Raw genomic sequence first — 57,671 nt, 5'->3', positions numbered from 1 at the left:
AAAATCTGAAGTCAGCGACAGTTCAACCACTTGATTTGGCACAATAATGACTGTTTCACGATCCACCATTTCCACCGTATTTTGGCGCATGGGTGGAGACAGTTGAGTGCCAGAGGCAAGAGCAAATTCAGCTACCAGCAAATAAGTTTTTCCCGACGTAGTGACTTGATGAGCGACAAAACGTTTGCCTTGCTCGGTTGAAATAATATTTCCTTCCATTTGGCTGCTCGCAGGTAAAATTATTTTCCCGGCAGCATCAAAAATGGGCTGGTCTAAACTCAACGTCAACCGATGCGTTTCACCGGGTTGCACTACTTGCTCTTCACCCTGGTAGTGGGTCGTGACTTTAGCGCCGCTCCGCAACAGCGCATGGTTACTAGAGTGATGACAATCTTGAAACAGACACCCCACCGAAAATGACCCCTTGAACAACTGGGTTAGCAGCATCGGTTCAACAGCAGACTGGTCGCCCATAAAAATAGTGGGGATAGCAGCCAACGTTGCAGTACTCCCAATTGCCCAAACGACACATCCAACGGCGGAGCCAATCAGTAGTTTGGGGGTAAATGCGATCGCTTTGAGACCCAGGGAGCCCATAATGAACCGATCTCCAATCAATTCAACGGAATTCTACTAGTCAAGTGGTATATCTAGCGACTCTCTCTTAACCGCGTTAGTTCCCAGTGGCTGGTCGCTTATTGCGAGATTGAGCGTTCTCCGTAGGCCAACAGCGGTTCCTTGATGAACCGAATATAGAAGTGCCTAAATGTTGATTTAATCACCCGAGGCATTCCAAAATCAATGGGAACCAGTTTATCTGGCAATTTCCAATCTGCAACGCTTAGATCATCTGGAGCCAGGTGCGGAAAGTCGATCGCCGCCAAGTCTGGCCCCAGCCCCAACCGCTGAGCAGCCGTAATGGTTGGAATTAGCGCTGGATCAACCCTAAGGAGTTCAACCATCGCCCGGTCGAGCGCAAACACATTGGCCGAAGCACCCAACACCTCCAGCAAACGAGGTTCGCCCCCGCTGGGGCCATTACCTTGATGAGCCATGATGCCGTCTATAATCGTCAGGTTGGGGGCGATCGCCCGTGCCGTTTCAACCAGCATTGCGCCAAAGCGATCGCGATCCTTCCCAGCTTCCATGTGCCACCAGGCTTTCATTTTGCCAGGAACACAGCCAAACAGATTCTTGACTCCCAGCGTCAGGGTAAGCTGCACATGCGACTTTACCTTCGGTAAGTTAATCACTACATCCGTTTCCATTGCCTCTTTGCACAGCAACAGATGGTTAAACTCTTCGTTCACCGTTTGATACCGCTTACCCTGCAATTCCACTATCGGCAGATCCAGTTTGTCTAGAAACGGCAGGTATCCATTCGCTCGAGCCACGCCTGCCGCGCTGCCAAAGGCGGGGCTGTCTCCCAGAAAAGGCTGGCCGCCAGCTGCTTTGACCAACTGCGCCACCGCATAAACCAATTCTGGACGTGTGGTGCATTCTTTGCCGGGACGTGCCCCTGTGAGCAAATTGGGCTTTAGCAAAACGCGATCGCCCGGTTTTACAACCGCCTCCATTCCGCCTAGAGGTGCCAGCACATCATGCAGGGCAGCATTCAACGCTTGCCGCTCGTAGGACACAGCCCGCACTAAACTAACGACTGGCTGAACTGCTGTAGAATGCGTCATCCTTGCTCCTTGTTTACCGTCCTCGATTGAGTGCAGTGACTCGTTCTGCATTCGAAAAGATGCCCTCACCTTGTAGGTCAGACAATGGCGGATTCATCTCCACCTTGACCACATTATCAATATTGATTAAGACGGTTTGTTCAGGGAGATTAACAATCCACCAATTTCGCTCCAGAAGATGGCGCACCTCAAGCTGTAGACCCGCCCGAGGAGCGGTGTCATCCAACGGGTTATAGACATTAAACGACTCGCTGTGGCCATCCAGATAATAGAAGGTCAGTTGCGTATAGGTATCTCTGCTTTGCATAAAGGTAACACCCCCCTTAAGTAAATATGTCAATAGTGCCAAGGTTGAGAGGCTACAGTTTTCCTGACTTCACTGGTTCAATCCACCCTGCTGGTATGTTGATGGCTCGCTCCTCCTGCTCAACCTTCGGTAAAAACAGACAGCAGGACAGGCCCTAACAAATAATAATGAGCCAAACAGGTTAACCCCACCTGTTGCCCCATTTCCTCTCTAACCGCAGGGGGGTAGAAGCGAATGCCGCCCGGTGAAACGGGCAGATAAACCGATTCCAGCCGTTGCCCCATGCTGAAATCGACCAGGTAAAAGCGTCCATCCCGGCGCAGGGTGCGATGAACCTCCTGTAACACCCGCACTGGATTGAGATAATGCAGAAAGCTGAAGGAACTGAATACGGCATCAAATTGAGCATCTGCGAACGGTAGCGCCTCAGCATGGCCCTGAACATAGAGCAATCGTGGCCGATGGCGATTTGCCCGACGAGCCTGTTGCAGCATCTCAGCAGAAAAGTCTAGCCCCGTTCCCTGCATCTGGGAAAACTGAGCAGCAAGACGATCGAGCAGTTTCCCTGTGCCGCATCCCAAATCCAATACAGTAGCGGCATCTGGCAAGGTAACGTAGTCTAGCAACCGCTGATGCGAGGCTTGATAAAACACCGATGGAAACAGGCTATCGTAAACAGATGCCCAACGATCAAAGAGAGTTTGCTTCTGGCTCTCTAGGTGTTGCACTAATGCCAACCTTGCTCTGCCTGCTCTAGTACATACCCGGCAACGTCTTGAATCTGCTGTTGGGTCAGCCGATCGCTGTAGGCAGACATATTGTTTTTGCCGTTAGCAACTAAGTGAGCGATCGCCTCCAACGAAGCGAGTCCGTTTCGCTCTAGCGCTTTTTGTTTCAACGTTTTTCCGCGCCTAACAATATTGCCACCGCCCCCATGACACCCGATGCAATAAACGCCAAAGATCTGTTCGCCACTCTCCATATCAACCGCCAATGCAGACGGAGCAAGTATCAGCCCTAGCAGTAGCACTGATAGCATAATTGCCAATATCTTATTCAGCACAACTCAAACCTGCTATGAAGGCAATGTAGAAAACTGACCAAACCCATAGTGAGTTCATCACCGTTCTCTTATTACACCATGAGTCCAGCCAACTTAGCGCTTTGACCGTCTAAGTAATTGGTATTTGGCTACTCCTATTTGGGCACTACTAATGTGCAGTTAGTGTGCAGTCAATGTCCGCTGTTGCTAAAGGTTCAACCCACAGCTCTATGAATCACCATTTCCTAATATATTGAAGCAACCCCAGAGAAACCGACTGGAGCAGTGGTGAGCCAGAAGCTTCAGCTCAACCCACTCGGCTCATAAGCTTTTCTAATAGTAGAATGGCAAACACTTATTGACGACTTATAACAAAGCTGTTATTGTAAAGAAGCATTTCGTAATATCAACCTTAGACAAGTTTAGGCAACGTTTATGTCAGGTGCTGCAAATTCAGACCCTCTCCAGACCAGGCCATTCACTACAGGGCTAGCAACCACAGCAGATGTGACTGTGTTTTGCGACTTCGATGGCCCCATTGTGGATGTTTCTGACCGCTACTACAGCACCTATCAACTAGCGTTAGCCGAACTTCAAGCAAGCTACCGGGCCAAAGGGGTCGAGTTGCCGGTTCATTTGCTCAGCAAGGTTCAGTTTTGGCAAATGAAGCAAGACCGTGTTCCAGACCTGGAAATTGCAATGCGATCGGGGTTGCGCTACGAGCAGGTGGATCTGTTTTTGCACCACGTCAGTCAGATTGTGAATCAACCAGAACTGCTGAGCCATGATCGACTGCAACCCGCTGTCGAGTGGGCATTGTCTCTACTCCACACGCAAGGAATACGGCTGGTTTTGGTCACGTTACGGTGTCAGGCGCAAGCCACACAGATGCTAAAGGAGTATGGTCTTGACCATCTATTTTTGGATGTTATCGGCACTGAAGACCAGCACGCCGCTTATCGCAACTATGCAGAGCAAAAGGCCGAACTTTTAGCTGAAGCGATCGCCAGACGCAAAATTCACCATTCAAACACCAGCCAATCCTACTGCAATGAACCATCTATGGAGCGATCGCCTGGAGCCTGGATGGTAGGAGATACCGAAGCAGATATCCTGGCAGGGCAGGCGGTCGGCATTCCCACCATCGGGTTGACCTGTGGTATCCGTAGCCGCAGTTATCTTGAACGATTTTCACCCGACCACATCCACAGCGATCTGCTGTCTGCAGTTCACTATCTAATTCGTCACCATTTCGTTCCGTGTGCCGCTTATGCCTAAGCAGAGTCGGGAAGTTTGATTCGTTCCCACCAACGGTTAAGCGGATAATAAACAACGGGTGCCCAAAGGCTGCTGAGGATGGCTGAACTCAGTGCAATTCGCTGATGGTATACCCAAATCTCTCCTAATGTTGGATAAGCACCCAGCGTGTTTGAGCCAATGCCTTGCCAACTAAATTGAATCGCCGTGATGGTTTCGGTGACGACAGCCATCCCAAACACAATCAGTGCGATCGAGATAAAGTCTTCTTTCACGTACCGCTGTTTTTGCAAGCGAGCGGTCAACACACCAGCAACCACCAGGCTCAAAACATGAGTGGGATGAGCCGATGTCATTCCATCTTGAATTAATCCTAGCGCCAACCCGGCGATCGCTCCTTGAAACACCGTACGGTTAACGCTCCAGGCAACAACCCAAATTAGCAACCAGTTTGGTCCCACACCCAGCAGTTCCATACCCGGAAACCGAGTCGGTAAAACCAGTAAGCACAGCAAAACAGAACCGATGACAACAGCCCAATTGAGTAAGAGCTGACCATAGGGGCTTTCCTGGAACGAATCAAGCAATCTAATTCACCTCTGAAATGCTGACGCTAGATGCTGACGCTAAACTCCTGCGCCAGACATCAGTTACCCGAAAACACCTCGGAATCAACAACTTTGGGGTTAGGAAAAACCATCACCCATTCCAGGTGGCTGATCGGAGCAGACAACTCAATCACCGCTTCTGGGGCAGGGCTTTTGTTCAGGTTGACTGATTCTACTCGTCCTACTGGCAACCCGGGCGGAAAGAGTTGGCTAAAGGAGGAGGTAGAAACAATGTCTCCAGCGCGAACATCTGGCACTTTATCGAAAAATTCCATAACGGCTCGGTTCTCGGCCTGTCCCCGCATATAACCCATGTGGCGCGATCGGCTGATCGTTACACCCACCTGGCTGGTTGGGTCACTAATTAGCAAGACTCGGCTAGTGTTGGGGGTCACCTGAATGACTCGTCCCACTAAACCGCCTGTTCCAGAAACGATCGCACCAACCTGAATCCCCTGCCGACGACCACGACCAATGGTAACCTGCTGCCACCAGTGGTCAGCACTGCGGCCAATCACCGGAGCAGCAATTCCTTGATCTGGGCGAGTTTTCACATAATCCAACAGTTGCTGTAACTGCTGATTCTGATTTTCCAACTCAATCAAGCGTTGCTGTAACTCCAGAACCGCAGCGTTTTCCTCAATCTCGGCCTGAGTATATTCTGGTTCAAACGGACGAGATAATCGCTGATAGATCTCTACAACAAACAATCCTTGGTTTTGCCTCACTCCCCAGGCAGCGGCTATGACTAGACAAACGATCCCAGCCCTGATTCCGTGCCGATCCCACCAGCGTCTTAATATGTACATTCACACCACAATTGTTCGCGTTAGCGATGCAGAAGAACTACACGAATGTTTAGAGATTGCGAGAACGACCGCTAAATACCCGCTCTAATTGCTTAAAGTTTTCCAGAACCCGACCCGTTCCTAAAACAACACAGCTCAGCGGATCAGCTGCAACATGAACCACTATGCCAGTTTCATGGCTAATGAGGGTATCTAACCCTTTGAGTAGGGCACCCCCTCCAGCCAACATAATGCCCCGATCAATAATGTCAGCAGCCAGTTCAGGCGGAGTACGTTCCAAGGTGCGCTTTACTGCCTCAATAATGACAGAGAGCGGTTCAGACATCGCCTCACGAATCTCTGGCCCTTTAACAGTAACGGTTCGGGGTAAACCAGACAACAAATGCAAACCCCTTACATCCATCAACACATCATCGTCGTCATCAGATGGATAAGCAGAGCCAATCGAAATTTTGATTTCTTCCGAGGTTCTTTCTCCAATTACCAGGTTGTGAACCTTTTTCATGTACTGAGTGATGGCCTCACTCAATTCATCCCCGGCCACCCGTACCGACTCGCTCAGCACCGTTCCTTGCAAACTCAAAACGGCAACTTCGGTTGTTCCACCACCAATATCAATAATCATGTTGCCCGTTGGTTCAGCCACAGGCAAACCAGCCCCAATAGCCGCGGCAACAGGCTCATCAATCAAATAAACGTCACGCGCACCCGCTTGAGATGCAGCTTCCATCACCGCTCGCCGTTCAACTCCGGTTACACCGCTGGGAATACCAATGACAATTCGTGGAGATACTAGAGTACGACCTTCATGCACACGCCGAATAAAGTGCTTTAGCATCAGCTCAGCCGTATCAAAATCCGCAATCACGCCATCGCGAAGCGGACGCAGAGCAACCACATTTCCTGGAGTTCGACCCAGCATTTTTTTGGCATCTTCTCCGACGGCTAGGGGCACCTTATCATTGTGATCCATCGCCACAACCGAAGGCTCTTGAAGCACGATGCCTTTACCAGAAACATAAACCAGCGTGTTGGCAGTACCTAAATCGATACCCATATCACGCGAGAAGGAGAAACGACTGAAGAAACCCACTAGCTTCTAAGCTCCCAAAATCAGATGATTCGGCTTGATATCACACGGCGACCAGATTTACCCGGTCGAAGTGGATTTTATTATGTTTTACATCTACAGTCTAGTCGCCAGACAGACTCTTAATTATTGGCCTCTGAGACCGACACGCTCAGAAACTATTAGAATGACTATCTTCTAGAACAAATGGCTCTGCTCCGCACAGATTAATCAAGATAATCCTTAAATAACTTGAACATTAGCTGATATAAGATGTGCAGACTCTGTTTCGTGGCGTTTGTTCCTGCAACTGGCCTGAAACCAGCACTAAACGACCAGAACACATACCGTTCCTGATGATGTGCCTGTAGAAGTAAGGCGATCGCAACCGTTGAACCATTCAACCTGAACGGTTTTATAATTGATACAAATGTACGTTTCGTTTGAATTTCTAATCCTCGTTATTGTGGGGTTAGATTAAACTGATTTCACAACATCTCGATCGTGATTAAGTCCCATGAGTTTGAACGTTGTTAATTTAGTGGGTCGCGCCGGCAGAGACCCCGACGTGAAGTATTTCGAGTCAGGCAATGTGGTCTGTAATTTAACGCTTGCAGTTGATCGACGGCGGCGCAACAGCGACGAACCAGACTGGTTTAGCTTAGAGATTTGGGGTAAAACAGCAGAAATTGCCGCTAACTATGTCCGCAAAGGCAGCTTAGTGGGTGTCACGGGCACACTCAAATTTGACTACTGGCAAGATCGCGGCACTGGTGCTGAACGATCGAAACCAGTGATTCGTGTGGATCGGCTAGAGTTGCTAGGCTCGAAGCGAGAGAGCGAATCTGGAATGAATGCCAGTTATTCTGAGGATGAATTTTAAGACACCGACTGCCGATATCCACAACAAGAGCCAAACTTCATTCAAAGGGTTTGGCTCTTGTCATGTGGCCTTCTGGCCTCAAGCAGAGGGTTTGAGGTAATCCAGAAACGACTCTGGAACGAGGCGTAGATCTCCTGATCTAATCCGCTCGACTTCAATCCACATTGCTTTGTGGGGGCGATCGCGCTCGTTAAACGTCAAACTCTCTAGCTCATAGAATTTAGGATCGGCAAAATCGCATTCATAGAGTTGGATCAGCTCATGCCCGGGTTGTCCTTCAAACGAAAAGATGTTCTCAATACAGCCCAGGTATTTGATATTAACCAGCTCGGCTTGCACTTCTTCTTGAAACTCGCGCTGAAGAGCCTCTAAGCTGGTTTCTCCGAAATCAACGCCGCCCCCCAAGGCGCGATAAAAGCGCTGCTGTTTAACTGAGTCGTATCCTTCAGAGACAAAAATACGATCGTTCGCACGAATCAGCCCTAACGCTATCACTCGAATATGACCCGGTTTTCTCATCAGTCAATGCTGGGTTAAGGGTTGTGGTATTGAAATATCCATAGCTGAGCGATGGAACACTGGTTAATTTTGCTCGTTTTCGCCTCCGTCCAGCGAAGGACGCTTGCTGCCTGGAATTTTCCAATCTGAATTTTCACCGCCAATAATCAGCCTCACGATTGGAACGTAGTCCTTGCTGAACTGCTTGAGGGCGTTGATCAACACATCCAGGGCGATCGCATCTGTAGTGCCCAGGTCAAACCAACATCGCCCCCAGTTGCCCTGGTACTCAACCTCTGCCATGTTGTGCATCAGCGCCATGAAGCTGCTTTCAGCCTGGTCTTCGTCATAGTTGAGATAGCTGATATCCAAACCAGTGTCTTGAACTTGCAGGTTTTCGGCATTAAACCCACCTAATTTGCCGAGGAAAAACCAGGAGTTGAAGACCTCCTCAAGATACTGCTGCTCCATGGAGGCTGGAGTAGTTTCAAACTCCAGCCACATCCATAAATCAAAAAAGTCACACTCGCGAAACTCTACTTTCATAACCCTGTTCAATTCCTCTTGCGTTGAGAAGGCTAAGCACTTAGCCCAACCGCGTCTGCGATGGTCGCTAAGTCGTGCTGTTCTAATTGGTGTGATAACCCTTCTAAAATTCGTCGTACCATCCAGGGGCCTTCATAGATCCAACCGGTGTACACCTGAATCAGGCTGGCACCTGCTGTAATCTTTTCCCAGGCATCCTGCGCTGTAAAAATGCCGCCAACCCCGACAATGGGTAGCTGTCCTCCTGTTTTTTGGTAGATAAAACGGATGATTTCGGTGGCGCGTTGCCGAACAGGGGCACCACTAATGCCACCCGCCTCTTCACTGACTGGGTTTCCGGTGGCCGCAATCTGCTTTGTGATCAGATTGTCCCGCCGAATCGTGGTATTGGTTGCAATAATTCCAGCAAGTCGATGCGCTTGAGCCAGATCGATCACCGCCGCGATCGCATCCCACTCCAGATCGGGCGCAATTTTCACCAGGATCGGTTTTTGGGCATCGTTCTCTTGTTGCAGTGCTATGAAGATACGTTCAAGTTGATCCGCCGCTTGCAGCGATCGCAATCCGGGCGTATTGGGGGATGAAACATTGACCACAAAATAGTCTCCCAACGCCTTTAGTAGCCGAAAGCTGCCAACATAATCTTCGGCGGCCATCTCTAACGGCGTAATCTTGGACTTCCCCAGGTTAATCCCAATTGGAATAGAGCCAGCCACCAATCCATTTTGCGAGGTCTGGCCGGCAAACGGCGCAGTCAGCCGCCTGCGGCTCAACCGCTCTGCCAGCGCGGCAGCTCCTTGATTGTTAAATCCCATACGATTGAGGGCAGCCTGATCTGAGGGCAGCCTAAACAGTCGAGGTTTTGGGTTTCCCGGTTGGGCATGTAAGGTTACCGTTCCCAGTTCAGCAAAGCCAAAGCCAAAATTGGGCCACATCCCTACCGCCAGACCATCCTTATCGAAACCAGCCGCCAATCCAACTGGGTTGTTGAACGACAAGCCCCACAGAGTTTGCTGCAAGGCCACAGGCTGAATACAGTAAGCCTGCTGTAGCTGATGATGGAGCCAGCGAATTGGAGGGCGATCGCGCTGGGCATCCATCCAGTTCAACATTTGGAGCGATCGCTGATGCAGCAACTCTGGATCGGCTTTCAATCCCGAAAATAAAACAGGGCGCACAGCAGTTTGATAAATATCCAACGGTGTCATCCAACCATTCCTCCCCATTATTCTCGAAATTGCAAACCGTTACCAACCGAGTCAAAAAGATATATAGAGTGGACTCGTCTGGGGCACTCTAAAAAAGGGTGCTGTATCACTGAAGAAAACGAAGCGTGAAATGGGTTGGTTTAACAGAGCGCTACAGCCTCTTAATAGAACCAACAGGGGCTATACATTAGGGTAAGGGAAGCACAAAGAATGGCAATGCAACCGCCTTGCTATTCAGAACCAGACGAATGGCCTTTCTTCGTCAGATACTGTGATAACAGGTGCCTACTCCATGAAATCAGGGTGCAGAGTAAACTCAGCAGATAAACGCTCAGCCGTGTAAATGCCTCTTGGGAAACCGATCCAACTAGCTGCACTTGTTTGTCCCAACGAGCTGTATAGGCAACCCGTGTCATATAGGAGTTAAACAGCATGGGTTCGCAAAAAGAACCATCAACCTATGAAAAACAATTGGTTGCCTTGGGACGCACTCTTCAAGCCTTGCGGGAAGAGGAAAATTCAGATGCGTTAATCGAGATTACGCTTCAATATCTACAGGTCGAGTTTAACTATGCCCTGATCTGGATTGGGTTATACGATCGCGTCGAGCATCGACTGGCGGGCAAGGGCGGAGTGGCTCCCAGTGGAGATGCAATTTTTCTGAAGCAGCGCTTCACCCTCAACCCGGGTGACTTGCTAGAGCAAGTTGTGATTCAGCAACGTCCAATTGGGGTGCCAGACCTGCGCGAAGAAAGTAGAGCCGGAGAATGGCGCAGAGCCGCCCAAAAACATCAGATTCAGGGCACTATCATCTTCCCCATTCGGCACAAAGACCGCTGTTTAGGTGTGACGCTGCTGGGATCGCTGCTTTGGGGAACATCACCCCATTCTGAGGAAAAAGCGCGCTTGTCGATGCTGTTAGGAGCCTTAGCAGAAGCGCTTTATCAGTTGGAGAGCGACTGGCAACGGCAACAAACCAAACGACCCGCCGAACCGCTTTTAGTGCTGCTGTCTAAACTGCGATCGCTTCCGACCCTCAAGCAGCGGCTAGAAGCCATCATTGATGAAACCCACCGATTCATTAACCCCGATCGTACTAACGTCTACTGGTTTGAGGCGGAACGTCGCTACTTTTGGCGGCGGTTGGGCAACCGAGACAAAACGGGAAGCGTTGGTGAAGCTAACCCACCTGCATCTGGAATTGCCGTGCAAGAGGTGAGCAGTTTTTACCAGGCTCTTGCCGCTGATCAGCTGGTATCCATTGGAGAAGCCCATAGTTCTCTCAAGGCGGATATCACCGGACGGTTGATGCAACAAATTCAAGCGCGATCGCTACTAGCTGCTCCTGTTCTGTTTCAAAACGAACTGCTGGGGTTTCTGGCGGTTGAAGGGAGCGAAGCCCGGATCTGGTCAGAAGAAGAGAAAAATTATGTACGAGGTGCCGCCCAACTGGTGGCCTTAACAGCACCCCTAGAACGGATGGAAGAAACCGTTCAGCAGATTAAACTCGATCAATCCCTCACCGCCGAGATCACGCGAGCCATCTACAGCGAGGATGACTGGAATAACACCTTGAAGAAGTGTGCACAGCAGATCTGCCAGCGGTTGCGGGCTGAGCGGTTTTTGGTCTTGCTCTACAACAACGATCAAGAAGCATTTGAAATCTGCTATCAAACGCACCCGACTGGTCGCCGCCCTATTACCACGGCGTTGGAAAAGCTGAACGGAATTGACTGGCAAATGCTAGAACGCAGCACAGAGGCCGTTGGCATCGAGAATCTAGAAGAGGATCTCAAGCTCATGGCTTGGCGGCAGGTCTTTCTGGACGCGGGAGTGCGATCGCTGCTAGTGTGCAGCACGGCTACCAACCACCCCTTAGAAGGCATTCTGGTGATTGGCCAGGAATCAACTCGTGCCTGGAACCGTAGCGAGCGAGATATCCTCCGCGTGGTGAGCCAGCAAGTTGGCTTGATTTTGCATCAGTGGCATCTCCAGAGAGAGAACGACCAGCAGCATAAGGTGCATCAAACCATTCAGTGGGGGCTGACCACCATGCAGCAAACCCACGACCTGGAACGGCTACAGCGATCGGCTATGCAGCATATTGCTCAAGTATTGCAGGTGCCTTTAGCAACCCTCATCACCTGGCAACCCGGTCGAAAAACAGCCCGGTTGGAAACGCCTGTGTTCTCCAAAAAACAGTTTGGGGTAACTTCTGACATCACCATTCCCATCTACACCGATGTGTTGATTCAATCGGCTTTACAGGCAGATGGTTTGTTGCCTGTCAGCATTGATGCGATTTCTCCGGAAACGCGGCAATGGCTGAGCGGTTCTGATATTGGCCAAATTTTAGTGATGGCGCTGCGAACGGCTCCGGAGCATGAACCGACCGGAGTGGTACTGGTTGCCGACCATTTAGGGCGGTGCTGGGTCGAACGTCAGCTTAACGCCTTTGGTACATTGGCTAGCCAACTGGCCTGGTGTCGTCGCTATCTTTCGTTGACCGATGCCCTGACAGAACAACGCAAGAAGCTAGAACAACTGAATTGGTATAAGCAATCCCGGCTGGAAGAAATTTATCGCACCTTGGGCAACGGCGTGCGGCGCTTGAATGAGGTAAGCCATCAGAAAGATGCGGTATCCAGTATGCGGTTCCACCAAATTCTGCGGCAGTTTGGCAATATGCTGTCGGGCATGGCACCAATACTGAAACACGAGCAGTGGCAGCTTCATAATGAATACGAGACGATTCCTCTAGCCAGTTTGCTGAAGCGATCGCTTGAACGGGTGGATAGTTTGATCAAGCAACGGCAGCTTTGGTCCCAGGTGCACAACGACAACAGTCTCAATATTGGTGGCGATGTCATCAAAATTGAACTGGTTCTTTACGAATTGCTGACAGCCGCCTGCCGTCGATCGCCAGCAAGTGGACGATTAGATATCTGGTGCCGCCCGCTCGATACTCGGTGGTTAGAGCTGTCTATTACAGATAATGGCGTTATGGAACCGCGCCTGATTGAGGAGTTGAATACCGGTCGCCCAGACGATCTGCTGGCACCGTCTACATTAGACCAGCCACCGGGATTACATTTAGCAATTTGTCAGCTTTTGATGCAACAAATTGGAGGAGAATTTAGCCTGTACAAGCTGGAAGATGGTCGAGTTCTCAGCCGACTCGTATTACCCATTGCTGCAGGAACACCGATCACTCAAAGATCCCAGACCAAGACGGGGAGTGCAACGGGGTTCTTTGAGTGATTCTCTGGTGTAATCGTCACATTATTCCGACAGAATTCGAGAGTTGAACAGCAAGTAAGTCGTACTCAGCGTACATAGCAAAAGAACGGCAATCGAAATCATAGTGCTAACCCTGATAGATCTTTCCTTAGGATTCACAAAAACGGCTTCAAATCCTACTAAGCCAATTGGCGGAATTATTCTCAGCCAATTGGCTCTATTTCAATGCTACAGCTTAATAGCAACAGGGATTTCACGCAAAAGCGATCGCCCCTATACCTTTCAGCAGTGCGGCGATCGCCCCCAGTCAATCTATTAATCGTTCGCGACCCGTTTAGCGGCATGAGTGCCTGTTACTTGCAGCCAAACCGCTACACCATCTCTGACGATGTCTGTACGACGGGTTGCGGCTGCGGCTGGAACTGGAACAGCGAATAAACAACATTACGGCGAATGTTGGTCATCATGTCGAGGAACAGTTCGTAACCTTCGCTCTTGTATTCGATCAGCGGATCTTTTTGACCATAACCCCGCAGACCAACCGACTCTCGTAAAGCATCCATTTGCTGCAAGTGTTCTCGCCACAGCGTATCGATCTGCTGCAAGATGAAAAACCGCTCTGCCTGACGCATCAGTCCGGGCTGAATTTGCTCAACCTGAGCTTCCTTCATGTCGTACGCAATCCGTACCTGCTCGTGTAAGAAGGTTTTGATTTCGCCCATAGAAAGATCTTCAAGCTGATTGGGTTCCAGATCGGCCAGAAGATACACAAATTCTTTCACCTTGCTGACAAGCTTGTCTAATTCCCACTCTTCGGAGGGCAATTCGGGGTTGATATAAGCATCGACGATGTCATCCATCGTGCGCTCAGCATAGCTGATCACCTGTTCCTTCAGGTCTAGCCCTTCTAAAACACGACGACGTTCAGCATAGATGGCACGACGCTGGTTGTTCATCACCTCGTCATACTCAAAAACCTGCTTTCGAATATCGTAGTAGTAGGTTTCTACCTTTTTCTGTGCCCCTTCCAACGATCGCGTCAACATGCCAGACTCAATCGGCATGTCTTCTTCTACCCGGAACATTTCCATCAGCCGACCAACGCGATCGCCTCCAAAAATCCGCAACAGGTTGTCTTCCAGGCTGAGAAAGAACTTGGTAGTACCAGGGTCACCCTGGCGACCAGACCGGCCTCGTAACTGGTTATCAATCCGGCGCGATTCATGGCGTTCTGTACCAATCACATGCAGACCGCCCAGCCCAACGACTTCCTCATGCTCGGCACGGGTGAATCGCTCGTATTCTGCCCGAATTGAATTGTAGGCTTCTCGAAGCTTGATGATGACCGGATCAGCCGTGGGTGCCTTTTCAGACGCGATCGCAACGCGATCTTCGGCTTCTAGTTCGGGCAGCGATCGTTCCCCATACTGCCGTACTGCAAAATCAACGGCTTCTTTAAGAACCTGCTCGGACTCCCGCGATAGATCGGTTGGGTAAATTTGGGGAGACGCTTTCCAGGATTTCACCTTCTTGCCGTCACCTGGTGTAAACCCTTTACCGCCACCGCGACCACCACCGCCCATTACTTTGGTCACCGAAAAGGTATCTTCATCTTCGGGTTGCACAATCCGAGGCATGAAATATTCCCGCACTTTGAGACGTGCCATGTAGTCGGCATTTCCTCCCAAAATGATGTCTGTTCCTCGCCCCGCCATGTTGGTGGCGATCGTTACAGCGCCTTTACGACCCGCCTGAGCAATAATTTCTGATTCGCGTTCTACGTTTTCTGGTTTTGCGTTGAGCAAGTTATGGGTCACACCCAACTCGTTCAACAAGCGAGACAGCACTTCCGATTTTTCAACACTGGTGGTTCCAACCAAGACCGGACGACCCAGTTCGTGCATTTCAGCACATTCCTGAGCAATCGATCGCCACTTAGCCAGTTCTGTTTTGTACACCACATCCGACAAGTCTTGACGACGCGGTGAACGGTTAGTAGGAACGATCGTCACTTCCAGGTTGTAAATCTTCTCAAATTCAGCTTCTTCAGTTTTAGCCGTTCCGGTCATACCCGCCAGTTTCGGGTAAATCAAGAAGAAGTTTTGGTAAGTAATGGTAGCCAGAGTTTGCGTTTCAGGCTGAATCTCGACGCGTTCTTTGGCCTCGATCGCCTGGTGCAACCCGTCACTCCAGCGGCGACCGGGCATTACCCGACCGGTAAACTCATCCACAATCACAATTTCGTCATTGCGGACAATATATCTGACATCTTTGGTAAACAGCTCTTTTGCTTTGATGGCGTTAAAGATGTAGTGCGCCCAGGGATCTTTTGGGTCAAACAGATCGGTTACACCCAGGATCTGTTCCGCCTCAATAAAGCCTTCGTCAGCCAGGATGACATTTTGAGCCTTCTCGTCTACTTCGTAGTGCCCTTCCGCTTCTTCGTTTTCCTTGCGAGATAGTGCTGCTGCTACCTCCGCCGCTTTGAGGTACTTCTCACTCGGTCGCTCCACTTGGCCTGAAATGATCAGTGGAGTTCGCGCTTCATCCACCAATACCGAATCGACTTCGTCGATTACACAGTAGTTGAACGGTCGCTGCACCACATCTTGAATCTGCGTTGCCATGTTGTCGCGCAGATAATCGAACCCCAGTTCACTATTCGTGCCGTAGGTGATGTCACAGTCGTAATTCTTTTTGCGTTCAGCCGGATTCATCCCCTGCTGAATTAAGCCCACGCTCAAGCCTAAGAAACGGTGAACCTGACCCATCCACTCTGCATCTCGTCGTGCCAGGTAGTCGTTCACGGTAATGATGTGAACCCCTTTACCCGTTAGCGCATTCAAATAGGCAGGCAGGGTGGAAACCAGGGTTTTTCCCTCCCCCGTTTTCATTTCAGCAATTTGACCGTTGTGCAATACCATGCCGCCAATTAACTGAACGTCAAAGTGGCGCATCCCCAGAACGCGCTTCCCTGCTTCCCGCACGACGGCAAACGCTTCAGGCAGCAGATCGTCGAGCGATTCTCCCTTTTCTAATCGCTGCTTGAACTCCACTGTTTTGGCGGTCAGTTCCTGATCCGACAACGCCTGAATTTCTTCCTCAAGCAAATTGATTTCTACAACGTCCGGTTTGTATTTCTTGAGCTTACGTGCGTTGGGATCACCCAGCAGATTCTTCAACATGGCAGAAAAAAGAGATGACGGTCGAGAAACTTGGACTTGAATAAAAACAAATTTTAGGATGTGCAGAGTCGCCTAAAAATCGATGTCGAAGATGTAGGAGAGACGCTACACATCTGGCTTATTCGCTATGAAACACCATAACTTGAGTAAATCGCTCAAGTAACTCAATCCTATCACTTAGACGAGTTGAGGGCTGTCAGGCGTAGAAGTAGAGATTGCCGACTAGCAGAACACCCAAAGCGCCCCTAAAAGTGACAGTAGCCTGAAATTTCTCTGGCTTAAAGGGGCACTACACCATTTATAAGTGACTGGTTATGAGATGGCTACAGGTTTAACCATTTAAGGTACGGTTTCCCACTCCGGCGACAGACGACGGTAGTTGAACTGCGAAGCGCCAGGATGGCAGGAGACGCAACTGTCTAGCCGTACAGGTCGGGGTAAGTCTACTTTAGGATGAAGCGCTTTGAAGTAGCGAGAGTCGTTGACCCGATAGGGCACGGGTTCCTCTGCGGGAGTCGGACGAGAAAAGGTGCGGAGATAGTCCCACATCAGCAAACGCGGTGGGTCAACAATAGGGGGCAACCGGGTGCTGTAGTGCTGGGTTGGGTCTTCTAAAAGCTGTCGCCAGGTTTCAGACGGTAAAACAGCGGGAGGAACACCCACATGGCAGGTTGCACAGTTTTCAAGGTACAGTTCCTGTCCTAACTGGTAGCGTTGGGGTACCGGGTCAACCGTCCCGATCTCGCTAGAGTCGGTTGCCCAAGCAACTCCCAACCCCAAACTGACACTCCACAACAAAATCAGCAGAACCAGGATGACTGGAGAGCGCCGATGCCGAGCGTGACGTAACGGCAAGCGGTTAGGCGCAGGGCGAGTGTTTGAATACCAGAGTTGCTTCAGAAGGTGCATCATAATTCAACAGGTTTGTGGCTTGTTGCGCCACGGATGTCATGAGTTCAATACTTGAGCGCTTCCGGTCGCTCAAATTAAAAAATAGGAATTATCCTGGGAAATTGAAGCTTGTACATTGATTTAAGTCCGTTTTTCGTCACCAGGAAGATGGAATCAGCAAAGCTACTTGTTGCATCGCGTTTTCTATTAGAAAAGGGAAGCCGATAAAAAATGGATTACCGCCACATTCAGTTTCATATCCATGAAGGAGCAAGCGAGGGCAGTTGTTCCCGACCTTTTGATCTTGATCAGCTTCAGGCGTTGTTTCAAGCGGCTGCATTTTGGGCGGGCGATCGCCGACCCGAAGATTGGGCGATCGCGCTGGCTCACAGCAAGCCTATTGTAAGCGTCTGGGATGGCGATCGCCTGATTGGGTTTGCGCGGGCAACATCGGACGGGATTTACCGTGCAACGATTTGGGATGTGGTTGTTCACCCGGACTATCAAGGAGCGGGGTTGGGACGCAAGCTCGTGGAAAGCGTGCTGATGCACCCCCACGTTAACCGAGTAGAACGGGTGTATTTAATGACCACCCATCAGCAGAAATTTTACGAGCGCATTGGGTTTGAATGTAACGCCACGACAACGATGGTGCTGTTCAATCAACCTGTGGATCAAGAGGGGCTGCCTGTCGTTGTAGAAGTGGCTCAATGACACTGGCCAGGGGGCGATCGGATCTCGACTGCTGCCCAAATCGTCCAGAACGGAGCAACGCGCAGCGGCCATCTCTTCTGCCTTCAGGGGAGTAGCCACTGGTATGGCTCAGTTCATTCCCAGTGCTAACTGGCGGCACCCGTGTAGTTAGCCAACCTAAGCCCGCCCCCCAGCCAGCGCGGCTGCGATCGCATCCACAACCCTCGACACGGGCACAATTTCCAGGTCAAAGCCAGGAACAGACTGCCCACTGGGAATAATTGCCCGTTTAAAGCCTAGTTTGGCCGCCTCTTTCAGCCGTAGCTCCATCTGAGAAACCGGGCGAATTTGCCCACCTAAACCGACCTCACCAATGATCACCGTTGCCGGATCAACCACCCGATCGCGGAAACTGGCGGCAACGGCGATCGCCACACCCAAATCGGCGGCGGGTTCCGCAACGTTCAAACCACCCGATGACGCAACATAGGCATCCAGTTTTGAGAGCGGAATGCCGACCCGTTTTTCTAACACAGCCAAAATCTGCAGCAGGCGATTGTATTCAATTCCGGTGGTGGAGCGGCGGGGAGATGAGTAGCTAGTCGGGCTGACCAGCGCTTGCAGTTCAACCACCAGCGGTCGGGTTCCTTCGCAGGCCACAATCATGGCGGTTCCCGGAGACATCTCATCCCGGTTACCCATAAACAGGCCAGACGGGTTAGACACTTCCTCTAACCCGCGATCGACCATTTCAAACACGCCAAGTTCATGGGTGGCTCCAAATCGATTCTTCACCGAGCGCAGCAGCCGATGGCTGGCGAAGCGATCGCCCTCAAAATACAGCACCGTATCGACCAGATGCTCCAGCACCTTGGGGCCAGCGATCGCCCCTTCCTTGGTGACATGCCCCACGATGAACAGGGTGATGTTTTCTCGTTTAGCCACCTGCATCAGCGCCGACGTACATTCCCGCACCTGAGACACCGAACCGGGCGTTGAACTCAGCGCTGAGAAGTAAAGCGCCTGGATACTGTCGATTACCGCCGCCTGGGGACGCAGGGACTCTAGTTCCTGTAAAATGGCCTCCAGGTCGGTTTCGGGCAGCAAATAGAGGCTCGATCCCCTGCCGTTTTCAGGGGCGATCGCGTCGGTTGCAGCGGCAGCCAGGAGGGAATTGGCAACCCCGTCCTCATCGGCCTCACAAAGACGCTGCCAGCGCAATTTAACCTGCTGCCCAGATTCTTCCGCTGCCACATAGAGAACGCGATGATCGGCAGCTAAACGGTTAGCCGCTTGCAGCAGCAGGGTTGATTTACCAATTCCCGGATCGCCCCCAATCAAAACGAGTGACCCCGGAACAATACCACCGCCTAAAACGCGATCGAGTTCGGCGTAGCCCGAAGAAAAGCGAACCAACGGTTGCTCAGAAATTTCAGCCAGCGTAACAGCAGCCAACGGGGTCGATTCGTGTGGATTGGACGACCCTCGCGCTTTTTTTCCACTCCGAGCGACCGCATGATTCCGCGCTGCCGCCGTTGCTGTCGCGGTCGCAGCCGATGCAACAACTTGCTCTACCATTGAATTCCAGCTACCGCAAAAGGGGCATTTACCAAAATATTGAGGAGACTCTGCACCACACTGATTACAAACAAATTGGGATCGTGGCTTTGGCATCACTTAGCTGTTAAGTTTTTCCACTACTATTGTGCTAAAAATTTGCAAAAAGGGCAGAATCTTAAGAAAGGCTGAAGTGTCCTTAGAATAAGTGGTTCAGCGGCCTCATATTGTGTGAATGGGGTAATATCTTAATGATAAAGTGATGAAATTTAATGAAGAAAAAGTCACTTTAAGGAGTGTTAAGTAACTTGGAAAATCATAAAGAAAAAATTCTTGTTGTCGATGATGAAGCTAGCATCCGGCGCATTTTAGAAACTCGCCTTTCAATGATTGGCTACGATGTCGTTACCGCTGCTGACGGGGAGGAAGCACTAGAAACGTTCCGCAACGCCGACCCAGACCTGGTGGTGCTGGATGTGATGATGCCCAAGCTAGACGGCTACGGGGTCTGCCAGGAACTGCGAAAAGAGTCAGACGTGCCGATCATCATGCTAACGGCTCTAGGCGATGTTGCCGATCGCATCACCGGGTTGGAGTTAGGGGCAGATGATTATGTCGTTAAACCATTCTCGCCCAAAGAGCTAGAGGCTCGCATTCGCTCTGTGCTGCGGCGGGTCGAAAAAACAGGCACGTCTGGCATTCCCAGTTCTGGCGTGATTCAGGTCAATACCATCCGCATTGATACCAACAAGCGGCAGGTTTACAAAGGCGATGAGCGCATTCGGCTGACGGGCATGGAGTTTAGCTTGTTGGAGCTGCTGGTCGGGCGATCGGGCGAACCCTTCTCCCGTTCCGAAATCTTGCAAGAAGTGTGGGGATACACGCCAGAGCGCCACGTTGACACACGAGTGGTAGACGTTCACATTTCCCGCTTGCGTGCCAAACTTGAAGATGACCCCAGTAATCCGGAGCTGATTTTGACAGCACGCGGAACGGGCTATCTATTTCAGCGGATTGTTGCCCCCGGAGAGAGCGAATAGTCATTTATCGACCATCTCATCCGTCAATGGAGATAATCCATCTGATAAAATTTTTGAGGTTTCTATAACTTTGGTCAATGGGATCGAATCGGGCACGGATTGCAATTGACGCGATGGGAGGGGATCATGCCCCTGCTGAAATCGTCGCTGGGGCACTGAGAGCACAGGCAGAGTTGGGCGTAGACATTCTGTTGGTCGGTGACCCACAACAGATTGAAGCTTCAATGCACCGACACAGTTCTTCCTTGCAGTTGGAAATTGTTCCAGCGGAGGGGACGATTGAGATGCATGAAGAACCGTTGACAGGCTTGAGGCGCAAGCCGAAAGCATCGATCAACGTTGCAATGGATTTAGTGAAGCGCAAGCAAGCTGATGCGGTTGTATCGGCAGGGCACTCGGGGGCGGCAATGGCAGCCGCTCTTCTGCGACTGGGGCGTTTACGTGGCATCGATCGCCCCGCCATTGGTGCCGTTTTGCCCACCCTGATTGCCGGCAAACCCGTTCTCATCCTGGATGTGGGAGCCAATGTGGACTGCCGTCCCAAGTTCCTGGAACAGTTCGCCATGATGGGTACCATCTACTCCAAATACGTTTTGGGGAACGCCGACCCCAAAGTAGGCTTGCTCAACATCGGTGAGGAGCCGTCCAAGGGCAACGATTTGGCAATCCGAACGCACGAATTGTTGCACAATCATCCTGTGATTCCGTTTATTGGCAATGCGGAAGGACGAGATGTTTTATCCGGCAACTTTGATGTCATTGTCTGCGATGGCTTCTCGGGAAACGTTTTGCTGAAGTTTGCCGAGGCCGTTGGCGAAGTTGCGCTGCAAATTCTGCGAGAAGAGTTGCCTCAGGGTTTACATGGTGTCATCGGCACCAGTTTGCTCAAGCCGAACCTGAGGCGCATTAAGCAACGGATGGATCATGCTGAGCATGGCGGCGGTTTGCTGCTAGGTGTAGCCGGGATTTGCATCATCAGTCATGGCAGTTCTCAAGCGCCCTCCATTTTCAACGCTACTCGATTAGCAAAAGAGGCGATCGACAATCACGTCATCGATCGAATTCAGTCTCAATATCAACAAACTGAGGCAACCGCTGCTGACGGAGACTAATGTTGCAACATTCAGGAATAGGCGTCGCCATTACCGGAAGCGGTTCAGCCGCCCCGCTCACTTCACTTGACAATCAAGGCTTAAGCCAGGTCGTTGACACATCCGATGAATGGATTGCTAGCCGCACCGGAATTCGGCAGCGGCATCTGGCCGATCCAGCGGTTTATTTGCGCCAACTTGCCGCAGAGGCCGGCCAGCGCGCGTTAGATATGGCTGGCATTTCAGCCTTAGATGTGGATTTAATTGTGTTGGCCACCTCTACCCCAGATGATTTGTTTGGTACAGCCAGTTTGGTTCAGGCTGAGCTTGGGGCGATGAAGGCCGTCGCCTTTGATTTGACAGCCGCCTGTTCAGGATTTGTATTTGGGATGGTTACGGCCTCTCAGTTTATTCGGACGGGTGCCTACAAAACGGTGCTGCTGCTGGGAGCAGACATCTTGTCACGCTGGGTGGACTGGTCTGATCGCCGCACCTGTGTTCTGTTTGGAGACGGAGCAGGAGCGGTGGTCATGCAGGCTCGTTCAGAGAGCGATCGCCTCCTTGGGTTTGAACTTCGCAGCGACGGCAACCAGAACAGTTGCCTGACGCTGGCCTACCAACCCGAAGCCAAAGCACTCACTTCGGAACTGAGCGTTGGGCAAGGGTCGTTTCACCCGATTACGATGAATGGGCAGGAGGTTTACCGCTTTGCCATCAAACGCGTTCCAGAGGTAATTGAGAAAGCCTTGTTCAAAGCTAATCTGAGTGTTGAGCAAGTCGATTGGCTATTGTTGCACCAGGCCAACCAGCGCATTCTCGATGCTGTAGCGCAGCGGCTTACTGTCCCCCCCGACAAAGTCTTGAGCAACATGGCTAAGTATGGCAACACCTCGGCAGCATCCATTCCAATTGCATTAGATGAGGCCGTACGAGACGGTAGAATCAAACCGGGGGATGTGGTTGCTACGGCTGGCTTTGGGGCTGGATTAACCTGGGGAGCCGCTATTTTTCAGTGGGGCAACTAAATCAACTGCTGTAAACAGGCTACAAATAGACCGTTCAGCCACAACCACACAAGCTCAAATTTATATTCCTTCGAACGTGCCATAAGCGATGACTAGAACAGCATGGGTGTTTCCAGGGCAGGGATCTCAAGCGGTTGGAATGGGAGCCGATATATTTGACCATCCTGCCGCCAAGCAAAAATTAGCCCAGGCTGAGCAGATCCTGGGCTGGTCTGTTCCTGAGGTATGCCAGAGCGAAGACGATAAGGTCTCAAACACGCTGTACACGCAGCCTTGCCTGTATGTGGTTGAAGCCATTCTGGTCGATTTGATGCAAGAGCGTGGTCATCAGCCCAATTTAGTCGCTGGGCACAGTTTGGGGGAATATGTCGCGCTTTATACGGCAAACGTGTTTGATTTTGAATCGGGACTGCACCTGGTTAAACGGCGATCGGAACTGATGAGCCATGCCTCCGATGGTATGATGGCAGCCCTGATTGGGTTCGATCGCGAACAGCTAGAGCAGCAGATTCAGCAAACGTCTGATGTGGTTTTAGCCAATGACAACAACGCGGGTCAGGTCGTTATTTCGGGCACGCCTGAAGCTGTGGAAGCCGTGCTGTCTCAGGTGAAAGCCAAGCGAGCGGTTAAGCTCAACGTTAGTGGTGCCTTTCATTCGCCGCTCATGGCCGATGCTGCTGTTGAATTTCAGCCTGTTTTAGAGTCTGTAGCGTTCCAACCTGCTCAGGTTCCGGTTCTCTCTAATGTCGATCCCAGTCCCGCTACAGATGCCGCTGTGCTTAAAGAGCGGTTACAGCAACAGATGACCGGATCGGTGCGTTGGCGCGAGATTTCACTCCGGTTGCCAGAAGAAGGCATCGATCGCGTTATTGAAGTTGGGCCGGGTAAAGTGCTGACCGGGTTAATTAAACGAACCTGCCCGACCCTGACCTTAGAAACGGTAGGCAGCTTAGCAGACCTACCCAACTAGACTCCGTTTTAACCCTCTATACGATTGATTGATGGGCAGACAGCGTGAACCTTTTGCTAGCCTCTTGCTCTACCACCTGTTCAAGTGGTCAGTGGTCAGCCCGATGCTGCACGCCTATTTTCGAGGACGAGTGTACGGAACAGAGCATGTGCCGCCGCAGGGGCCGCTGGTTGTGGTTAGCAATCATGCCAGCCTTTTTGACCCGCCTATTCTGTCGTGCAGTCTGCGTCGTCCGGTGGCTTACATGGCTAAAGAGGAATTGTTTCAGGTGCCGCTCCTCGGTCAGGCGATTCGACTATATGGGGCGTATCCAGTTAAACGGGAAGCAGCCGATCGCAGCGCTATTCGGCAAGCCCTCTTGCAACTGGAGGCGGGCTGGGCAGTGGGGGTCTTTCTACAAGGTACTCGTACCCCAGATGGCCGCATTCCATTGCCTAAACTGGGTGCCGCGATGATTGCGGCAAAGACACAAACACCAATTTTGCCAGTCGGTTTGTGGGGAACCCAAGACATTTTGCGGAAGGGTAGCCCGGTACCACAACCGACCCCAGTCACGATTCGGATTGGGCAGCCGATCGCCCCTCCCACAGGCACCAAACGAGACGCTCTCGAAGCGGTAACACAACAATGCGTCACTGCGATCCATACCCTGCACGATATGGGCCGTTAGTCCAGAACTCCAGCTTCGGATGGACTGGGAAACGGAAAGAAGCGCGATAATATGGGCATAAACTTTCTGGGTTAGCTCACTCGTTTTGCTTTTTGGCTTAAAGGAACACGCCTCTGTCACCTCACCTTGACGTGTGGTATCTCCGTATCGTGTACGGCTATGCTCGTTTAAATGAAATGACAACGGCATTACAGAAGACCACTGTGTAAAGGCGCTGGTACGTAAGCTACTGTCATATCCGCCGTGCTTTAACCTGTCTATTCAGGGGCAACTGTTTGGAGATTTATGAATGATTCGTCTGCTAAAACGATTTGGGAACGGGTCAATAACATTGTATTAATTCGATTTTTGTTGCTTTTTGCCTCTGGATGGGCGATCGTTCAATTCCTTAACTACTTTAGAACGGTCGTCATTATTTTTATCACAGCCACTATCTTAGCCTTCTTATTAAACTATCCTGTGCGCTGGCTAAAACGCGTTTTGCCTCACGGTTTAGCCGTTAGTTTCATCTTTTTAATTAGCCTGGTTCTGATTGGTGCTGTTACTTTTACGGTTGGATTAGTTGTCCTTTCGCAGGGGCAACGGCTGTTAGAAAGTCTGTCTGATTTTCTAAATTCTTTAGCTCCTGTAATTGACCAGGCAGAGACATTTTTGCAGTCTCGCAACATTCGGATAGATTTAAGAGTATTTGAAGAGCAGCTTCGCGATCAGGCTCTGGTTGGATTGGGGTCTGGTTTATCTGTTATTCAAATTTTGTTAGCCAATTTTATTAATTTAATTTTTACAGCAGTCGTTGCCTTCTTCATGCTGCTGGACGGTGATCGCCTCTGGAATTTTACCCTTCGAGTGGTACCCCTGCATTCACGGGAACGCTTCAACACCGCCATTCAACGCAATTTACTCGGCTTTTTTTGGGGGCAGTTACTGTTAGCACTTTTCTTTAGTGGTACCGCTTTCATCGTATTTCTGATGTTGCAGGTTCCGTTTGCTCTGGTGTTAGCTGTCATTGTCGGCATGTTCGATTTAATTCCCGGCATCGGTGCAACCCTGGGCATTGGGTTGGTCTGTCTTATTCTGCTATCCCAAAGCGTTTGGTTAGCGCTAAAAGTACTGATTGCCTGCGTACTGCTTCAGCAAGTTCAGGAGAATTTAGTCCTGCCACGGGTGATGCAGAATTCACTAAACATTAATCCGGTGGTGATGTTTTTTGCCTTGCTAGTTGGGGCACGAGTTGCAGGCGTTTTTGGCTTGTTTCTAGCAGTTCCACTCGCTGGCGTTATTGTTAGTTTATTGGAGATTGAAGCCATGCAAAGTCGAGCGATCGCCCTGGCAAGAGAGCCATCTCTAGAAGAATTCTCTCAAAAATAAAACAGCAGCATTGGCTAGCGTCGTGATGGTTTTTGGGATAGGAATCGTGGGGGCGATCGTCATCTACAACTAAGGAAAAACGACCGAAATATCACTTTACCGCTCTTTGAGCTTCCACCCACTAACGATCGACCAGCGTTCGTCCCAAGCTTGAGCCAGTGCGCCCAGTTGCCACCCACAGCACTGCCCGTGCCGCATCTCGCACTACTTTGCCCATCGACTCAGGCCACTGTTCTGGTGGAGTCGATGGCACAGATACAGGCTTTAGCTCAATTCCCCGGCTACCCAACACAATTTCACCCACCACCTGCGCCCGACGCATATGATAGTCAGATGTAATCAAATAAACGCAGTGAATACCGCGAGCATTGAGGTCATCCACCAGGGTGGTGAAATTGGTAACGGTGTCTTCGGCGCGATAGTCTACATGAATACGCTCTGACGGAATTCCCGCATTTGAAAACACCCATTCCGTGTATTCAATAGGGCTGCCCGACGAAATCCAGATAGGCAGATTAGGATGCTGACGCGCAAATTCTGCTGCAAATACCTCTCGTTCTGGCGCTCCGCCTAATACTAAAACGGCTTGAGGCTGCTGCAATCGGCTTTGAATTTGCTTATAAGTCACACCCAGAACCAGTAACAGCATCAGCACCTTCCAAAGCGAAATTCGTTTTCTGGATCGACTGGCGCTGTTGGGTTGAGTTCGCCGGGTTGCTTTGGAATAGCGTTTACCGAAAGATAAAGGCTGCTGCGATCGCATTGCCAAATACACTCACCACACCATCATGTTGCCTTGTTCATTGTCCCTAGTTTGTCCCATATTGACTAGTCCATCCGCAACTTTCTAACTTTCTAGCCATTAAGTCGGTTGGGTATCTGTGCGGGTAGCCGCATCCACAGACACAATCACCACGGTAATATTGTCGCGTCCACCGTGCTCTTTAGCTGCATCAACCAGCGCAATCGCCGCCCGGTCGCAGGGTCGAATCGATTTTAGCTGAGACGCAATCAGGTGATCCGACAGTTCTTCCGTCAGGCCATCGCTACACAACAGCAGGCGATCGCTAGGCTGTAGATCAAAGGATTGGGCATCAATTTGCCGTAGATCTTCCCGCCCCAAACACTTGGATAAAATGTGCCGCCAGGGATGAACACGAGCCTGGTCGGACGTCAGCTCTCCCATTTTCAGCGCTCGTGCCACCCAGGTGTGATCTTCAGTAATCTGTTGCAGTTTGGCACCACGTAAGCGGTACAGTCGAGAATCGCCAATATGAGCGCACCAGGGTTGCTCATCCCGAAAGACAACCACCACCGCAGTAGTTCCCATATCAGACCGCTCAGGATGGCTGGCCTGATCTTGCAAGATGGCCTGGTTCGCCTTGAGAAACGCATTTTCTAAAACCGTCTTAGATGGCTCTGGTGACTCCCAGTGGGCATCCAAATACACCTGGATTGAGTGGGTAGCAATCCGGCTAGCTTCCTGGCCGCCCGCATGACCGCCCATGCCATCTGCCACAATAAAAAACCGTCCATCTGGATCGATGTGGTAGGCATCCTGGTTCACAGAGCGAATAAGCCCCGGATCGGTAAGACCCGTAAAGGAGCATTTCATAAAGCGGCTACTGGCCTCGGAGCTAGATGACGTCAAAACTTGCGCTCGTATTTGTCAAGGTTGAAAAGAACTCGAACTAGGGCAACCGCCGCGATCGCCGCCGCCACTGCCGCCACTGCCGCCAACCAGATAAACTGATTTACGAGTAAGATGGTGGCCGATAGGGTAAAGACACCAACCAGCAACGTGTAGTTAGTCCCCATATTAACGTTACTTAAGCGCCGCAAAACCCGGTCTGTTTCGGTCGATCGAACCCGAACGCGAATGTCGCCCCGCTCCAGTTGCTCTAGCGTATCTTCAATTCGGCGGGGTAGCCCCAGTGCCGTACTGCTAACCTGAGCCGCCTGACGGCTAAGTTCGCCAAGGATACCGTTGGACAACCCGTTTGGATCGGAACCCGTTCCATTACCGTTGGTCATAATTTGCATTGCAAAGGGTCTTGCAACCTCCATAAAGTTGAAGTCAGGATCCAAGCCTTTACCAACCCCTTCTAAGGTTGAAAACGCCCGCATTACAAAGGTAAACGTTGCCGGAAACCGAAAGGGCTGATCGTAAGCAATTTCATACAAATCATCACTGATCGCAGCAACCGACTGGTTTTCAAACGGCTGATCCATAAAGTGATCGAGCATGAACTGAACCGATCGTCGCACTGGCCCTAGATCTTCAGCAGGTGCCAGTGCTCCCAGTTCAATCAGGGACGTTACCACGCGATCGGCATCCTTTTGAGCAATGCCAAAAAAGGTATCCAACAACCGTTCACGGGTCACAGGTTGTACCCGCCCCATCATGCCAAAGTCGTAAAAAATCAGTGCCCCTTCAGGGCTAACCGCAATATTACCAGGATGAGGATCGGCGTGGAAAAAGCCATCATTCAACAACTGCTGAAGATACGCTTTTGCCCCTAACTGAGCCAGCGTCTTTCGGTCTAGCCCTGCCGCTTCTAACGCTTCGTAATGGCTGATCTTAATGCCGGGCAGATATTCCAACGTCAACGCCCGAGGCGACGAGTAACGCCAGTACACCCGTGGCACTTTAACCCAATCTTCACCTCGAAAGTTGCGGCGGAACGTATCAGCGTTCCGACCTTCGCTTAAATACTCAATTTCTTCCCACAGGATGCGGCAACACTCGCCGTAAATTCCCATCCAGTCGCGGCCACGTCCCCAATCTCGATGATTTTGAAAGTAGCGAGCAATTCCTTTGAGAATTTCCAGGTCAATGGTGAACAGCTTCTTCAAGCCGGGACGTTGCACCTTAACCACCACTTCCTCACCCGAATGAAGCTGGGCGCGATGCACCTGCCCCAAGCTAGCCGCCGCCAGCGGAATGGGGTCAAAACTGCGATAAAGCTGCGGAACCGTTTTGCCTAAGTCTTTCTGAACAATTTGCTCGACCTGCTCGTAGCTAAAGGCTGGAACTTTGTCTTGCAGCTTCGACAATTCTTCAACGTATTCGACCGGAAACAAATCAGCACGGGTCGAGAACAGTTGTCCGACTTTGATGAAGGTGGGGCCTAAATCGAGCAAGGTTTCCCGAATCCAGACAGCCAGCTTCCGTCGCCGAGTCGCTTTTGCTTCATCAGAGATGCCGCCTCTGTACGTCCAGGGCTTGGTGTAAGCCCACTGTGCAGCCAATAGCTTAAGTACAAATGCCCAAATATCTAAAAAGCGGCGATGGCGTGAGTAGTTTTCACGATTCCAACGATAAGCTTTGCCAACGTAAGGTTTTTGGCGATGTTGCGCAGACGAGTTCTCAGATAGCACAGAGTGAGCGATCGGGGCACCGCCGTTTGGTAGACCTTGGGGATCGTGCATAGATTGGGGCTGACGCTCAGACATCAGCAGTTCTGCGTCTGGCTCAGACGGAATGAAGTCATCAGGAAGAACAGCCACTCAAAACACTAGGGAATTTTGGAGAACCAACAATAGATTAAGCGAATAGTGAACTCAGCAAACGGGTTAAGTTTTACGAGGTTATACAGAGCTGCTGCGATAATGCTGTAGCTCTGCCCGTAGTTGAGCCGTTTCAGCGCGTAGTTCGTCGATCGTAGCTTGCAAATCTTCGGGTTGAGAACCGCGTTTTACAATCGCCGAGGTCGATCGCCCCTGCATGGATAGTTCTTCTTCACGTTGGGCACGCTCAAGCACCTGTTCAGTAAATTGCCGCAGGCGTTCCCGCTGCTCAGCATCGAACTTGCCAAGTTCGCTTAAAGCGTTGGTAAGCGCAATTTCTAGCTGTTCACCGCAGGCTTCTGCAACGGCTCGACCGACAAAGAAAGCATGGACTAAGGGATTGCTCATAACAGAAGGGTTACGTGTGCGTTCGCAAAAATTATAACGTTGCTTGCCCTGCTCATGCTTGGCTCTGAAGCAGGATTTACCGTTGGCAGAACCCGTCTTACTGGCAAAACGGCTGTGTTTTTAAACCATCTTGACCCATCAACGGACTTCTCTTTGGTGAGATGATCCTGGAGAAGAATCCTGGCAGATCCATGATTGGAAGAGCCAGCAAGGGAACGGCGATCAACCTGCCACGCCCGAAAACACCGATGCGGCAGGGCCAGTCATATAAAGGTGTTGGTTTGCTTCTGCCCATTCAATTTCGAGGCAGCCTCCCGGTAGCTCTACCGTAGCGCGGCGATCGCATTTTCCAGTTAGAACCCCTGCCACCAGTGCAGCACAGGCTCCTGTTCCACAAGCCAGGGTAATACCTGCGCCTCGTTCCCAAACACGCATTTTCAAATAATCTCGGCGAATTACCTGAATAAACTCGGTGTTAGTGCGCTGCGGAAAGGCAGAATGGTGTTCAAACTGTGGCCCAATCACCTCTAATGGAATAGCACTAACATCATCCACAAAGGTAATGCAGTGGGGATTTCCCATGCTGACACAGGTGACCTGCCACGTTTGACCCGCCACATCCAGGGGGAGATCGACTGCTTTTTGCTCGGCAGCGGTTAATGTTGTGGGAATTTCAGCTGCCATCAAGTGCGGTAGCCCCATATCAACGGTCACTCGGCCATCCACCTCCAGTTTGGGAACCATGACACCTGCCAGGGTTTGGATCGTGTAAGCCATTCCAGCCGTGTCGGCAGGCAGGGTGCCATCCTGCTGTTCCAGATCAGCAATAAATCGTGCCAAACACCGAATGCCATTGCCACACATTTCAGGCTCAGATCCATCTGAATTGAAGATACGCATGGTGTAATTTGTTTCAGCCTGTCCGGGCAGGGCAAAAATAACACCATCTGCACCAATACCAAAATGGCGATCGCACCAGTGAACAGCTTGTTCAGGCGTAAGCAGCGGCTCAGACTGATGCCGATTGTCAATCAAAATGAAGTCATTTCCCAGGCCGTGATACTTTGTAAACGCTATTCCCATCAATCTCTCCACACGTCCGCAGAACAAACCAATTTGAGCTACTTCTCACGATTGTAGATTGAGACACGGTACTTGGGCTTGCTAACGTTAGCACCACCCTATCGCTATTCTCAGCATGGCCGGAGGTTTAGATGGCCAAAAGTGGCTGTGTTCGCCTACTGCAAAATCGATCGCCAATCGTTGCGGATGACGCTTTAAGCTGAGGATGGTTCAACTACCAGGAACAAACAAGATGACCAGCAGTGAACTAGAAACCGGACTCCCCAGTATTCGGCAAATTCAAACCCTAATTCGAGACGAAACCGAGGTGGAACTGAAGCTTATTACAAATGACCTGCTAACGGGCAAAATGCGCTGGCAAGATCAAAACTGCATTTGTCTGCATGATCACTACGACCAGCCAACCATCGTGTGGCGGCAGGCGATCGTCTATCTGAAACCGAAGCCTTGAGACACCTTCGGCAACAACCGCTCCAGATATGGCACAGTACCCTTTCAAGTTCAGAAGAGCGACGATCGCCACTTTTTCTTAGATCGGGGCGATCGCTGCACACATCAGTTTGAGCCTAGACCTGAGATGCTACCCATCCTGCATATCTAGCTGCCGTTGGGCATCGCCCATTGTGGCACTCGCCAGGGGAAGTTGGAGAGCCTGCAATTCGGCAGCGGGAGCAATGGCATAACGGGCCTGGTTGAGGGCATGGAAGTTACCGCAAAGCAACAGGCGATCGCCTGCTTGCAGATCGCTTTTACCATCAGGAAACCGAATAAACTTACCTTCTCGCCGGATGGCTTGAATCAGCACCCCAAACTGGCGACGAATGTGTAGCTCGGCCAGTGTTTTACCCACAACCGGGCTATCGTCTGGCACTAACAGCCATTGGCAGGAGGCGTTCTCTACGGGAACGGCTGCCTCGCCCCGTGCCAGTTCTGTAAAGGCTGCCATTTCGTCTGGTTCACCTACTACCAACAGGCGATCGCCTTCACTTAGCATCATCCAGGGATCGGGATAGTCAATTTCCTCACCCGTCAGGCGACGAATTGCGACCAAACTAACGCCCGTCAGCCGACGCAGATCAGTTTCTTCCAGCGTCATCCCGGCCAACGGCGAGCCGTCGGGGAGGGTATACCACTTACTGTTCATGTCTTGCGCTGCCACCTTTAACGCTCGTGAAATCTCTTCGGAAGAGCGTTCGGGCATCAACGCCAGATAATGACTGTTGCGAACTTGCTGTACCTCTCGCTGAATGATCGGTAAGGGAACACCGATGCCTGTAAGCAGGTGAGAGGTTAGTTCCAAACTGGCTTCAAACTCGGGCTGCACCACCTCTCTGGCTCCAAGCTGATACAGCAGTTCAATATCTTTATCCTGAGTGGCTCGCACCACTACATCCAATTCAGGAGCCAACTCCAAGGCTCGCTTCAAGCACAAGCGGGTACTCATTGGGTCAGGGAGGGCGATCGCCATGCCCCGTGCTTGCTCAGCCCCTGCTGTGTCCATCACATGCAGACTCGCCGCATTGCCATAGACATAGGGAATGTTAGCCTCTCGCAGTTGCTGGATCGCCTGCTCAGATTGGTCAATCACCACCACCGGATAGTTGTGAGCCTGCAACAGTTGCACGATATTGCGTCCCACCCGACCATAACCACACACTAGAATATGATTCTGCTGTGGCAAGTTCTCGGTCATTTCCAGCGGCATATCCATCACATCGAGATAGCGCTTAAACCAGGGCACCATCTCCGCCCACACAAACAGTTGAGGCACCAGCCGCATAATAAAGGGCGTAATCACCAGCGTCACGGCGGTTGTACCCAAAATCAGCAAATAGACTCGGCGGGAAACCAACCCCAGTGTTTGCCCTTTACTGGCTAAAACAAATGAGAACTCTCCAATTTGCGCCAGCCCCAACCCTGCAATCAACGCGGTTTTGAGCGGGTAGCGGAACAAGCGCACCAGGGGAGTAATAATTAAAAACTTGCTGACAATGACTAATGCCACCAGCTCTAGAATAAGTTGCAGGTTATTCCAGATGAAGCCGGGGTCAATTAGCATACCGATCGCGGCAAAAAACAACGTGGCGAAAATATCGCGGATCGGTTCTACATAGGCCAGGGTTTGATCAGCGTACTCCACCTCCGAAATCATCAAACCCGCGATAAACGCTCCCATCTCAATCGACAGACCCATATATTCCGTCAGGAGTGCAATGCCCAGACAGAGGGCAACAACACCCAGCAAAAAAAGCTCACGGCTCTCGGTGCGTGCCAAAAAGCGCAACAATCGTGGAATGATCCAGATCCCAGCCACTATCGCCCCACCAGCCAACAGAGCCGTTTTTAGCAGCGCCACGCCAACCGCAATCCCGATTTGATCGGAAGGGCGATCGAGAGCAGGCAACACGGCTAGCATCAGACCCAGCGCCAGGTCTTGAACCACCAGAATGCCCAACATCACGCGTCCGTGAGGAGTCTCCGTTTCGTTGCGCTCCATCAAGCACTTCAGCACAACGGCTGTAGAAGACAATGACAAAATTGCGCCGAGAAAGACTCCCTGCGTTGGCGATGTCACCCAGCCAACCCCCACCGACAACAGGGTTGTCACCAGAATGGTGGTAAGAATTTGCAGCCCACCCCCACCCAAACTAATCGCCTGAACTTTCTTCAGTTCAGCCAGGGAGAATTCCACCCCCAGGGCAAATAGCAAAAACGCTGCTCCAAATTGAGCCAGCGTTTCTACCTGAATCAGTTCCTTAACCAGCCCCAAACCAGCAGGGCCAACGATCGCCCCACCCACCAAGTAACCTAGCAGCACAGGCTGACGCAACAAAGATGCCGTTAGTCCACCTGCGGTTGCTGCCGCCAACACTACAACCAGATCAACAATCAGTCTGAAGTCTTCCTGCACAAATTCTCGCTGTTAGTTCTGCTGTTGAGTCGCCGTTATGTAGTCTGCGCCCGTGGGAAAAGCGTGAAGTCCCATCATTTCCAGGATACCGAGTTTTCCGGTGGGAAGGGAGGATTTCAGGAGATTGCAAACAACTTGCCGAGTCAGCATTTCCGCCGCTAAAGAATTAGCGCGTCGGAAGGTTAATCCCCAACCAGGGGTGGAACTCCCAGTCTGAGGATGTTAGTCTATCTGGTCAATAGCGCTCAATTCGGTCTGCCATGACTACACCCCACCGTTCCCGTGTGACTCGTCGCTTTACCCTCAAACAACCGATTTTTGCTGGCTTGTTTGCTCGTCTCGGGGCTTACCTATGGCTTCATCGAGTGCCTGTTGGCCTGTTCCTGGGAATAGGAATCATTCTGTCATTATCAACCACTCCAGCTCAAGCGATTCAGGTACAGCTACAGCCGAATGAACCCCAACTGGGCGACACCATTTCGGTGGCTATCCAGACTACAGCAAGCAATAGCGCTCCCCCAACTGTTTCAATCAACCAGAACACCTATCCAGCCTTTCCCGTAGAAGCGAACCGATTTCGGGCGCTGTTGCCCACAACGCCCCTCGATCAGTCGGGACGAGTAGAGATTCAGGTGAACGGGGCAGGAAAGAGCCAAAATCTGGCCGTCTGGTTGCGCGATCGCTCCTTTCCAACCCAACGCATTACCGTGAGCGGTGGCGGCTCAGGCGGAACAGACTACGAATTTGATCGAGTGGATGAGTTTAAGCGGTTGGTTACACCCGAAAAACTATGGAACGGCCCGTTTCAGCGACCTGCCGCTGGTGGGGTCACATCTGAGTACGGAGTACGTCGCTACTACAACGGAGTCTTCGCCCAGGATTATTATCATCGCGGCGTTGACTATGGCGGCGGAGTGGGGGCACCCGTCGTCGCCCCTGCGGCTGGTCGAGTTGCGCTCATCGGTCGCGAAAGCGACGGATTTCGGCTGCACGGTAATACAGTTGGCCTGGATCACGGGCAGGGCGTTGCCAGCATTTTTCTGCATCTCAGCCGCATAGATGTCCAGGAAGGGCAGTTTGTCCAGGCTGGTGAGCGGCTAGGAGCGATCGGGGCCACGGGATCAGCAACGGGGCCTCACTTGCATTGGGGTTTGTATGTGCATGGACTGGCCGTTGATCCAGTCCCCTGGCGCTATGACGGATTTGACTAAACTCTAATATCAACAATCCATCTGTGGGCATCGAGCCTTTTTAAATTTCTAGGGCACACTAAGGCGGTAGGAATTACAAAGAAGCCCCTTAGTCGTGCTGTGGAGCACAGATGGCGATATGAGCATTGAAAGAATTGTTGAACATGCATTGCAAGACGGCTACCTAACCCCAGCAATGGAAGCAGAAGTTGGGCGGATTTGTGACACTGCCGCCGAACTGTCCATCGAAGAGTACATGGCGTTAGATCGGCTGATGGGAGCTTTACTCACCGGAGAGGTGGTTGCCGTTCCGCGCAAGCAGTTTATCAACGTCATGGAAGAACTGGTGTTAACCGAGGCGATCGCCCGCGTTGCTGAAATTGAAGCAACGAGCGACTGTACGCTTGATTTAGGCGATATTGCAGCCTATGCGTTAAACCGTCTACCACCGCTTTACGCGACGACCGAAGAAGGGGCAGACTACCAGCGCTCTCGGGCAAAAGACGAGCTTCAAGTTCTGATCGCGCAACAGGTTAATGAAGCGATCGCTCGAAACCTCGATCGCCCTGAATTTTATCCAGAACGGCAAGCACTGGGTAAAAACGCTGGCGACGAAGTGCTAACTCAGGTGAGTGCATTGCTACAATCCTATGCTTACAAATTCGAAGCTCATCCTAAAGCAGGCTAAGCGATTGCGCTCCACGCTGAGCGGCACCCGTTAACAGGCTGCATCAACCCATCACTGTTGATACAGCTCAATCCCTCATTCCTGTCCTGCGTCCCTGTTGCTTTCCTGCTTCACTAAGGCCGAACAATCACCGTCGTCCCTACAGAAACTAGCGCGTATAGCGCCTGAACATCAACATCTCGCATTCGAATACACCCGTGCGAAACCGCCTGACCGATCAAGTCAGCGCGGTTTGTGCCATGAAAGCCGATCTGATTTTCCCCATCTGTCCAAAATCCAATCCAACGAGAACCCAGGGGGTTATCCGCTCCCGGTGGAAACACTTCGTTGGTAATGGGATGTCGCCAGTGGGGATACTCTTGCATTTGAAGCACACTGAATGAACCGCTGGGCGTTTCCCACCCAGCCTGCCCCACGGCGATTGGGTAACTGTTTTGTGTCGCTCCAGATTGAAATAGGGATACCTGGCGATCGCTCAAATCTACAATCAGAACCGGTTCATCCAGCGGTATGACTGGATAAAGAGCCTGACGCAGGGTGCCAGCCTTGGGTCGAGAAGGTGTCGCTACGCCCTGAGACACGCTGCTGTCTGTGGTAGCAGCCAGATTTGAATCATCGGTTGCCACCGGGGCAGACGACGAAGGTTGCCACCGCGCTGAAAGCAACAGTACCGCTGCCGCCACAAAGCTCAACAGCATAAAGCTGCGCGTTAGGAACTCTCCTTCGCTGGTTCGGTGCTGTCGGTAAGGTTTCACAGGTCATCGCCCAATGAATTGCCACAGTACAATTCATTGTTTCTTAAACTCTATGATACTCACTCCACCGACTGGACGATTGCACGTAACCCGCTGTTGTTGAGCATCCGAGCCGCATCTTCCGCGTTAGCGCGATCGCTATACGCCCCCGCCTGCATCACAAGCCGTCCATTGGCATAGGTACGGAAGGCACCTGGAATAAGCGATCGCACTTGAGCCTGCATTCCCTCATTTTCAGCTTCAACCACAACCCGATAACGTAATCCCAACGCTGCCGCCTGACTAGAACCCACCGCCGAATTGAGGGCAACTCGCTGTAGCGGATCGCGTGATATGGCAACCGTTGGCATCCCTGCAATGTTCCCAACTGGGATATCAGAACCAGGTACGGGCAGCAAATTAGCCTGGGGTAAAGGCACAACCGCCTCCGACGAACGTGCCACAGTTTGTCTGGAATTCGTTCCGGGTGCAGGAACAGACGATGTAGCAGGCGGCGGCACAGGAATTTCAATGGCCGCTGGAGATGCTGCCCCAGACGGACTTGAGGTTGGACGAGCCGTGTTTGCGGAGGAGGGACGCTGTATCAAGATGTCTCGAGCATCAGGACGAGACGACGAGGGCTGGGTGGCAGTCGTTGCAGGTGGCGGCACAGAAATGTCGATAGGCGCACTGGCTGCCGCAGTTTGGGTGGGTTGAGCAGTTTCAGACCTGGTAGGAGGAGATGCTGTAGCAGGGGCTGGCACAGGAATGTCGATCGCGGCAGGAGCGGCGGCTAGCGGCCTGACCGTAGTAGCCGGATTGGTCGCGCTGGCACGCCTCGGAACAGGAGCAGGAGCAGCGGCAGGCGTTGGAAACGTGGTCGCTGTTAGTGAATCGTCGCTTGCAGGTAAAGCCGTTGAACCCGTGTTTGATGGCGGCAGGTCTCCTGCGGATAAAGAATTCGGAACAGAGGATTGCAGCCTGGGTAAGGCGGAAAAGCCGCCGGGAGCAGATGAGCCAGCAGACGTAGCCGGATTGAAAGAGTCACTGGTGGCCACACTGAGGCTGTTTGGGTCAGGACTGATTTGCTCGGAACTCACCGCAATGGGTGCAGGTGCCGCTGGGGTTGGGGTTGGCAATCGGTTAGGTGCCGCTGATGGGCTGGCAGTCGGCAGAACTGGCCGAGAGGCTACTGGAGCCGGAGTAATCGCGACGGTTCCAGCCATATCCACCTGACCAACGGTTCGCTCTGCTGCCACCTGGTTTCCAGCAGCGGGGAAAGGCTGGCGTGCCGCTTCGGCATTGATGTCATGCCGACCATTGTTGCGAAATGTGTTATTGCCCGCCTGGGCAGCGGTACCCAGATCGGGCTGGGATTGCGCGATCGCCACCAGACCATCTCGCACATTTCCTTCAATCGTGTTGTCGCGCAAGACAGGACGGGCGTTGGCCTGAACCACGACACCGTCTTGATTTTGACTGATGCGGTTGCCGATAATTTGAGGAGCTGCATTCTGAGCGACATTAATGCCAAAGCCTGTTCGTTCAAAGACGTTCTCGCGAATCTCAGCCCGTGATGTGCCAAACACAGTAATGCCATTGGCTCCATTTTGCACGAATGCATTGGCCTGAATCGTTGGCGCACCGTCACCTGTAACTGAAATTCCGTCATGGGTACTGCCGCTAAACGTATTGCTAGCGACAGTAGGATTGCTGGATTCAATCCACAGTCCATAACCTCGCGGGTTTGGATTAGTAACAGTGACCCCTGTAATCACCGCTTCAGTGGCCCCCAGAACAGCAACATTCTGATTGGCAGACGTAGGACTGGCAAAGACTCCCCCCCCTCGAATTACGATGCCGCGTCCCTGCGTGGCCGGATCGCCTTGTAGCGTCACACCCGACTTCAGACGAATAGGAAAGCTCTCCCCTGTCTCGGTGCTGTAGGTTCCGGTTGCCAGAATAATGACGGTGTTGGGTTGAGATAGCTCTAAAGCACGGCTAATGGTGCGGAAGGGCGATCGCTGGCTACCATCTCCAGTGTCATTCCCAACCGATGGATTCACAAATAAAAGCTGCTGTGAGGCAGAAGGTGCGGCTTGGGCAAGTAATACCTGGTGTTCGGGCAGGTGTTCGGGCACGGTTTCTAGCGCCACGGCCCTGACTCCCAAACCGCTTAGACAGACCGCAGCCATCAACCCGACATGAACCAGAACCTTCAGGGAACTAAGGGGTAGCGGCTCTGAACGGGACAACTCTTGAACAGGCTGTGGAGCGATGCTCTGCCATTTGAGAAGAGAGGGTTGCAGCGAAACGGTTAAGGGCACTGCCAAGCGTTCAGCGGAGTAGCGATCGCTGTGAGGATACATCGAACCCATATTTGTCCTCCTAACACCACAGGTAGCAAGTTCAATCAGTAAGCAGGGCAGACCAACAATGAAGAATAATGGCTGTAGTTAACCATACTTCTGAAGTATTGGACTAAATTCTGCCCGATTTTTCCGAATTAGAAACGATTTACGAACAAAAATTTCGCCAACTTGTTACAAAGTCGTGCCCTGACGGATAGACAACTAATCGGGCTGGTAGGATGAGAAATTAATGGGACAGTTCCGATGGGCGAGATCGATAGCCAGAATAGAAGCCAAACTGAACTCGCTGAGTCCGTCGTTTATCGAATCCTGGATGCGAACTTAGATCGGGCACGGGAAGGGCTACGCATCATCGAAGAATGGTGCCGATTCGGACTCAATAACGCGCAACTGACAGACGACTGTAAGCACTTACGCCAAGAAATTGCCCGGTGGCACCATGCAGATATTCGGGCAGCAAGGGATACGCCTAATGATGCCGGGACAGCGCTAAGCCATCCTCAGGAGGAGCAGCGGACTACTATTACTCAAGTGCTGCAAGCAAACTTCTGTCGAGTCGAAGAAGCGTTAAGGGTACTGGAAGAGTACGGAAAACTTTACAATTCGCAGATGGGTGCAGCCTGCAAGCAAATGCGCTATCGGGTTTACACCCTGGAGAGTACGGTGATTGGCTACCAACGCCATCACAAGCTGCGGCGATCGTTGCTCTATTTGGTGACATCAGCCCAGGAGAATCTGTTTGGCATTGTTGAAGCGGCCTTACAGGGTGGGTTGAGTTTAGTCCAATATCGTGATAAGTCGGCAGATGATCTGACTCGCCTTCAAACTGCCGAAAAACTAAGGCAAATTTGCCATGGATATGATGCGCTATTCATCATGAACGATCGCGTCGATTTAGCGCTGGCAGCCAATGCAGACGGTGTCCATTTAGGCCAGCAAGATGTATCGATCGCCCTGGCTCGCCAGCTATTAGGATCTCAACGAATTATTGGTCGCTCTACTACCAACCCAGACGAGATGAATCGTGCCCTTCAAGACGGAGCCGATTATATTGGCGTTGGCCCGGTGTATGAAACGCCGACGAAAGCGGGCAAACCTGCCGCCGGGTTAGAGTATGTGCAGTATGCAACGGAACATTCTCCGATTCCGTGGTTTGCGATTGGTGGAATTGACTCCGATAATGTACAGGACGTTCTTCACGCTGGAGCCAAGCGAGTTGCCATCGTTCGAGCCATTATGGAAGCCGAAAATCCAACCTTGATTACTCAATATTTACTCTCTCAACTAACTCGAACCAGTAGCCTTCGAGCTGGTGAATTACGCTGTGATCAAGCCCATGTCTAGTTCGTCTGAAGCGACTCGTCCCATCACACTCTCCGTCAACGGAGAACCTCACCAATGTGCTCCTAACCTCTACCTGCCCGACCTCCTACAGCAGTTAGGGATGAATCCTCGCCTGGTTGCAGTTGAATACAACGGCGAAATCCTGCACCGTCAGTTCTGGGAGGCTACCATCATGCAGGAGGGCGATCGCCTCGAAATTGTCACCATTGTTGGGGGTGGATAACCCATCCATGCATCCACCGTTTAATTACGGCTATCCCCCTAAAATCCTCCTTAAGCCGCGCCTGCCGAGAATGTAGAAGGCGATACACTATAAGGGTAGTCAGATTTTGTAACGTTTGATAAAGAAACGGTTTTAAGCATACAGTCTGGCTACGAATAAACCCATTTTATCTAGCCAGAGCGATAAAATCTTGTCCGATAGAACAGGCGTAGTCCTATGCACAAAAAATTAACTGGATTGCTCAAACCGATTTTAAAGTCACTCCTGATCGTTGGCTTGATAGCCACGATGGTATTGGGTCAGGCAGATGGCGCACTGGCAGCCAGAGGCGGTCGGATTGGCGGCGGTGGGTTTCGATCCGCTCGTCCCTATGCTCCTCCTACCCGCACCTATCAGCCCCCCGGTGGTGGATACTATCCCGGTGGCGGTGGCTTTGGCTTCCCGTTCTTAATTCCGTTGTTTGGCTTTGGCGGTGGCTTTGGGGGTCTGTTCTCCATTCTGTTGTTCCTGTCAGTTGCCGGGTTCTTAGTCAGGAGCTTTCGTAGCGCAACGGGTGGAGACAGCCTGGGATATGGCACCAGCTCTCCCAATGTTTCGGTGGCAAAGGTGCAGGTTGGTTTGTTGTCTAGCGCTCGGTCGCTACAGCAGGATCTCGATCGCATTGCAACCACGGCTGACACCGGTTCAACGGAAGGCTTAACCCAGGTACTTCAAGAAACCACACTATCCCTACTGCGTCATCCAGAGTATTGGGTTTACGCAGGGGCAGAAAGCCAGCAAGCTCGGTTAGAAGCGGCTGAAGGTCAATTCAATCGCCTAGCCCTGACAGAGCGTAGCAAGTTTACAGAAGAAACGTTGTCTAACGTCAACAATCAGTTGCGGCAGGCGGCGACCAAAGGCGAACTGCCTGCGGCAGGTGGAGCGCTAGCTCAGGCCAACTTGCCCGAAAACCCTGGCGAGTACATTGTGGTTACACTGCTGGTGGCTACCCAGGGTAAGCTGCAACTACCAGCGATTAATGACTCACAAGCACTGCGTCGTGCCCTTGGGCAGATTGGTGCTATTCCCAACGACCAGTTGTTAGCGCTCGAAATTCTGTGGACACCTCAAGCAGAGGGTGACACCCTCTCAGCCGAAGATGTCTTGACAGAGTATCCTGATTTGAAGCTGATCTAACAACTGTTTACCGCTAATACCAATGAGGGCTAACTGGCTTAGCCCTCATTCTTTTTTTGGAAGGACTGCCACAGCGATCGCACCCACTTCCACCCCGTAAACCCACTGCGATACCAGCGCACCAGCAGACTGGGTGGAACGCCCAGCAGATAGGCTGCAATCACAATTTGATTCATCACTGTAGTTTGCCAGACGCCTAGCCTTTGCCATCGCCGTCCGGATGTAATGACTGGGGCAGGGGCGATCGCCACCCGTCCCCTGCGTCTTAACCGCCGCACCAGTTCAAAATCTTCCATGATGGGCATTTCGGCAAAACCGCCCAACTGATGAAAGGTTTTCGCTTTTAGGAAAATGGCCTGGTCGCCGTAGGGAAGCTGGCAAAGGTGCGATCGCCATTTCACTCCCTGCTCAACCCACCGCAACCCTGGTTGATCACCTTCGATTTTTAGCGTGAAGGCTCCTACGATCACTCCAGGCTTTGCCAGCGTTTGGTGTACGTAGCTGGCAAATTGGTCAGGCAGCCGAGTATCTGCGTGCAAAAACAGCAGTACGGTACCCGTAGCAACCTGTGCGCCTGCGTTCATCTGCCTGGCTCGTCCTGGCAGAGAATCAACCAGCCGCACTCCCAGGGCTTTGACTCGATCGACCGTTTGATCCTGGCTGCCACCGTCAACAACAATCACCTCTATACCCAGCGTTTGCTGAAGCGGGCGCAACACGACCTCAATGTTCTTTGCTTCGTTCAGAACAGGAATGATGACTGATAGGCTATCTGGATTGGATGGCATTGGTCGCTATTTGCTCCCAGATGGGTAAATCGTCGGGGCGATCGATGTCTGTCAAGGGTTCTAGAAACGCTGCGGACAGTTGCAGGCGACTGGCAATCTCGACTGTGCGCGAAAATACCTCTGCGGTGCCCCAAACAATGCCCTGGAATAACTCTGGAACAAAGCGACGTAGACCAATCAGGTAATATCCGCCATCGGTTGCAGGCCCCAATACCAGATCATGCTGATGCAACTGCTCAAAGGCTTGAGCCAGTTTGACGGTATCTAACCCAGGGCAGTCTGTCCCAATGGTGATAATGCGATCGCTACCCGATGCAAACCCGCCCTGAAACGCATGAGCCATCCGTGCCCCCAGATCTCCCTCAACCTGGGGCTGGTAATCTAAGTCGTCACCCAACCAGGACTGCATCAACTGCTGCTGCGTTTCGGCAAGGGCACGATCGCTGGCGAACCAGATTTTGGCCTTAAGCGGGTAAGAAGCGGCCAGTGCCTTCACCTGTACCAGCATGTGTTCGGTCATCTGCTGTTGTAAGCGAGCGGCACCTTCGGCTCCCAACGCTGGGATTAGTCGCGTCTTTGTTTTTCCAGGGGTAGGGTAGCGCGTAAAAACAACGAGTTGATCCATCTTCAGGGCAACTTAGCGGATAGATGACCCCTTATCCTGGCATGGTTTAAAGCAACAAACCTGAGCAGACGCTGAAAACGTCCCTTGAATTGGCAACTGAATTGGCAACGTTAAGCTGACCGAACCAACCCAGGCCATTGCTGTGTTGCTGGATTGAGTGTCACCTGTGCCTTTTGACTATGCCCTGTCTGTGAGTCGTCCATCGTTCACCAGTCGTTTATCAGTCGTTCTTCAGTACATAGTGATCGGCGTTGAGGGGCGATCGCCAAAAACTCGCAAGCTGTTTTGTAAACGATTAAGCTAAGATCATTACGGCTTCTTTACATGTCTTAGACTCAGATGACAACGAAAAAATTCGTTAAGAAGCCAACGGATTCATTTAACTTCACTTCCTGACTTTACCACTGGGACTTTCCTATGACGCTGCCCATCCGCAATGTTGCCATCATTGCCCACGTTGACCACGGCAAAACGACTTTAGTTGATGCACTGCTAAGACAGTCTGGCACATTCCGAGAGGGCGAGGAAGTTCCAGACTGTGTTATGGACTCAAATGCCTTAGAACGGGAACGAGGCATTACCATTTTGTCTAAAAACACAGCCGTTCACTACAAAGACGTGCTGATTAATATTGTTGATACGCCCGGCCACGCCGACTTTGGTGGCGAGGTTGAGCGGGTATTAGGCATGGTCGATGGCTGTATTCTCATCGTCGATGCCAATGAAGGGCCAATGCCCCAAACTCGCTTTGTGTTGAAAAAAGCCCTGGAGAAGGGTCTGCGCCCAATTGTGGTGGTCAACAAAATCGACCGTCCGCAAGCTGATCCGTTTGGGGCGATCGACAAAGTCCTCGATCTGTTCCTTGAACTTGGTGCAGACGACGACCAGTGCGAGTTCCCGTATTTGTTTGCCTCCGGCTTATCGGGCTATGCCAAAGATGGGTTAGACGATGAACCTAAAGACATGCAGCCCATGTTTGAAGCGATCTTGCAGCATGTTCCGCCCCCCGTTGGCGATCCGAACAAATCGCTCCAGCTTCAGGTCACAACCCTGGATTACTCTGAGTATCTCGGTCGAATTGTGATCGGCAGAATTCACAACGGCACTATCCACTCTGGTCAACAGGCTGCGTTGGTCAAAGATACGGGTGATGTGGTCAAGGGCAAAGTCACCAAGCTGATGGGCTTTGAAGGGCTAAAGCGCATTGACCTGGAAAACGCCTCCGCTGGCAACATTGTTGCGGTTGCTGGTTTTGCCGATGCCAACATTGGAGAAACCATCACCTGCCCCAACGAACCCAAAGCGTTACCGCTAATCAAGGTGGATGAGCCAACCCTGCAGATGACTTTCTCTGTCAACGACTCACCGTTTGCGGGTCAAGAAGGAACCTATGTCACCTCTCGCCAACTGCGCGATCGCCTCTTCCGCGAGCTAGAAACCAATGTGGCGATGCGAATCGAAGAAACCGACTCACCCGACAAATTCCTGGTATCGGGTCGGGGAGAACTGCACCTCGGTATTTTGATTGAAACCATGCGGCGAGAAGGCTACGAGTTCCAGGTCTCCCAGCCTCAGGTGATTTATCGGGAAGTGAGCGGTCAGCCCTGTGAACCGTTTGAGCTGTTGGTACTCGATGTACCAGAAGACTCAGTCGGCGGCTGCATCGAGCGCTTAGGGCAACGTCGAGGCGAAATGCAGGACATGCGAGTGGGCGGTAACGGGCGCACCCAACTGGAGTTTGTCATTCCAGCTAGAGGGCTGATTGGCTTCCGAGGCGAGTTTATGCGCCTGACCCGTGGCGATGGCATCATGAACCACAGCTTCCTTGATTACCGTCCAATTCTAGGAGACGTTGAGACGCGCCGAAACGGAGTGCTAATCTCCTTTGAGGAAGGCGTTTCTACCTTCTATGCCATGAAAAATGCCGAAGATCGGGGCGTCTTTTTCATCAGTCCCGGCACCAAAGTTTACAAGGGCATGATTGTGGGCGAGAACAACCGCCAACAAGACCTGGAGCTAAATGTCTGTAAAACCAAACAGCTCACCAACCACCGTGCCTCAGGCGGTGAAGAACTGGTACAGCTTCAAACCCCAGTAGACATGAGCTTGGAGCGAGCACTCGAATATATTGCGTCAGACGAATTGCTGGAAGTTACGCCAGAGTCGATTCGGCTACGGAAGATGTCGAAGAAATTGGCTAAGCGCTAAAGATCGCTGAATCAAGCAAAGCAAATCTAACGAAAAGGGGCGGTCAATCAGACCACCCCTTTTTCATGCAACTCAGGCAAACCCAGGAAGGCATTCAGGTGTTAAACCAGGACTACGAACCCGATTCTAAACGTCGCCGCCATTCTGCATCGATTTTGTCAGCGTCCGCTGCTTCCTGCTCAGTCAGATCCATCTCTGTGGTGTAAGCTAGATCGTCCTGAGAGACGACGGTTCGAGCCGCAAACTGCTGAGCATAAAGAATCTTGTGTTGCAATGCGGTATTACTCTGATCCAGTGCAAGTCTGGCTCGTTCTTGTCGTTTTTCGTTGGCCGCTTCAATCTGCCGATTGCGCCACTGAATCCAAAAATAGCGGATGAGGGGAACTGCCAGGAAGGCAATACCATACGCCAGTAGCAGCCAGTAAATTCCAGCTACAAAGGCCACCAACCCGCCCAATTGAGCAGCGATCGTACCATCTGCCAGCAGCCGTCCCAGCACCATTGCTGCCACCAGATTGACCACACCCAATCCGGCAGCCAATGTGAGTTGACTAGACCCAGCCTGACTAAACCGCCACGGTGACGCTTTTAAATAGGCCGCAATGGGTTGAGAATTTTGCTGAGAGGCCGTTACCTGAAGCGAGGGAAAGTGATAAACGATTTGCCCCTCTGAACTCACTTCTGGGCGACCGTTAAAGCGAGTTAGCACGGGCAGCATATAGTCTTCATACTCTTTGCTGTGACCATCACCCAGGTCATCCAAATACGGGGCAATTTGCTCAGCGGCAACCGCACCGCCGTTATTCCGAATCACCGTCGCGATCGCACGCCAACGCCGTTCTTCCAGATCCGCGTTAGGGTTGCCATCCCCAAACAGGAACGAGAAGATGGCTTCCAGAAAATTCATCTGGTTATCTGAATCAGTTCTGCCGCGAGTTTGAGCGGGTGGACGGCGGTAGCTCCTCCGGCTGTAATAATGGGGACTAAACACCCAAAACGGATTCGGGCCAATCCACATTCTTGGCAGAAATACCATGCCGCCACCGTAGTTGCTGCGCCGATTGTTGCTGCCTTCACGGCTAGAATTTAGCGCCGTCACGATGATGATGATGGTCAAAACCATCAGCACAATCGAAGCGATTAGCAAAATGCCAAAGGAGATACGGATTAAATAAAACAGCACCCCCCAGACCTTATCCCACCATTCCTGTAGGCGTAATCGCCAATGCTTGTTACGCAACACGCCACGGAAGTTGCGGGGAAATTGATAGGCAATCTCACCTGACTCTGCAACTTGTAGGTGTCCGCCTGCCTCCGAGGCCAGTGCGAGTAAGTCACGCTCGGCTAGCTTAACGTCTAACCCTGCCTGAGATGAAACATCCCCTACCGTAACGCGATAGCCGAGTTTTTCAACCGCTTGCATGACAGTCGGATTTGGAGCCATGCTTGTTCCTCTGTAAACATTGTGGGGTCTACTTCCAGTATAGATTCGGGCTTCTTTGATAAGGGAAGCTGTAGCGATCGCCCCTACTAACCTGGTTGGGCAACAAGCCGATGATCAGAGCGTTCAGCGTGCCAGCCGCGTTCAAACAGCGTTAAATTAGTCAACAAGGAGTCACCTGTAGCTAAAAAGTAAGATAGGCTGATCGGTTAGAATTTGAAGTTGCCATTCAAGTTGGCACTCAGCCGCAATTAGCTGTCACTCCAACAAAGCACTATCTTAGAAGCGAGTATGCCTAGATCTCAGCGTAACGATAACTTCATTGATAAAAGCTTCACAGTCATGGCAGACATCATCCTGAAGATCCTGCCAACCAACCAGAATTCCAAAAACGCGTTTGCTTACTACCGGGATGGCATGTCTGCTCAGGCAGATGGTGAGTATGCAGAAGCGTTGGCAAACTATGAAGAAGCGTTGACTCTTGAAGATGACCCTAACGATCGCAGCTACATTCTCTACAACGTTGGGTTAATTCACGCCAGCAACGGCGAACACGAGCGGGCGCTGGAGTTTTACCACCAGTCGTTAGAGCTAAACCCCCGAATGCCGCAAGCGATGAACAACATCGCCGTCATCTACCACTACCTGGGCGAACAAAAGAAGGAAGCAGGCGAGTCTGAAGAAGCAGAAGCGCTGTTTGACCAGGCCGCTGACTACTGGCTCAGAGCGATTCGCATGGCTCCCAATAACTACATTGAAGCCCAAAACTGGCTGAAAACGACGGGTCGCTCCAAGGCAGATATTTTCTTCTAAACGCTCCTGTCGTTTAGCTCTTGTCGTTTGGGATGGTTCCTCCAAAACCACCACCAAGCCAGCCATATCCCGTAGCAATATGAGCTGCCCTGCCACGGCAACTCACCCCTTTACTTTGAACGGCGCGTTAATTTAGGTGTCTATGATTGATCGTGAACAAGTCCACAAAGTAGCTCATCTGGCTCGGTTGAACCTGACCCCTGAAGAAGAGGAACAGTTTACAACGCAATTGGGCAACATTTTGGGTTACTTTGAGCAGCTAAACGAACTCGATACCAGCCAGGTTGAACCAACGACACGGGCGATCGACGTTAGTAATGTCACTCGTGCTGATATCACCAAGCCTTACGAAAACCGCGAGGCCATTCTTGAGTCTGCACCCAACCGGGAAGGAGAATTCTTCAGAGTGCCGCAAATTTTCAGTGAAGAGTAACCCTCTAACGCATTGTGCAGAGAGAGGTGCAGAGAGTATGCAACTAAAACTCTCGGCGCGAAAATACAGCAACGGCGATCGCCAGCAGTAATACGATATAGAGCAAGCCATAGGCAGCACTGCCAACTAGCTCAGTTGGCGAAGGCAATAGCTGAACACCATATACCGCTTGATTTTTGAGGTCGAACCGAGACAAATCGGGTAGCACCAGGTACAGGCTCTGGGTTACCCGTTGAATCGTTGGATTATCTGCAAGATTGCCCAACGCCACCAGGTCTCGGCTGAAATGTCCCATCAGGTACACGGCAAAGGTCAGCAGTGTAGCCAGTAAGGAACTGGTAAAGACACCGAAAAGAATGGCAACGGCTGTAATTAAAGCTAGTTCAAGCAGTATATAAAGCGATGCCAGCAAGATGCTGCTGAGCGGATACGCAATTTGGTATGCCGTCAAAACGCCGATATAGATGGCGGTCATTGCCAGTATTAGCACAGCCAGCACAGCCGTCAGCCCCAGGTGCTTACCCACCACAAACTCGATGCGGCTGATCGGTTTAGCAATTAGAACATAGACCGTTCGTTTTTCAATTTCTTTGTTGACCAAACCCGTTCCAACAAATACAGCAATTACGAGTCCCAGCAAACTAATAGCCGCCAAACCCAGGTCTCGCGTAATTTTGGCTTCATTGCCAGCGGCTACTTCAGGCAACAAGGCTGTAGCCGCAATCAGCAGCAGCGCAAAGAACCCGACCAGGTACAGGATGCGATCGCGAATCACTTCACGAAACACGTTCGTTGCAATGACCCCTATTCGACTCAAACTTACTCCCATTCTCAACCCCATAGTTCAGAATTTAATTCAAATGCCAGTGCTCATCACCTAGTTTCTAACCCTTAACGCTTCAGGTAAAACAACTGGATCGCAGGTAACCTGAGTCGATACCACCGTTGACGGACTGCCCGCTCCTCTCACCGTTCGAGTCGAAATTTGCCGTAGAGCACAGGTTTTTCCAATTGTGTACCCCTGCGGCTGAGAGCTAGGCCCTCGCCAGATTGCCTGTAGCTGGAGCGTATAGTCGGGTTGTCCCTGAAGAATAAACATGTCCAGATTCCACCACTGGCTTTCTTCAAAACGGGCAATGCTTGCCTTCGCCTCTGATTCAAGTTCCTGTTTTTCGCTGTCCAGGTTCATTAACCAGAGTTCTACAGCCCCCCAGGGGCGGCCTGCCAGATCATTCTGCAAAATTGCTTCGGCTGAATTCAACATTAGGATGCCCTGGGGTGGGTCAATTGAATCAGAATCGAGCCGCACCACAAAATTACTTTGCCGGAAGCTTTCTGCCAGCAAACTGGGATAGTCAGCCAGCCAGTTCTGAACCACAAAGTAGAATTGAATCCAACAGCTCAGGAGAATGCCAAAGAGCAACACGATCACAATGTCCTGCCGTCCCGGCGGATCAGGAATTTTGTAAGTTGGGCCAGGGGCAATGAATCGACGCAGAGCCGCAATAGAAGCGGATATTAAAGGCCAGATCACCAGCGCGGTAGAAAATGAGTCGTTCAGGATTTGTTCTCGAAACAAAAATATACAGATTAATGCCCCAGTGACCCAGGGGCCGTAATTGATTTGAATGCCCGGAAGAGGCAGCTTTTTTCCTGACAACGCCCAGCTCACCCCAAAAATCAAGAAAATCCAACCGAATGATGATGCGACCTCTCGCAGCACAGGGTCTTCGATCAACCATGCAACCAACCAGGAAAACAGGCTTAATAGCAAGAGGGTTTCCCACGAATAAGGCTGGATCTCTTGCAGGCGCTTCCAAAGGGCTTTCAACCCGTTGAGGGCAGCTTCAATAAACCAAATTTTCCAAAGGAAGGTAAAAAAGCTTTTCACGGGAGCACTTCGGTTGGGTTAGTTTGAAGTAAGATTCTCAACAACAAAATCAGCAAAATAGCACTGTAACTAAACGCATTTGCCATCAAAATGGCGTTGGCTTGTTTGGGAGGTTCTAAAACATCGTCTCTGCTGCGAATCAGCGATTTATATCGTCGAGACTTTTGCTGAGATACCTCTTCTTTTCCTTCTTTTAGCAGCAATTGCAGTAAGTTGAGCGCTTGTAACTTGATCAAAAAGCTAGCAAAGAATGTCACAAAAGCGATCAAAATGACCAAAACAATGTTGGAGTCCCATCGATCGAAAAAAATAACCTCCAGCAACTGTCGCTTCAGGTTGGGAGACAAAACAAGTTGCAGGTTGAAAAAAGCGAGCCACCCCACAACGGTCGAGAGTAAGTTGAGCGACACGGCGTATTCAACACTCTTTTTGCGAGAAATATCTAGCCTTTGGTAAAAGGTAAACGCCTCAACCGCGATCGCAGTTAGCAACAACACAATCTGAAAGGCGATCGCTTGCAGCGGCACAACAGCGCTATTCATAAGCAACTCCACGGTAGAGTGTTGATCAAAGAAGCAGAGATGGCGATCTGGTTAGCTACGCAGTGGCAGCCCTTTGGATAAACGCTACATGTAGGATGGCATTCACAGATTTAACCTTTGAGAACTCTACTGGTAGAGTCATAAGGTAGAGTCATAATAGGGGCATAGACAAACTAAGAGCTAAGTACCAATCTCCGCCAAAATGCAAGGCTCATGAACAATCTTAAGACTATGACACGAAAGGGAATCGGTATTCGCACAGCGCAGATTCGCAGCGAGCGCTTAGCGGGTCAGATTCACATCTATGATGGGGCAGGCAAAGGAAAATCGCAGGCGGCACTGGGTGTCGTATTACGCTCAATTGGGTTGGGTATCCATACTGGGTTACAAACTCGCGTTCTACTGCTTCGCTTTCTGAAAGGGCCGGGTCGCACCTACGATGAAGATGCTGCTATTGAAGCCTTACAACGCGGTTTTCCCCACTTAATTGATCAGGTGCGGACGGGTAGAGCTGAGTTCTTTAATGCTGACGAAGTCACCCGATTTGATCGATTGGAGGCTCAGCGAGGTTGGGATGTTGCCAAAGGGGCGATCGCCTCTGGCTTGTACTCTGTCGTCGTATTAGATGAACTCAATCCCGTTCTAGATTTAGGACTGCTTCCCGTGGACGAGGTGGTGCAAACGCTGAAGCACAAACCCGAGGATCTGGAAATTATCGCCACCGGGCGAGGTGCGCCTCAACCCCTTCTCGACATTGCCGACCTGCACTCTGAGATGAAGCAGCACCATTCAACGGCGGTGGTTCACGGGATAGAAGGGATCGAGATCTACACCGGGTCGGGCAAGGGCAAGTCTACTAGCGCCCTGGGTAAAGCCCTTCAGGCGATCGGCAAAGGAATCAGCCAGGATAAGTCTCACCGTGTTCTCATCATGCAATGGCTTAAGGGTGGCGTTGGCTATACCGAAGATGCGGCCATCGCCGCCCTTCATCAGAGCTATCCCAATCTGGTTGATCATCAACGCTGTGGCAGGGATGCCATTGTCTGGCGCGGTCAGCAGCAGGAACTCGATTACGTAGAGGCAGAACGGGGCTGGGAAATTGCCCGAGCGGCGATCGCTTCAGGTTTATACAAAACGATTATTTTAGATGAACTCAACCCGACCGTTGATCTAGAGTTGCTGCCACAACACCCGATTATTCAGGCATTGCTCCGCAAACCACGTGACACCGAAATCATCATTACTGGACGTTGCAAGAACCCGCCTGACTATTTCGATCTGGCTAGCGTCCATTCTGAAGTGTTTTGCCACAAACACTATGCCGAGAAAGGAATTGACTTGAAGCGAGGTGTTGATTTCTAGAAGCGATTGCCAAGCCTCAACACCTGGCCTAGATCAACAATTAGATCAGCAAAAGGAGCGCTGCCGACCACAACTGGATGGGTAGCGCTCCTTTTGAAGCGGAGAGTTGGATGAAATACTATCCCAACTTACTAGACAAACTGCTGCATCTCGCGCTCTAGCTGATTCAACAAACCGGTATCACCCTTAGCTTTGGCCACTTCCATACGGTGCTGCAATCGACGCTGAATGTTTTGGCGATGAATTCTGGCGACTTCGCTCAACACGGCATGTTGCGATCGCACGACTGGATGAATATAGGCAGGAACAGCCGCTTTAGAGCGAACGGCAGGTTCAATCGCCTCAGTGGAACCCAAGGCAGTCGTACGATAGGCCACACCTCGATACGTGAGGTTAAGAATGGGTTGAGGAACCGGGATATGTCTGAGGTAGCCAAACTTAAAAGCTTGTCCTCGATACTGCCCCGCCACTTCACTCTCAACTAAATCAACTGGAGTGGGTTCGTAATCGTACTTCACACCGCGATAAGAAAGTTTCATATAATTCGCTCCTGAATGGTAGTCTCGTGTTTTTTGTAAGACGAAACGCGTTCCTTCGGGCGAGACCCCTACTTCCGTCCCAGAAGTCGTCTAAAATTGCTTAAGATGTCATCTGAGATGAACGAAACAGTATTTCTTTCTGTATCTTATTTTACTGTTTTTCCTCTATGCTTGCAAATTCAGCAAAACGTAACAAAGTCCAGATTGGACTTTCTGATTGCCGCTTCAATTGGTACTGAAACATAGAGCCAGCCTCGTTTAAGCCTTCTGTAGAATGCCAGTGGTAGGCTGCCTGTTTAAGGTTAATAGCTGTCGTCTCCCAGAATTGGGTTGCGATCTACAGATGCGGCACCTTGCTCTAAAGATGCCTCTCGGATAGCTTGCCAATAACAGAAGAGTTCAAAACCACTCAGGTCAGTAGTTTGATAGTCATGAACTGCTTGCTCAAGTTCCTGCTGTGTGCGGGGAACAGGAACAGTACATACTGATTCCGTCATCATAAGTTTGCCCAATAAGCTCAACAAAACAGCTCGAAACAGCTATTTTGTTCCCTAATATACCGAGCATTGCGGCAAAAAGTATTAAAAGATACAGATTTTAATCTGTCGTCCTCAACGGGAATCGAGCAATACAACTGGAGCGATCGCCTCAACGCCTAAGAGTCTCATCCAAGCAAGCGGTTGTGCTCCCAGAAATCCAACAGAATTTGCTGATGGAGTGCTCCTAATGGGCAAACCTTACCCGCACGCTCGGAATAGCGATCGCCCCGATGCACATCCTCTAGCGTGAAAAAACCCATATCCCAGCCTTCATTTAGTTCGAGCGCGTCAATACTGACGGTGAGCGGAGCATAAAACACATGCCGAATCACATGGTCATCGTCGTACGACTTAAACAACGACAGTTGAGACGGAACATGACCAATTTCTTCGGCCAATTCGCGTCGCACCGCCGCCGCTGGAGGTTCTTCCAGCTCCAAATGGCCGCCAAAAAAAGCCCAATGACCAGGGTAGATGATCTCAGGGATGTTATCGCGCAGTTGCATTAAAAACTGATTGTCCTGGCAAAGAATGGCGATCGCAACCTGAATAGGCATTTGGTTCACGCAAATGATTGGGTCGAAGTCCCCTGAGTAGGCGGTTAGATTGCCGTTAACGGCAATTACTCGTCAGACTGAGGATAGTCTACGCTAGAACTTCACTATGAGCGATCGTGTGTCACCAGTCGATCCCACTAAACCGATGCCGCTTGCCGTTGAAATCAAAGGTACTGGCTTTCCAATTCTCTGCCTCCACGGGCACCCCGGTAGAAGCAGCAGTATGTCTGTCTTTACAAATCATTTGTCGCAACGATTCCAAACCATTGCACCCGATTTAAGAGGATACGGTAAGAGCCAGACCAATCAACCGTTTCAGATGGCGGCTCACTTGTCCGACCTGGAATTACTGCTTCAGCAGCATCACATTTCCAGATGTCTGGTGCTGGGTTGGTCTTTGGGAGGCATTCTCGCCATGGAACTGGCTCTCAAACTGCCCAAAACGGTAAGCGGACTGGTTTTGGTTGCAACGGCAGCCCATCCCCGCAGCAACCATCCAGCTATCAGCTGGCAAGACAATTTATATACTGGATTAGCTTCCGTGGTAAACCGACTGGCTCCGGGCTGGCAATGGAATATTGACACCTTTGGCAAGCAGTCGCTCTACCGATACCTAATTCAACAGCACACAGCAACAGCCTATCAATACCTTGCTGACGAAGGCATGATAGCTTACCTGCAAACGTCAGCCGCGGCACAAAAAGCCCTTCGGACTGCGCTCAGAACGCGCTACGATCGCCTTGCTGCTTTGCAAGCTATCGAAGTTCCATGTCTCGTACTGGCTGGGGAAAATGATCGCCATATTACCGCCGCATCCAGCTGGGAAACGGCGCAACACCTGCCACAGTGTCAGGCAATTTGCTACCCCAACACTGCTCATTTATTTCCCTGGGAAATTCCTCAGCAAATACGGCTAGATATCGATCGCTGGATTGACCAGAACCCAGAAGTAATTGAAAGCTAGCGATCGCTGCCCAAAAAACTCAACTTAGCACTCAGTGCTCAACCGTCAGCGATCGCACCTGTATCTATTAACTGCTAAAAACGGGTGACGAAGCACTCATTCCGCTTGGTTCAGATGCTTCATCGTACACAGTCAACGTTCCAGGCTTACAGCGCTTCACCAAAGCTTTGATGCCTTGAGCAGACTCATGCTCCAGATCTTCGATATATCCACTTTTGGCCATTCTCGCCTCTTTTGAGTTCGCAAAAGGGCCAAAGTAATAGGTGCAGTTTGGATTTTCTGTAACAACTTCAACCCACCAAGCTAAACCAAACGCCTGAAGTAAATTTGTCCAAATTTCTTTCATAGTCCCTACCAATTCCCTGTTAGCAACTCGTTGAAACGCTAAAAGTGTGCAACCGTCACCGGACTTTGCACAAGTTTTACATTTCTACATTTTTCTTATACTCTGTCGCACCATTTTTTGCAAAGCCTCTATCTAGATGAAGAATAGTTGAGCGACGCTGGCGGTAAACCTCATACAGCACCATTCCCGCAGCGACAGAAGCGTTGAGGCTAGGCGTGTTTCCCTGCAACGGAATCGAAACTAAAACATCGCAACAGCGCTGGGTCAATAAGCTTAGCCCGTCCCCCTCAGAACCAATCACCAGCGCCACAGGGCCAGTAAACTTCACAGAATCGATCGCCTGGCTGGCTGTTGAAGCAGCACCATAAATCCAGAACCCTGCACTTTTCAAGTCCTCTAGCGCTCGGCTGAGGTTAACGACCCTGGCCACTGAGAAACTTTCCAGGGCTCCTGCGGCCACTTTTACAACAGCAGGAGTGATCCCCACCGCTCGTCGCTGCGGGATCACCAAGCCCTGCACCCCTAACGCCTCAGCAGTGCGGATAATAGCGCCCAGATTATGGGGATCAGTGATCCCATCAGCCACTACTATCACCGGCTGGTCTGTACTGGCTTGAGCCTGAGCAATTAAGTCAGGCAATTCCACATATTCATAAGGAGCAACCTGAGCAATCACCCCTTGATGGTTGACATTCGCAATTTGATCTAACCGTCGAGGTTCTACTTCATCGACGACCGTTCCATTCGCTTTTGCTTGGGACAACAAACCATGAAAACGAGCGTCGTAGCGTAGTCTAGACGTGATCCAAATCCGATTGAGGTAGCGATCGCTCTCCAAAGCTGCCAATACCGCATGACGACCGTAAACGAGATCCGTTTCAATATCCGTCGTTTCCCCAACGGCAACAGCCGGAAGCACCTTCTTATCGGGTTGTACAGCCAGCCTTCTAGAGCGGTTGGGTTCCCGATGAGCGCTTCTGGACGGAGATTTAGGTAAGGAATGTCTGGAAGAAGCAGGCTTAGGGAGAGAGTGTCTGGTTGGAGAATCCTTAGACGAGGCAGGTTTCCTGGGTGAGGCAGAATGCCTAGGCGAGGTTGTTTCTCCGTCCGAATACTTAGAGTCTGAATATTTGGAATCCGAACGTTTGGGGTCTGAACGTTTGGCAGAATTCGATCGCCGCTTCGGATAGCGAGACTTTGGATTGCGGCTTGAATTACGGTTGTTGTCAGTCATAGTGGTTACTCGTCACTGAATGAGCAGAAATTATAGTTATCAGCGTTGATTTGAGGCAGTAGCAAGTCCGGATACTACCGTTCCAGTGCCTACGGCGGCCTGGTCAATGTTTCGATGGTGCCATCGTCCTAGCGTGATGCCCCAACTCCTTATTAACCTCATGCTGAGAGGGGGTTAACACACTCCTCAATCTGTCAACTCAGACTCCAAGTAGTCCAAGAGCTGAAACAGGCGTTGGGAATCCGTTAAATATAAATAGCCAATCAATGTCTCTAAGCTCGTTGCCTGCTGATAGGTTGCGAGAGCAACCCGTTTTGGTTTTCGAGAAACAGCATTTCGCCCCCAACGAATAATCTCGCGTTCAGCATCTGTGAGGTGTAGTTGAAGCGATCCCAAATGCTGTGCTTGCTTTTCTGCTCTGACCTGTGCAACAACGCAATGATGGTAATCTTGCAACCGGCGCGGTGGGGATAGATAGAGCGTACGAATGTATAGTTCATAAACAGCATCTCCAATGTAAGCAAGGGATGCGGGAGAAAGCTGTCGCGCTTGACCTGGGGTCATGGAAGATGGGATACGAGATACATCAGAGAACAAGGAAACAAACTGAGACATCAAGTCCATATTGACCATGCCTAGCCCTTTCACATCACCATTCTCCGCACCTGAAGCGCTTACTGTCTGAGACACTCCGTCTCAACACAGCAAAAAACCAACCTGCTTGGTATAGAGGACATGTACTCCTCAAACGCTAAAACAACTTGGCTGAAGCCAGATCTGCTTGAGCTAACATTGCTTATAAGTAACGTTACTTAACATTCTCTAAAGCGTCATCCACCGACGGCTGAAGAGACAGAAATTTCTCTAACCGAACCAGCTTAACGGTCTGGGTCACGCGTGGGTTTGTCACAATCTGGACGCTACCTTCGGCCGTTTGAGCTTTCTTGACGAGCTGTACAAGCGCACCTAACCCAGAGCTATCAACAAAATCAATCTGAGACAGATCCAAAATTAAGTTACTTGGCCCTTCATCAACGTACTTGTCCATAACCTTGCGAAAGGTAGGCTCGGAGAAGGCATCCAATAACCCAGCAAGGCGAAATAGTTGGCAATTGTCCCTGACTTCGCGGGTGCCTCTTAAACTAACGGTCAGGGTGAGTGACTCAGGAATAAAACCCTCCTAAGAAAACAATCTATAACAACAAAATTAATTCGACGCTCAAGTATAAAGCAGGACGACAACTTGTGCAACCTCAAACCAGATTAATCTCCCTGTGGAGTTTCCTGCCACAGAGACGTTGTCTGACGCAGACTCAAGTAATCGCCATTACCTAATATTAGGTGATCTAGCAGTGGAATGCCCAAAAACTGAGCGCCAACTAGAAGCTGTCGAGTTAACGTAATATCTTCTGGACTAGGATCTACACTACCAGATGGATGGTTGTGCGCCACAATCAGCCGAGTCGCTCCTCGACGAATAACTTCTCGAAAAATGTCACGGGGATGCGCCAGGGTTTCAGTTGCTGTTCCAATACTGATTACCTGCATCCCAATGAGCCGATGCTTGATATCTAATAACAGCACTGCGAAGCGTTCTTGCGACTGCCACATCAAGTCATTGCTTAGGAGAGAGGCAGCAACAGCCGGGTCGTCAATCACGGCCTGATCAGAGGGACGGGCATGAAAAACCCGTTTACCCAGTTCGATCGCAGCCAAAATAGTCGTTGCTTTGGCAGGCCCAACACCAGGAATCTCCATCAACTCTTGAACACTGATATCTCTCAAGACCGCCAATGGCTCGCGCTGATGCTGGCCTAGTTTTTGCAACAAATACTGTCCCAAGCCCACAGCAGACAGCTTACCCTGTCCTTGCCCTGTCCCCAGCAAAATAGCAATCAACTCGGCAGTTGAAAGACTTTTAGGACCATGAGCAATCAAACGCTCACGGGGACGTTCGGTCGTGGGGAGATCAGCAACTCTGAGGCTATACATCATAGATACAGATACAGTCAGCAAGCAAAGCAAAAAATAGCAACACTCTATTTCATTCAGTTAACCCGATTTGATCAAGAGGAACGACATGTCCATTCCCTGTCTCTTATACA

Annotated in this window: 58 protein-coding genes and 1 riboswitch (1 of these 59 running past the window's edge); of the genes, 22 read left to right on the top strand and 36 right to left on the bottom strand. The window is 51.1% G+C overall.

All coding sequences use genetic code 11. From position 1 onward, the window contains the following. The 5 genes from IQ268_RS19645 to IQ268_RS19625 all read right to left on the bottom strand — a co-directional run. Positions 1-597 carry the 5' portion of a hypothetical protein gene (locus tag IQ268_RS19645; protein ID WP_193882902.1) on the bottom strand. The gene continues 9 nt to the left of window position 1, outside the view, so 597 of the gene's 606 nt are visible here — the first part of the coding sequence; it begins with the start codon at positions 595-597; the stop codon falls past the left edge of the window. 98 nt (positions 598-695) lie between these two features. Next, the gene (locus IQ268_RS19640; RefSeq protein ID WP_193882900.1) at positions 696-1,688 is read right to left on the bottom strand and encodes a DUF362 domain-containing protein; all 993 of its coding nucleotides are present in this window, start codon (positions 1,686-1,688) and stop codon (positions 696-698) included. 13 nt (positions 1,689-1,701) lie between these two features. After that, positions 1,702-1,995, bottom strand: coding sequence for a hypothetical protein (locus tag IQ268_RS19635; protein ID WP_193882898.1), 294 nt, complete (start codon positions 1,993-1,995; stop codon positions 1,702-1,704). 119 nt (positions 1,996-2,114) lie between these two features. Next, entirely contained in the window at positions 2,115-2,723 is a 609-nt protein-coding gene (locus tag IQ268_RS19630) for a methyltransferase domain-containing protein (protein WP_339383424.1), read from the bottom strand. Next, on the bottom strand, positions 2,723-3,034 hold the full coding sequence (locus IQ268_RS19625) for a c-type cytochrome (protein WP_193882894.1): 312 nt from the start codon (positions 3,032-3,034) through the stop codon (positions 2,723-2,725). Before IQ268_RS19625 ends, IQ268_RS19630 begins: the two co-directional genes overlap by 1 nt. A 438-nt stretch (positions 3,035-3,472) precedes the next feature. Between IQ268_RS19625 and IQ268_RS19620 the strand changes: the two genes are divergently transcribed. Continuing rightward, positions 3,473-4,315 (top strand): HAD family hydrolase, encoded by an 843-nt coding sequence (locus tag IQ268_RS19620; RefSeq protein ID WP_193882893.1) that lies wholly within the window; start codon positions 3,473-3,475, stop codon positions 4,313-4,315. Here IQ268_RS19620 and mreD read toward each other — a convergent pair. The 3 genes from mreD to IQ268_RS19605 are packed head-to-tail and all read right to left on the bottom strand — an operon-like array spanning position 4,312 to position 6,804. Then, positions 4,312-4,881: a rod shape-determining protein MreD gene (gene mreD / locus IQ268_RS19615; RefSeq protein ID WP_193882891.1), complete on the bottom strand. Its 570-nt coding sequence runs from the start codon at positions 4,879-4,881 to the stop codon at positions 4,312-4,314. The two genes, IQ268_RS19620 and mreD, sit on opposite strands and share 4 nt — an antisense overlap. Before the next feature lie 59 nt (positions 4,882-4,940). Then, the gene (gene mreC, locus IQ268_RS19610) at positions 4,941-5,711 is read right to left on the bottom strand and encodes a rod shape-determining protein MreC (protein ID WP_193882889.1); all 771 of its coding nucleotides are present in this window, start codon (positions 5,709-5,711) and stop codon (positions 4,941-4,943) included. 49 nt (positions 5,712-5,760) lie between these two features. Next, entirely contained in the window at positions 5,761-6,804 is a 1,044-nt protein-coding gene (locus IQ268_RS19605) for a rod shape-determining protein (RefSeq protein ID WP_339383422.1), read from the bottom strand. A gap of 493 nt (positions 6,805-7,297) precedes the next feature. Between IQ268_RS19605 and IQ268_RS19600 the strand changes: the two genes are divergently transcribed. Then, entirely contained in the window at positions 7,298-7,663 is a 366-nt protein-coding gene (locus tag IQ268_RS19600) for a single-stranded DNA-binding protein (RefSeq protein ID WP_193882885.1), read from the top strand. Between the two features lie 78 nt (positions 7,664-7,741). Here IQ268_RS19600 and IQ268_RS19595 read toward each other — a convergent pair whose 3' ends face one another. The 3 genes from IQ268_RS19595 to IQ268_RS19585 form a co-directional block, all read right to left on the bottom strand. Next, positions 7,742-8,182 (bottom strand): NUDIX hydrolase, encoded by a 441-nt coding sequence (locus IQ268_RS19595; protein WP_193882883.1) that lies wholly within the window; start codon positions 8,180-8,182, stop codon positions 7,742-7,744. 63 nt (positions 8,183-8,245) lie between these two features. Beyond that, a complete protein-coding gene (locus tag IQ268_RS19590) occupies positions 8,246-8,707 on the bottom strand; it encodes a DUF3531 family protein (RefSeq protein ID WP_193882880.1) in 462 nt (153 codons plus the stop codon). Positions 8,708-8,739: 32 nt separating this feature from the next. Next, positions 8,740-9,906 (bottom strand): quinone-dependent dihydroorotate dehydrogenase, encoded by a 1,167-nt coding sequence (locus IQ268_RS19585; protein ID WP_193882956.1) that lies wholly within the window; start codon positions 9,904-9,906, stop codon positions 8,740-8,742. A 441-nt stretch (positions 9,907-10,347) separates the two neighbouring features. Here IQ268_RS19585 and IQ268_RS19580 point away from each other — a divergent pair, with 441 nt between their 5' ends. Next, positions 10,348-13,176: a GAF domain-containing protein gene (locus IQ268_RS19580; protein WP_193882877.1), complete on the top strand. Its 2,829-nt coding sequence runs from the start codon at positions 10,348-10,350 to the stop codon at positions 13,174-13,176. A 103-nt stretch (positions 13,177-13,279) separates the two neighbouring features. After that, a complete protein-coding gene (locus IQ268_RS19575; RefSeq protein ID WP_193882872.1) occupies positions 13,280-13,474 on the top strand; it encodes a hypothetical protein in 195 nt (64 codons plus the stop codon). Positions 13,475-13,526: 52 nt separating this feature from the next. Here IQ268_RS19575 and secA read toward each other — a convergent pair whose 3' ends face one another. Then, positions 13,527-16,340, bottom strand: coding sequence for a preprotein translocase subunit SecA (secA, locus tag IQ268_RS19570; RefSeq protein ID WP_193882867.1), 2,814 nt, complete (start codon positions 16,338-16,340; stop codon positions 13,527-13,529). A 339-nt stretch (positions 16,341-16,679) separates the two neighbouring features. After that, positions 16,680-17,252 carry a diheme cytochrome c gene (locus IQ268_RS19565; RefSeq protein ID WP_228035530.1) on the bottom strand — a complete coding sequence of 191 codons (573 nt, stop codon included), beginning with the start codon at positions 17,250-17,252 and terminating at the stop codon, positions 16,680-16,682. Positions 17,253-17,462: 210 nt separating this feature from the next. Between IQ268_RS19565 and IQ268_RS19560 the strand changes: the two genes are divergently transcribed. Beyond that, positions 17,463-17,945, top strand: coding sequence for a GNAT family N-acetyltransferase (locus tag IQ268_RS19560; protein ID WP_193882864.1), 483 nt, complete (start codon positions 17,463-17,465; stop codon positions 17,943-17,945). 156 nt (positions 17,946-18,101) lie between these two features. On the opposite strand, the gene radA is transcribed toward IQ268_RS19560, so the two are convergent. Further along, positions 18,102-19,598, bottom strand: a complete 1,497-nt coding sequence (gene radA, locus IQ268_RS19555) for a DNA repair protein RadA (protein ID WP_193882861.1) — start codon at positions 19,596-19,598, stop codon at positions 18,102-18,104. A gap of 191 nt (positions 19,599-19,789) precedes the next feature. Between radA and rpaB the strand changes: the two genes are divergently transcribed. From rpaB to IQ268_RS19525, 6 genes are all read left to right on the top strand, one after another. After that, entirely contained in the window at positions 19,790-20,521 is a 732-nt protein-coding gene (gene rpaB, locus IQ268_RS19550) for a response regulator transcription factor RpaB (protein WP_193882858.1), read from the top strand. A gap of 77 nt (positions 20,522-20,598) precedes the next feature. Further along, entirely contained in the window at positions 20,599-21,633 is a 1,035-nt protein-coding gene (plsX, locus tag IQ268_RS19545; protein ID WP_193882855.1) for a phosphate acyltransferase PlsX, read from the top strand. Further along, positions 21,633-22,637 (top strand): beta-ketoacyl-ACP synthase III, encoded by a 1,005-nt coding sequence (locus IQ268_RS19540; RefSeq protein ID WP_193882852.1) that lies wholly within the window; start codon positions 21,633-21,635, stop codon positions 22,635-22,637. The genes plsX and IQ268_RS19540 overlap by 1 nt, the downstream gene beginning before the upstream one ends. 88 nt (positions 22,638-22,725) lie before the next feature. Continuing rightward, positions 22,726-23,607 (top strand): ACP S-malonyltransferase, encoded by an 882-nt coding sequence (fabD, locus tag IQ268_RS19535; RefSeq protein ID WP_193882850.1) that lies wholly within the window; start codon positions 22,726-22,728, stop codon positions 23,605-23,607. Positions 23,608-23,638: 31 nt separating this feature from the next. After that, positions 23,639-24,277 (top strand): 1-acyl-sn-glycerol-3-phosphate acyltransferase, encoded by a 639-nt coding sequence (locus tag IQ268_RS19530; RefSeq protein ID WP_193882848.1) that lies wholly within the window; start codon positions 23,639-23,641, stop codon positions 24,275-24,277. A gap of 285 nt (positions 24,278-24,562) precedes the next feature. After that, entirely contained in the window at positions 24,563-25,645 is a 1,083-nt protein-coding gene (locus tag IQ268_RS19525) for an AI-2E family transporter (RefSeq protein WP_193882846.1), read from the top strand. Positions 25,646-25,766: 121 nt separating this feature from the next. On the opposite strand, the gene IQ268_RS19520 is transcribed toward IQ268_RS19525, so the two are convergent. From IQ268_RS19520 to dapF, 5 genes are all read right to left on the bottom strand, one after another. Continuing rightward, complete coding sequence (locus IQ268_RS19520) at positions 25,767-26,294, bottom strand: YdcF family protein (protein WP_228035529.1); 528 nt, start codon at positions 26,292-26,294, stop codon at positions 25,767-25,769. A 213-nt stretch (positions 26,295-26,507) separates the two neighbouring features. Next, complete coding sequence (locus tag IQ268_RS19515; RefSeq protein ID WP_193882844.1) at positions 26,508-27,260, bottom strand: Stp1/IreP family PP2C-type Ser/Thr phosphatase; 753 nt, start codon at positions 27,258-27,260, stop codon at positions 26,508-26,510. A 32-nt stretch (positions 27,261-27,292) separates the two neighbouring features. Further along, entirely contained in the window at positions 27,293-29,077 is a 1,785-nt protein-coding gene (locus IQ268_RS19510; RefSeq protein WP_228035537.1) for an AarF/ABC1/UbiB kinase family protein, read from the bottom strand. 159 nt (positions 29,078-29,236) lie between these two features. Then, the gene (locus IQ268_RS19505) at positions 29,237-29,563 is read right to left on the bottom strand and encodes a DUF6825 family protein (protein ID WP_193882842.1); all 327 of its coding nucleotides are present in this window, start codon (positions 29,561-29,563) and stop codon (positions 29,237-29,239) included. A gap of 222 nt (positions 29,564-29,785) precedes the next feature. Beyond that, the gene (dapF, locus tag IQ268_RS19500; RefSeq protein WP_193882840.1) at positions 29,786-30,646 is read right to left on the bottom strand and encodes a diaminopimelate epimerase; all 861 of its coding nucleotides are present in this window, start codon (positions 30,644-30,646) and stop codon (positions 29,786-29,788) included. A 232-nt stretch (positions 30,647-30,878) separates the two neighbouring features. Here dapF and IQ268_RS19495 point away from each other — a divergent pair, with 232 nt between their 5' ends. Continuing rightward, positions 30,879-31,097 (top strand): RNA-binding protein hfq, encoded by a 219-nt coding sequence (locus IQ268_RS19495; RefSeq protein ID WP_193882838.1) that lies wholly within the window; start codon positions 30,879-30,881, stop codon positions 31,095-31,097. 129 nt (positions 31,098-31,226) lie between these two features. Here the strand turns inward: IQ268_RS19495 and IQ268_RS19490 are convergent, their stop codons facing one another. Continuing rightward, entirely contained in the window at positions 31,227-33,557 is a 2,331-nt protein-coding gene (locus tag IQ268_RS19490; protein ID WP_193882836.1) for a cation:proton antiporter, read from the bottom strand. A gap of 260 nt (positions 33,558-33,817) precedes the next feature. Here IQ268_RS19490 and IQ268_RS19485 point away from each other — a divergent pair, with 260 nt between their 5' ends. Together IQ268_RS19485 and IQ268_RS19480 are read left to right on the top strand one after the other, a co-directional pair. Continuing rightward, entirely contained in the window at positions 33,818-34,768 is a 951-nt protein-coding gene (locus IQ268_RS19485) for a M23 family metallopeptidase (RefSeq protein ID WP_193882833.1), read from the top strand. A gap of 118 nt (positions 34,769-34,886) precedes the next feature. Then, positions 34,887-35,435, top strand: coding sequence for a late competence development ComFB family protein (locus tag IQ268_RS19480; RefSeq protein ID WP_193882830.1), 549 nt, complete (start codon positions 34,887-34,889; stop codon positions 35,433-35,435). Between the two features lie 113 nt (positions 35,436-35,548). Here the strand turns inward: IQ268_RS19480 and IQ268_RS19475 are convergent, their stop codons facing one another. Continuing rightward, positions 35,549-36,190, bottom strand: a complete 642-nt coding sequence (locus IQ268_RS19475; RefSeq protein WP_339383419.1) for a L,D-transpeptidase — start codon at positions 36,188-36,190, stop codon at positions 35,549-35,551. Positions 36,191-36,249: 59 nt separating this feature from the next. Beyond that, positions 36,250-38,547 (bottom strand): DUF1565 domain-containing protein, encoded by a 2,298-nt coding sequence (locus IQ268_RS19470; RefSeq protein ID WP_193882828.1) that lies wholly within the window; start codon positions 38,545-38,547, stop codon positions 36,250-36,252. A 237-nt stretch (positions 38,548-38,784) separates the two neighbouring features. Here IQ268_RS19470 and IQ268_RS19465 point away from each other — a divergent pair, with 237 nt between their 5' ends. From IQ268_RS19465 to IQ268_RS19455, 3 genes are all read left to right on the top strand, one after another. Continuing rightward, a complete protein-coding gene (locus IQ268_RS19465; RefSeq protein WP_193882825.1) occupies positions 38,785-39,885 on the top strand; it encodes a thiamine phosphate synthase in 1,101 nt (366 codons plus the stop codon). Continuing rightward, entirely contained in the window at positions 39,878-40,108 is a 231-nt protein-coding gene (thiS, locus tag IQ268_RS19460; RefSeq protein WP_193882822.1) for a sulfur carrier protein ThiS, read from the top strand. The genes IQ268_RS19465 and thiS overlap by 8 nt, the downstream gene beginning before the upstream one ends. A gap of 216 nt (positions 40,109-40,324) precedes the next feature. Beyond that, positions 40,325-41,284, top strand: coding sequence for a DUF1517 domain-containing protein (locus IQ268_RS19455; protein ID WP_193882819.1), 960 nt, complete (start codon positions 40,325-40,327; stop codon positions 41,282-41,284). Positions 41,285-41,322: 38 nt separating this feature from the next. On the opposite strand, the gene IQ268_RS19450 is transcribed toward IQ268_RS19455, so the two are convergent. Next, positions 41,323-42,072, bottom strand: coding sequence for a TIGR04283 family arsenosugar biosynthesis glycosyltransferase (locus IQ268_RS19450; protein WP_193882816.1), 750 nt, complete (start codon positions 42,070-42,072; stop codon positions 41,323-41,325). Next, complete coding sequence (locus IQ268_RS19445) at positions 42,053-42,697, bottom strand: TIGR04282 family arsenosugar biosynthesis glycosyltransferase (protein WP_193882814.1); 645 nt, start codon at positions 42,695-42,697, stop codon at positions 42,053-42,055. Before IQ268_RS19445 ends, IQ268_RS19450 begins: the two co-directional genes overlap by 20 nt. A 417-nt stretch (positions 42,698-43,114) precedes the next feature. Between IQ268_RS19445 and typA the strand changes: the two genes are divergently transcribed. Beyond that, complete coding sequence (gene typA / locus IQ268_RS19440) at positions 43,115-44,905, top strand: translational GTPase TypA (protein ID WP_193882810.1); 1,791 nt, start codon at positions 43,115-43,117, stop codon at positions 44,903-44,905. Positions 44,906-45,017: 112 nt separating this feature from the next. On the opposite strand, the gene IQ268_RS19435 is transcribed toward typA, so the two are convergent. Further along, complete coding sequence (locus tag IQ268_RS19435) at positions 45,018-46,349, bottom strand: hypothetical protein (RefSeq protein WP_193882807.1); 1,332 nt, start codon at positions 46,347-46,349, stop codon at positions 45,018-45,020. Positions 46,350-46,637: 288 nt separating this feature from the next. Here IQ268_RS19435 and IQ268_RS19430 point away from each other — a divergent pair, with 288 nt between their 5' ends. Beyond that, entirely contained in the window at positions 46,638-47,159 is a 522-nt protein-coding gene (locus tag IQ268_RS19430) for a photosystem I assembly protein Ycf3 (RefSeq protein WP_193882803.1), read from the top strand. Between the two features lie 142 nt (positions 47,160-47,301). Then, positions 47,302-47,592, top strand: coding sequence for an Asp-tRNA(Asn)/Glu-tRNA(Gln) amidotransferase subunit GatC (gatC, locus tag IQ268_RS19425; protein ID WP_193882800.1), 291 nt, complete (start codon positions 47,302-47,304; stop codon positions 47,590-47,592). A 43-nt stretch (positions 47,593-47,635) separates the two neighbouring features. Here gatC and IQ268_RS19420 read toward each other — a convergent pair whose 3' ends face one another. From IQ268_RS19420 to fraC, 3 genes are read right to left on the bottom strand one after another with little or no spacing between them, the layout of a single operon-like run. Then, a complete protein-coding gene (locus tag IQ268_RS19420) occupies positions 47,636-48,421 on the bottom strand; it encodes an ABC transporter permease (RefSeq protein ID WP_193882797.1) in 786 nt (261 codons plus the stop codon). Positions 48,422-48,469: 48 nt separating this feature from the next. Continuing rightward, positions 48,470-49,483 (bottom strand): DUF5357 family protein, encoded by a 1,014-nt coding sequence (locus IQ268_RS19415; protein ID WP_193882794.1) that lies wholly within the window; start codon positions 49,481-49,483, stop codon positions 48,470-48,472. Beyond that, a complete protein-coding gene (gene fraC, locus IQ268_RS19410) occupies positions 49,480-50,025 on the bottom strand; it encodes a filament integrity protein FraC (RefSeq protein WP_193882791.1) in 546 nt (181 codons plus the stop codon). The genes IQ268_RS19415 and fraC overlap by 4 nt, the downstream gene beginning before the upstream one ends. Positions 50,026-50,256: 231 nt before the next feature. On the opposite strand from fraC, the gene IQ268_RS19405 reads away from it, so the two are divergent. Further along, positions 50,257-51,387, top strand: a complete 1,131-nt coding sequence (locus tag IQ268_RS19405) for a cob(I)yrinic acid a,c-diamide adenosyltransferase (RefSeq protein ID WP_193882788.1) — start codon at positions 50,257-50,259, stop codon at positions 51,385-51,387. Positions 51,388-51,518: 131 nt separating this feature from the next. Here IQ268_RS19405 and IQ268_RS19400 read toward each other — a convergent pair whose 3' ends face one another. From IQ268_RS19400 to IQ268_RS19390, 3 genes are all read right to left on the bottom strand, one after another. Beyond that, complete coding sequence (locus tag IQ268_RS19400; protein ID WP_193882785.1) at positions 51,519-51,926, bottom strand: DUF4278 domain-containing protein; 408 nt, start codon at positions 51,924-51,926, stop codon at positions 51,519-51,521. Positions 51,927-51,970: 44 nt separating this feature from the next. Beyond that, a riboswitch (Glutamine riboswitch) is annotated at positions 51,971-52,052 on the bottom strand. Positions 52,053-52,228: 176 nt separating this feature from the next. Continuing rightward, complete coding sequence (locus IQ268_RS19395; protein ID WP_228035528.1) at positions 52,229-52,426, bottom strand: hypothetical protein; 198 nt, start codon at positions 52,424-52,426, stop codon at positions 52,229-52,231. 164 nt (positions 52,427-52,590) lie between these two features. After that, positions 52,591-53,022 carry an NUDIX hydrolase gene (locus tag IQ268_RS19390; protein WP_193882782.1) on the bottom strand — a complete coding sequence of 144 codons (432 nt, stop codon included), beginning with the start codon at positions 53,020-53,022 and terminating at the stop codon, positions 52,591-52,593. A 106-nt stretch (positions 53,023-53,128) separates the two neighbouring features. On the opposite strand from IQ268_RS19390, the gene IQ268_RS19385 reads away from it, so the two are divergent. After that, positions 53,129-53,986: an alpha/beta fold hydrolase gene (locus IQ268_RS19385; protein WP_228035527.1), complete on the top strand. Its 858-nt coding sequence runs from the start codon at positions 53,129-53,131 to the stop codon at positions 53,984-53,986. A 67-nt stretch (positions 53,987-54,053) separates the two neighbouring features. Here IQ268_RS19385 and IQ268_RS19380 read toward each other — a convergent pair whose 3' ends face one another. The 5 genes from IQ268_RS19380 to radC form a co-directional block, all read right to left on the bottom strand. Beyond that, positions 54,054-54,332, bottom strand: a complete 279-nt coding sequence (locus IQ268_RS19380; RefSeq protein WP_193882779.1) for a DUF1816 domain-containing protein — start codon at positions 54,330-54,332, stop codon at positions 54,054-54,056. Positions 54,333-54,408: 76 nt separating this feature from the next. Further along, positions 54,409-55,566, bottom strand: coding sequence for a 23S rRNA (guanosine(2251)-2'-O)-methyltransferase RlmB (gene rlmB, locus IQ268_RS19375; protein ID WP_193882776.1), 1,158 nt, complete (start codon positions 55,564-55,566; stop codon positions 54,409-54,411). Positions 55,567-55,752: 186 nt separating this feature from the next. Then, on the bottom strand, positions 55,753-56,130 hold the full coding sequence (locus IQ268_RS19370; RefSeq protein WP_228035534.1) for a Mini-ribonuclease 3: 378 nt from the start codon (positions 56,128-56,130) through the stop codon (positions 55,753-55,755). Between the two features lie 244 nt (positions 56,131-56,374). Continuing rightward, positions 56,375-56,737, bottom strand: coding sequence for an STAS domain-containing protein (locus IQ268_RS19365; protein ID WP_193882941.1), 363 nt, complete (start codon positions 56,735-56,737; stop codon positions 56,375-56,377). A 92-nt stretch (positions 56,738-56,829) separates the two neighbouring features. Further along, positions 56,830-57,561: a DNA repair protein RadC gene (radC, locus tag IQ268_RS19360; protein WP_193882773.1), complete on the bottom strand. Its 732-nt coding sequence runs from the start codon at positions 57,559-57,561 to the stop codon at positions 56,830-56,832. Positions 57,562-57,671 lie beyond the last annotated feature (110 nt).

Origin of the sequence: Oculatella sp. LEGE 06141 (assembly GCF_015207605.1) — a bacterium.
Classification (GTDB): Bacteria; Cyanobacteriota; Cyanobacteriia; order Elainellales; family Elainellaceae; genus Oculatella.
Note: the sequence above shows the minus strand (reverse complement) of the source record. Positions and strands in the feature narration are given on the sequence as shown.

Coding starts and splice junctions, on each gene's coding strand:
- IQ268_RS19620 (WP_193882893.1), top strand. CDS start 3,473: ATGTCAGGTGCTGCAAATTCAGACCCTCTCCAGACCAGGCCATTCACT.
- IQ268_RS19580 (WP_193882877.1), top strand. CDS start 10,348: ATGGGTTCGCAAAAAGAACCATCAACCTATGAAAAACAATTGGTTGCC.
- IQ268_RS19600 (WP_193882885.1), top strand. CDS start 7,298: ATGAGTTTGAACGTTGTTAATTTAGTGGGTCGCGCCGGCAGAGACCCC.
- IQ268_RS19395 (WP_228035528.1), bottom strand. CDS start 52,426: ATGATGACGGAATCAGTATGTACTGTTCCTGTTCCCCGCACACAGCAG.
- IQ268_RS19445 (WP_193882814.1), bottom strand. CDS start 42,697: ATGGATCAACTCGTTGTTTTTACGCGCTACCCTACCCCTGGAAAAACA.
- IQ268_RS19625 (WP_193882894.1), bottom strand. CDS start 3,034: ATGCTATCAGTGCTACTGCTAGGGCTGATACTTGCTCCGTCTGCATTG.
- dapF (WP_193882840.1), bottom strand. CDS start 30,646: ATGGGAATAGCGTTTACAAAGTATCACGGCCTGGGAAATGACTTCATT.
- IQ268_RS19540 (WP_193882852.1), top strand. CDS start 21,633: ATGTTGCAACATTCAGGAATAGGCGTCGCCATTACCGGAAGCGGTTCA.
- IQ268_RS19505 (WP_193882842.1), bottom strand. CDS start 29,563: ATGAGCAATCCCTTAGTCCATGCTTTCTTTGTCGGTCGAGCCGTTGCA.
- rlmB (WP_193882776.1), bottom strand. CDS start 55,566: ATGACTGACAACAACCGTAATTCAAGCCGCAATCCAAAGTCTCGCTAT.
- IQ268_RS19510 (WP_228035537.1), bottom strand. CDS start 29,077: ATGCACGATCCCCAAGGTCTACCAAACGGCGGTGCCCCGATCGCTCAC.
- IQ268_RS19525 (WP_193882846.1), top strand. CDS start 24,563: ATGAATGATTCGTCTGCTAAAACGATTTGGGAACGGGTCAATAACATT.
- IQ268_RS19495 (WP_193882838.1), top strand. CDS start 30,879: ATGACCAGCAGTGAACTAGAAACCGGACTCCCCAGTATTCGGCAAATT.
- IQ268_RS19435 (WP_193882807.1), bottom strand. CDS start 46,349: ATGGCTCCAAATCCGACTGTCATGCAAGCGGTTGAAAAACTCGGCTAT.
- IQ268_RS19450 (WP_193882816.1), bottom strand. CDS start 42,072: ATGCCATCCAATCCAGATAGCCTATCAGTCATCATTCCTGTTCTGAAC.
- IQ268_RS19560 (WP_193882864.1), top strand. CDS start 17,463: ATGGATTACCGCCACATTCAGTTTCATATCCATGAAGGAGCAAGCGAG.
- IQ268_RS19565 (WP_228035530.1), bottom strand. CDS start 17,252: ATGATGCACCTTCTGAAGCAACTCTGGTATTCAAACACTCGCCCTGCG.
- IQ268_RS19480 (WP_193882830.1), top strand. CDS start 34,887: ATGAGCATTGAAAGAATTGTTGAACATGCATTGCAAGACGGCTACCTA.
- IQ268_RS19420 (WP_193882797.1), bottom strand. CDS start 48,421: ATGGGAGTAAGTTTGAGTCGAATAGGGGTCATTGCAACGAACGTGTTT.
- IQ268_RS19430 (WP_193882803.1), top strand. CDS start 46,638: ATGCCTAGATCTCAGCGTAACGATAACTTCATTGATAAAAGCTTCACA.
- IQ268_RS19590 (WP_193882880.1), bottom strand. CDS start 8,707: ATGAAAGTAGAGTTTCGCGAGTGTGACTTTTTTGATTTATGGATGTGG.
- IQ268_RS19455 (WP_193882819.1), top strand. CDS start 40,325: ATGCACAAAAAATTAACTGGATTGCTCAAACCGATTTTAAAGTCACTC.
- gatC (WP_193882800.1), top strand. CDS start 47,302: ATGATTGATCGTGAACAAGTCCACAAAGTAGCTCATCTGGCTCGGTTG.
- radC (WP_193882773.1), bottom strand. CDS start 57,561: ATGATGTATAGCCTCAGAGTTGCTGATCTCCCCACGACCGAACGTCCC.
- secA (WP_193882867.1), bottom strand. CDS start 16,340: ATGTTGAAGAATCTGCTGGGTGATCCCAACGCACGTAAGCTCAAGAAA.
- thiS (WP_193882822.1), top strand. CDS start 39,878: ATGTCTAGTTCGTCTGAAGCGACTCGTCCCATCACACTCTCCGTCAAC.
- fraC (WP_193882791.1), bottom strand. CDS start 50,025: ATGAATAGCGCTGTTGTGCCGCTGCAAGCGATCGCCTTTCAGATTGTG.
- IQ268_RS19640 (WP_193882900.1), bottom strand. CDS start 1,688: ATGACGCATTCTACAGCAGTTCAGCCAGTCGTTAGTTTAGTGCGGGCT.
- typA (WP_193882810.1), top strand. CDS start 43,115: ATGACGCTGCCCATCCGCAATGTTGCCATCATTGCCCACGTTGACCAC.
- IQ268_RS19520 (WP_228035529.1), bottom strand. CDS start 26,294: ATGCTGTTACTGGTTCTGGGTGTGACTTATAAGCAAATTCAAAGCCGA.
- IQ268_RS19390 (WP_193882782.1), bottom strand. CDS start 53,022: ATGCCTATTCAGGTTGCGATCGCCATTCTTTGCCAGGACAATCAGTTT.
- IQ268_RS19405 (WP_193882788.1), top strand. CDS start 50,257: ATGACACGAAAGGGAATCGGTATTCGCACAGCGCAGATTCGCAGCGAG.
- fabD (WP_193882850.1), top strand. CDS start 22,726: ATGACTAGAACAGCATGGGTGTTTCCAGGGCAGGGATCTCAAGCGGTT.
- IQ268_RS19595 (WP_193882883.1), bottom strand. CDS start 8,182: ATGAGAAAACCGGGTCATATTCGAGTGATAGCGTTAGGGCTGATTCGT.
- IQ268_RS19465 (WP_193882825.1), top strand. CDS start 38,785: ATGGGCGAGATCGATAGCCAGAATAGAAGCCAAACTGAACTCGCTGAG.
- IQ268_RS19380 (WP_193882779.1), bottom strand. CDS start 54,332: ATGAAAGAAATTTGGACAAATTTACTTCAGGCGTTTGGTTTAGCTTGG.
- IQ268_RS19485 (WP_193882833.1), top strand. CDS start 33,818: ATGACTACACCCCACCGTTCCCGTGTGACTCGTCGCTTTACCCTCAAA.
- mreC (WP_193882889.1), bottom strand. CDS start 5,711: ATGTACATATTAAGACGCTGGTGGGATCGGCACGGAATCAGGGCTGGG.
- IQ268_RS19370 (WP_228035534.1), bottom strand. CDS start 56,130: ATGACCCCAGGTCAAGCGCGACAGCTTTCTCCCGCATCCCTTGCTTAC.
- radA (WP_193882861.1), bottom strand. CDS start 19,598: ATGCCAAAGCCACGATCCCAATTTGTTTGTAATCAGTGTGGTGCAGAG.
- IQ268_RS19470 (WP_193882828.1), bottom strand. CDS start 38,547: ATGGGTTCGATGTATCCTCACAGCGATCGCTACTCCGCTGAACGCTTG.
- IQ268_RS19400 (WP_193882785.1), bottom strand. CDS start 51,926: ATGAAACTTTCTTATCGCGGTGTGAAGTACGATTACGAACCCACTCCA.
- plsX (WP_193882855.1), top strand. CDS start 20,599: ATGGGATCGAATCGGGCACGGATTGCAATTGACGCGATGGGAGGGGAT.
- IQ268_RS19385 (WP_228035527.1), top strand. CDS start 53,129: ATGAGCGATCGTGTGTCACCAGTCGATCCCACTAAACCGATGCCGCTT.
- IQ268_RS19635 (WP_193882898.1), bottom strand. CDS start 1,995: ATGCAAAGCAGAGATACCTATACGCAACTGACCTTCTATTATCTGGAT.
- IQ268_RS19530 (WP_193882848.1), top strand. CDS start 23,639: ATGGGCAGACAGCGTGAACCTTTTGCTAGCCTCTTGCTCTACCACCTG.
- IQ268_RS19515 (WP_193882844.1), bottom strand. CDS start 27,260: ATGAAATGCTCCTTTACGGGTCTTACCGATCCGGGGCTTATTCGCTCT.